The sequence below is a fragment of the Streptomyces sp. NPDC006193 genome (genome assembly GCF_040613915.1).
Classification (GTDB): Bacteria; Actinomycetota; Actinomycetes; order Streptomycetales; family Streptomycetaceae; genus Streptomyces.
The window spans coordinates 1-57,671 of record NZ_JBEXTB010000031.1 but is presented as its reverse complement, the minus strand read 5'-3'; the positions used below and the strand labels follow the sequence as shown (position 1 = coordinate 57,671).

The following is a 57,671-nucleotide window of genomic DNA, read 5'->3' as shown; positions in this document are numbered from 1 at the left end:
GGCGGTGCTCACCCACGAGCTGACCGACCCGTGGCCGCACCCGGGCCGCGTCACCCAGGTGATCGCGCTCGCCGGGGACGCCCTGACGCTGACGATGTCCGTGGAGACGTACGACGACTCCTTCCCGGCGCAGATCGGCTGGCACCCGTGGTTCCGCCGGAACCTGGGCGGCGAGGACGTGCGGCTGGACTTCGAGGCGGCCTGGCAGGAGGAGCGCGGCGCCGACCACCTGCCCACCGGCGACCGCGTCGCGCCGAAGCCCGGCCCCTGGGACGACTGCTTCGGCATGCCCGGCGGCGTCGACGTCACCCTGACCTGGCCCGGCGAGCTGGAGCTGAAGGTGACCAGCCGGGAGGAGTGGGTGGTCGTCTACGACGAGCAGGCCGAGGCCGTGTGCGTGGAGCCGCAGACCGGGCCGCCCAACGGCCTGAACACCCTCCCGCGGCTGGTCACGCCGCTGGACCCGCTGGAGGCTGCGACCACCTGGCGCTGGCGCCGCCTCTAAGCTGTCCGGCATGACGGACGTTCGCGGCGCGCTGCTGCAGCAGATCAAGGACAAGGCCGTGGTGCACGGCAAGGTGACCCTGTCGTCGGGCCGGGAGGCCGACTACTACATCGACCTCCGCCGGGTCACCCTGGACGGCGAGGCCGCGCCGCTGGTCGGTCAGGTCATGCTCGACCTGACCGCCGACCTGGACTACGAGGCCGTCGGCGGGCTCACCCTGGGCGCCGACCCGGTGGCCACCGCGATGCTGCACGCCTCCGCCGCCCGCGGCGAGGTCCTCGACGCCTTCGTCGTCCGCAAGCAGGGCAAGGCGCACGGCCTGCAGCGCCGTATCGAGGGCGCCGAGGTCGAGGGCCGCCGGGTGCTGGCCGTAGAGGACACCTCCACCACCGGCGGCTCCGTGCTGACCGCCGTGGAGGCGCTGCGCGAGGCCGGCGCCGAGGTCGTCGCCGTCGCCACGATCGTGGACCGGGACACCGGCGCCGCCGAGGCGATCGCCGAGCGGGCCGGGGTGCCGTACCTGTTCGCCTTCTCGAAGGACGACCTGGGTCTGGACTGACCGGGCCGTCCGTCCTCCGCTCGACCGGGGCGCCGGCAGGCGTCCCGGGTCTGGGAAGATGGGGGCGACGATGACGTCGCACCCCAGGTCTAGGTCAGGGCCGTAACGCAGAACGCCAACCCGCAACACAAGGAGCGGACAGATGCCCATCGCAACCCCCGAGGTCTACAACGAGATGCTCGACCGGGCGAAGGCAGGCAAGTTCGCCTACCCGGCCATCAACGTCACCTCGAGCCAGACCCTGAACGCGGCGCTGCGCGGCTTCGCCGAGGCGGAGAGCGACGGCATCGTCCAGATCTCGACGGGCGGGGCCGAGTTCCTCGGCGGCCAGTACAGCAAGGACATGGTGACCGGCGCGGTCGCGCTCGCCGAGTACGCGCACATCCTCGCCGAGAAGTACCCGGTCAACATCGCCCTGCACACCGACCACTGCCCGAAGGACAAGCTGGACGGGTACGTGCGCCCGCTGCTCGCGATCTCCGAGGAGCGTGTGAAGGCCGGCCGGAACCCGCTGTTCCAGTCCCACATGTGGGACGGCTCCGCGGAGACCCTCGCCGACAACCTCCAGATCGCGCAGGAGCTGCTGGAGCGCACCCGCGCCGCCAAGATCATCCTTGAGGTGGAGATCACCCCGACCGGCGGCGAGGAGGACGGCGTCTCCCACGAGATCAACGACTCCCTCTACACGACCGTCGAGGACGCCGTCCGCACCGCCGAGGCCCTCGGCCTGGGCGAGAAGGGCCGCTACCTGCTGGCCGCCTCCTTCGGCAACGTGCACGGCGTGTACAAGCCGGGCAACGTCGTCCTCCGCCCCGAGCTGCTGAAGGAGCTGAACGACGGCGTCGCCGCCAAGTTCGGCAAGCAGTCCCCGTTCGACTTCGTCTTCCACGGCGGCTCCGGCTCCAGCGAGCAGGAGATCCTCACCGCGCTGGAGAACGGCGTCGTGAAGATGAACATCGACACCGACACCCAGTACGCCTTCACCCGCCCGGTCGCCGACCACATGTTCAAGAACTACGACGGCGTCCTGAAGGTCGACGGCGAGGTCGGCAACAAGAAGACCTACGACCCGCGCACCTGGGGCAAGCTGGCCGAGGCGAGCATGGCCGCGCGCGTCGTCGAGGCCACGCAGCACCTGCGCTCGGCGGGCAACAAGATCAAGTAAGGGGCGGTCCGCTCCCCGCGGCGGGCCCGGCGGCCGTCCTCCCCTGTCGTCGGCGCCGGGCCCGCTGTATACCTGGGTACGTGCCCGACGTCCGGCTGGCCTCGCCCCGGGGCAAGTGGATCCTGCTGACCACCGTGCTCGGCTCCGGCATGGCCCTGCTGGACTCCACCGTCGTCAACGTCGCCCTCCCGCGCATCGGCCGCGACCTGGACGCGAGCCTCGCCGCCCTGCAGTGGACGGTCAACGCGTACATGGTCACGCTGGCCGGGCTGATCCTGCTGGGCGGCTCGCTGGGGGACCGCTACGGCCGCCGCAGGATCTTCGTCCTCGGGGTGGCCTGGTTCGCGGCGGCCTCCCTGCTGTGCGGCCTGGCCCCGACGTCCGGCGTCCTCATCGGCGCCCGCGCGCTGCAGGGCGTCGGCGGGGCCCTCCTGACCCCCGGCTCGCTCGCGCTCATCCAGGCGTCCTTCCACCCCGACGACCGCAGCCGCGCGGTCGGCCTGTGGTCCGGCTTCGGCGGGGTCGGCGCCGCGGTGGGCCCCTTCCTGGGCGGCTGGCTGGTGGCCGGCCCCGGCTGGCGCTGGGTGTTCCTGCTCAACGTGCCGCTGGCCCTGCTGTGCGTTCCGGTCGCCGTCCGGCACGTGCCCGAGTCGGCCGGCCACCGGGCCCGGGGCCGGTTCGACGTCCTCGGCGCCGCCCTGGGCGCCCTGGCCCTGGCCCTGCTGACGTACGCGCTCATCGAGACCCGCGCCGGCACGGCGGCGACGGCCCTGGCCGCGTCGGCGGGCCTGGCGGCCGCGGCGGCCTTCCTGTACGTCGAGACGCACCACGTCGACCCGATGCTCCCGCCGGACATCTTCGCCTCCCGCCGGTTCACCGCCGTCAACCTGGTCACCGTGTGCGTGTACGCGGCCTTCGGCGGCTTCTTCTTCCTCACCGCGCTCCAGCTCCAGGTCGTCGCCGGCTACTCGCCCCTGGCGGCCGGCACCGCCCTCCTGCCCACCACCGCGCTGATGCTCCTGTTCTCCTCCCGGTCCGGGGCGCTGGCCGACCGCACCGGCCCGCGGCTGCCGCTGACCGCGGGGCCGCTGCTCTGCGCGGCGGCGATGCTGCTGATGACACGGGTGGGACCGGACGCCGACTACCCGGCCGACGTGCTGCCGGCGATGCTGGTCATGGGCGCCGGCATGGTCACCCTCGTCGCCCCCCTGACGAGCAGCGTCCTCGCCTCCGTCGACACCGCCCGCGCGGGCCTGGCCAGCGGTGTCAACAACGCGGCGGCCAGGGCGGCGGGCCTGCTGGCGGTGGCCGCGCTGCCGCTGCTGACCGGGATGGGCCCGGAGGCGTACCGGTCGCCGGCGGCGTTCGACGCGGCGTTCGGGCGGGCCATGCCGGTCTGCGCGGCCGCACTGCTGCTGGCCTCGGTGCTGGCGTTCACCCTGATCCGCCGCCCGCCCCCGGGCTGCCGGCGGCCCGAGTGCCGCACCCACGGCTCCGTGACCACCCCGCCCCTCGAACGGGGCCACCGCCCGTGACGGTGTGCGCCCGGCCGTCCGGCCCGCGCTCGCGGTCGCGGCGGCGATCACGCCGTACGGCGGCCCGTGCGCCAGACTGAAGCCATGACGATTCACGAGAACCTCCTCGGCGGCCCGGCCCCGACCCACCTGCCCGACGACCCGGAGCCCCGCGACCTGCTCGCCCGCGGCACCGCCCCCGCGGACGTCGCCGCCCGGTACCCCACCTCCTCCCTCGCCTGGGCCCAGCTGGCCGACGAGGCGTTCGAGCGCGGGGCGGTCGTGGAGTCGTACGCCTACGCCCGCACGGGCTACCACCGCGGCCTGGACGCGCTGCGCCGCAGCGGCTGGAAGGGCCACGGCCCGGTGCCGTGGGAGCACGAGCCGAACCGCGGTTTCCTGCGCGCCCTGCACGCCCTCGCCCGTGCCGCGCAGGCGATCGGCGAGCAGGAGGAGTACGAGCGCTGCACGCAGTTCCTGAAGGACTCCTCGCCGACGGCCGCCCAGACCCTGGGCTGATCCGCCGCGACGTCCCCGGTGTGGCCCGTCCGGCAGCGGGCGGGCCTTGCCGTGACGGGGGGTAATGCGGAGGATCGGAGTGGGGACCGGGGCCCCCGTGCCGGCATCGGCAGGGGCGGACCGCTACCCGGAGTGACAACAGGAGACAGCGATGTCCCATCAGGCTCACCACCCTCACGAGGCCGCTGAGCCCGACACCCCGAACCTCGACTTCGCGGGGACGACGCCGTACGAGGACTACGTCAAGGCCGACGTGCTCACCCACCTCCAGCACCCCCTCTCCGACGACCCCGGGGAGATGGTCTTCCTGGTGACGACCCAGGTCATGGAGCTGTGGTTCACGGTCATCGTGCACGAGTGGGAGACGGCCGCGCAGGCCCTCCGCTCGGACGACGTGCCCACGGCGATCGCCGCGCTGAAGCGTTCCGTACGGGAACTGGAGGCCCTCAACGCCTCCTGGAAGCCGCTCGGCCAGCTCACCCCGGCGCAGTTCAACTCTTACCGCAGCGCGCTCGGCGAGGGCTCCGGCTTCCAGTCGGCGATGTACCGGCGCCTGGAGTTCCTGCTCGGCGAGAAGTCCGCGTCCATGCTCGTACCGCACCGCGGCGCCCCGCGCGTGCACGCGGAGCTGGAGAAGGCGCTGCACGAGCCGAGCCTGTACGACGAGGCCGTACGGCTCCTCGCCCGCCGCGGCCACGCGATCCCCGCCTCCGTGCTGCGCCGGGACGTCTCCCGCCGCTACGAGCCGTCGGAGGCGGTGGAGGCCGCCTGGACCGCCGTCTACGCGGGCGACGAGAGCGACGAGCTGGCCCGGCTGGGCGAGGCCCTGACCGACGTGGCCGAGCTGGTGTGGCGCTGGCGCAACGACCACCTGGTCGCGACCCGGCGCGCGATGGGCGCCAAGGCGGGCACGGGCGGCTCGGCCGGCGTGGCCTGGCTGGAGAAGCGCGCCCGCAAGAACGTGTTCCCCGAGCTGTGGACGGCGAGGTCCCATGTCTGAGCTGCCCCTGCTCGCGGAGAAACTGGACGCGGCGGACGAACTGGCCCCGCTGCAGGACCGGTTCGTCCTCGACGACGTCGTCTACCTGGACGGCAACTCACTGGGCGCCCTGCCCGCGCACGTGCCCGACCGGGTGGCGGACGTCGTCCGGCGCCAGTGGGGCGAACTGCGCATCCGCTCCTGGGAGGAGAGCGGCTGGTGGACGGCGCCCGAGCGGATCGGCGACCGGATCGCCCCGCTGGTCGGCGCGGCGCCGGGCCAGATCGTCGTCGGCGACTCCACCAGCGTCAACCTCTTCAAGGCGCTGGTGGCGGCGGTCCGCATGGCGGGCGAGGACCGGACCGAGATCCTGGTCGACGCCACCACCTTCCCCACGGACGGCTACATGGCCGAGTCGGCGGCCCGCATGACCGGCCGCACCCTGCGCGCGGTCACCCCGGCCGAGGCGCCGGACGCGCTGAGCAGCCGTACGGCGGCGGTCCTGCTGAACCACGTCGACTACCGCACCGGCCGCCTGCACGACCTGCCCGCGCTCACCGCCGCGGTCCACGACGCCGGCGCCCTCGCGGTCTGGGACCTGTGCCACAGCGCGGGCGCGCTGCCGGTCGGGCTGGACGAGCACGGGGTGGACCTGGCGGTCGGCTGCACGTACAAGTACCTGAACGGGGGGCCGGGCGCACCGGCGTACCTGTATGTGCGCCGTGCGCTGCAGGACCGTTTCGACTCCCCGCTGCCGGGCTGGAACTCCCACGCCGACCCCTTCGGCATGAGCCCGTCCTACACCCCGGCGCCGGGCGCCCCGCGCGGCCGGGTCGGCACCCCGGACATCCTGTCCCTGCTGGCCCTGGAGGCGGCCCTGGAGGTGTGGGACGGGGTGCCGCTCGCCGCGGTCCGCGCCAAGTCCCTCGCCCTGACGGACTTCTTCCTGCGGTGCCTGTCCGCGTACACCGAGCCGGGCCGGGTGGAGTGCGTGACCCCCGAACGGCACGAGGAGCGGGGCAGCCAGATCGCCCTGCGCTGCGCGGACGCCGGCGAGGTGATGAAGCGTCTGATCGAGCGGGGGGTGGTGGGCGACTTCCGCCGGCCGGACATCCTCCGCTTCGGCTTCACGCCGCTGTACGTCGGCTTCCGGGACACCGAGCGGGCCGCACGGGTCCTGGCCGAGGTGCTGGCGGAGACGCGGGCCTAGGGAGCGGGGGGCGGACCGGCGGCCCGTCCGCTGCCGCCGGTCCGCCCCCGCTCGCGGCAACGCCCGTTCCGCGCGGATCCGCTGCGCTCGCAGCGGCCGCTGCGCCCTCACCCAGCGTGACAACCCGGTGTCCCCGCACGTCACCGGCCTGATACCGTCCCCGCCAACGGCCGATTCCCCCACCTGGTCCGCCAAATCCGTTCTGCACTTGAGAGGTTGGAGCATGCCGGACGACGCCGCAGCAACCCGCGCCGCCGCCGAGGAGAAGTCGGCCCTGTCGCACCCCCCGGTCGACCCCGACGTCACCGTCGCGTACGGCGGCCACCCCGACCAGGTGATCGACCTCTACGCTCCCCGCCCGGACTCCGCGGGCGCCGCCTCCTCCGCGCCCCTGGTCGTCGTCCTGCACGGCGGCGCCTGGCGCGCACGCTACGACCGCCGGCACCTCAGCCCCTTCGCCGACCACCTCGCCCGCAAGGGGTTCGCGGTGGCGAACGTGGGCTACCGGCGGGGCGCGGAACCCCTCGCCGGGCAGGAGGAGCCGGCCGGGTCCGGCGGGGGCTCGGGGAGCGGCGGGGCCGGCGCCACGCCTGTCGCCGGCCGCTGGCCCGACACCTTCGACGACGTCGCCGCGGCCCTGGACGCCCTGCCCGCCCTGGTCCGCGAGGCGCTGCCGCAGGCGGACCCGCGCCGTACGGTCCTCACCGGCCACTCGGCGGGCGGCCACCTCGCCCTGTGGGCGGCGGCCCGCCACGTCCTCCCCGCCGACGCCCCCTGGCGCACCGACCGCCCGGCGCCGCTCCGCGGTGTCGTCGCGCTCGCGCCGATCGCCGACCTCGAAGTCGCGGAGAAGCTGGAGGTCTGCGAACACGCGGCGCTGCAACTCCTCGGCGGACACGACTCCTTCGCCGAGCGCCGCCCGTACGCGGACCCCGTCCTCCTCCTCCCGACCGGCATCGCCACGACCCTCGTCCAGGGCCGCGCCGACCTGGTGGTGCCGCAGGCGGTCGCCGAGTCGTACGCCGACGCGGCGGCGAAGGCGGGGGAGTTGGCCGGCCTGACCCTGCTGGAGGACGTGGGCCACTTCCCGCTGATCGACCCGGCGGCGGACGCCTGCGCGGTGGTGGCCGAGGAGATCGCCCAACTGGCGTGGTGAGCACCCGTGTTCGGCCCGGGTGATACCCGTGGTACCTGAGAGCCACCCGGCGGAACGGCTCCCTGGAGGGACGCCGGCGACGGCCCCGCGTCCCGAACGTCCCCGGCGCCTACGAGTCGGGGCTGGTGCGGCCGTCCGGGTACTGACCGGGGCGGACCCGTAGTACCTGAGGGGGATGCCCGAGGACCCCCCTGCGAGAGGACGACCGCGCGTTCGCCGCGCCCTACCGTGTGGCAGGTGACCGAGACGACGCACACGCAGACGACACCGCCGGGGGCGGCGGGCCGATGGCACAGCCCCGAGTTGCGGATGGCCGCGGAGGCCCTGCGCGGGCTGCGGCAGGACCTGTTCCACGACGCCTTCGCCTACCGTCCGCTGCCGCGCGCCGCCGCCGACGGCCCGGTCGGCCGCCGTCTGAAGGGCCGGACGAAGGAGTACGCGGCCCGGGCCCCGCACGCCGCGGTCGCCGCCGCCGGCGGGCTGGCGGCGCTCATCGCCCTCGCGGACAACCACCTCGGCCCGTCGGCCGTGCTGTGCGCGCTGCTGGCCCTGGCGCCGGTCCTGCTGACCCTGGTGCGTCCGGCCGGGGCGTTCTGGGTGTCGCTCGCGGCGACCACGGCCACCGCCCTCGCCGCGAGCGACGTGTGGAGCGCCCGGCCGTGGCTGCCGAGCAGCTTCCTGTCCCATCTGGTGGTGCTGACGGTCGTGGCGCTGCGCACCCGCCCGCGCACCGCGGCCTGGATGTGGGCGCTGACCGCGCTGTACGGCTTCTGGGCCGAGACCGCCTTCGGCTGGAGGCACTACCAGACCGACGTCGCCCCGATGCTGGTCGTCTCCGCCCTGATCCTGCTGGCCGTCACCGTCCGGCACATCCGCCGGCAGGCCCAGCAGGCGGTCACCGCGCAGCAGACGGTGACCGCGGCGGAGCGCTCACGGCGCACCCTGCTGGAGGAGCGCACCACCATCGCCCGCGAACTGCACGACGTCGTCGCCCACCACATGTCGGTGGTCGCCATCCAGGCGGAGGCCGCGCCCTACCGGGTGGAGAACCCGCCGCCGGAGCTGGAGAAGGCGTTCGCCACCATCCGGGAGAACGCGGTGGCGGCCCTGACCGAGCTGCGCCGGGTCCTCGGCGTCGTCCGCGCGGAGGACTACGCCGCCCCGGACGCCCCGCAGCCCACCCTCGCCGACCTGGACGGTCTGCTCGCCAACGTCCGGGAGGCGGGCCTGGCGGTGGACAAGACGGTGACCGGCGCGGTCCGGGAACTGCCGCAGGGCGTGGAGCTGTCGGCGTACCGGATCGTGCAGGAGGCGCTGAGCAACACGCTGCGGCACGCGCCGGGCGCGGCCGCGCGGGTGGAGATCGGGTACGTCCTCGGCGGCCTGGGGCTGCGCGTCGTCAACGGCCCGCCGCCGTCCCCGCGCCCGGCGAAGGTGTCGCCCGGGGCCGGGCACGGCATCACGGGCATGCGGGAGCGCGTCTCCATGCTGAACGGCGAGATGACGGCGGGCCCCACGGAGGAGGGCGGGTACGAGGTGACGGTGTTCCTGCCGGTGGCCGCGGCGGCGGAGGGCACGGCATGACGATCCGCGTGCTGATCGCGGACGACCAGATGATGGTCCGCGAGGGCTTCTCGGTGCTGCTGAACGCGATGCCGGACATCGAGGTCGTCGGCGAGGCCGTCAACGGCCGGGAGGCGGTGCACCGGGTCCGCGAACTGGCCCCGGACGTCGTCCTGATGGACATCCGCATGCCGGAGCTGAACGGCATCGAGGCCACGCGGGAGATCGTCGCGGCGGACGGCGCGGCGAAGGTGCTGGTCCTGACCACGTTCGACCTGGACGAGTACGTCTACCAGGCGCTGCGCGCGGGCGCGTCCGGCTTCCTGCTGAAGGACGCGTCGGCCCGTCAGCTCGCGGACGGCGTCCGGGTGGTGGCGGCGGGCGAGGCCCTGCTGGCGCCCTCCGTCACCAAGCGGCTGATCACGGAGTTCTCCCGGATGTCCGACGCCCCGCGCTTCCCGCCGACCGTGCGGGCGGCGTACGGCGAGCTGACCGAGCGCGAGACGGAGGTGCTGGTCCTCATCGCCCAGGGCCTGTCGAACGCGGAGATCGCCGGGCGGCTGGTGGTGGCGGAGTCGACGATCAAGACCCATGTGAGCCGGATCCTGGTCAAGCTCGGCCTCAGGGACCGCACCCAGGCCGCGGTCTTCGCCTACGAGGCACGCCTGGTGACACCGGGATAGCGGGCAGCCGGGGGCCGGAGTCCTGGCAGGACGGCGCCCGGCGCGCTAGCGTCCCCGCATGACAGGCTCCGCGGACCTCGCGTTCGACCCCTGGGACCCGGACTTCCTCGCCGACCCCTACCCGGCCTACGCCGAGCTGCGGGCCCGGGGCAGGGCGGTCCGGTACGAGCCGACCGGCCAGTGGCTCGTCCCGCACCACGCGGACGTCTCGGCGCTGCTGCGCGACCGCCGCCTGGGCCGCACCTACCGGCACCGGTTCTCGCACGAGGAGTTCGGCCGCACCCCGCCCCCGCCGGAGCACGAGCCGTTCCACACCCTCAACGACCACGGGATGCTCGACCTGGAGCCGCCGGACCACACCCGGATCCGGCGCCTGGTGTCGAGGGCGTTCACCCCGCGCACGGTGCAGCGGCTGGAGCCGTTCGTGCGCGGGCTGGCGAACGACCTGGTGGCCTCCTTGGTCGACAACGGCGGCGGGGATCTGCTGACCCACGTCGCCGAGCCGCTGCCGGTCGCGGTGATCGCCGAGACGCTGGGCGTCCCCGAGGCGGACCGGGACCGGCTGCGGCCCTGGTCGGCGGACATCTGCGGGATGTACGAGCTGAACCCGTCCGAGGAGACGGCGGCGCGGGCGGTACGGGCGTCCGCGGAGTTCTCCGACTACCTCAGGGAGCTGATCGCCGTGCGCCGCGAGGAGCCCGGCGACGACCTGATCTCCGGGCTGATCGCGGCCCACGACCAGGGCGACCGGCTCACCGAGCAGGAGATGGTCTCCACGGCGGCGCTCCTGCTGAACGCCGGCCACGAGGCGACGGTCAACGCCACGGTGAACGGCTGGTGGGCGCTGTTCCGCCACCCCTCCCAGCTGGCGGCCCTGCGCGCCGACCACTCCCTCGTCCCGTCCGCGGTCGAGGAGCTGCTGCGCCACGACACCCCGCTGCAGCTGTTCGAACGCTGGGTCCTGGACGACATCGAGATCGGCGGCACGACGATCCCCAGGGGCTCGGAGGTCGCCCTGCTCTTCGGCTCCGCCAACCACGACCCGGCCGTCTTCGCCGACCCCGGCCGCCTGGACCTCGCCCGCGGGGACAACCCCCACCTCTCCTTCGGCGCGGGCGTCCACTACTGCATCGGCGCCCCGCTGGCCCGCCTCGAACTGGCGGCCTCCTTGACCGCCCTGCTGGAGAGGGCCCCGACCCTGGCCCTGGCGGCGGAGCCGCGGCGCAAGCCGAACTTCGTCATCCGGGGGCTGCGGGAGCTGCGGGTCGAGGTGAGGTGAGCCCCCGGCCGGCCCTCAGGCGGCCAGGTCCCGCCGCCTGAGCCCCGCCAGCCCGCCGGCCGCCAGCACCACGGCCAGGCCCAGCAGCACCGGGACCGCCCCCCACTCCGTCCCGCCGCCCGGCAGCTTGGGCAGATGCCCGTACGGGGACAGGTCCAGCACGATCCGCGGCGCGTCCAGGGCCGGCCCGACCCAGCCGATGAGCAGGACGGCCACGGCGACGCCCCAGGCGGCCGGCGCCAGTCGCGGCGCGACCCCGTACAGCAGCAGGGTCAGCCCGCCGATCACCCACACCGCCGGCAGCTGCACCAGGCAGGCCGCCATGAGCGGGGCCGCCTTCCCGCCGTAGCCGACGGCGAGGCCCGCACCCGCCAGCAGCATGATCAGGGCCGAGCCGCCGAAGGCGACCGCCAGGTGGCCCGCGGCCCAGCGGAGCCGGCCGACCGGGCACGCCAGCACCGGTTCGGCCCGGCCCGAGGTCTCCTCGCCGTGCAGGCGCAACACCGAGGCCACCACGTACAGGGCCGCGATCACACCGAGCATGCCGGCCATCGAGGCGAGGAACGCGTCCGTGACGCCGCTCTGCCCGCCCATCCGCTCGAAGATCCTCCGCGCGTCGTCGTTGCCGCGGACCACGTCCGCCGCGCCGTCCGTGAGCCCGCCGTAGACGAGTCCGGCGAGGAGGAAGCCGATCGACCAGCCGAGCAGGCTGCCGCGCTGCAGCCGCCAGGCCAGCGCGCCCGCCGTGCCGAGGCGCCCGGCGCCGGGTCCGGGCCTGGCGGGCAGCAGGCTCATGCCGACGTCCCGGCGCCCGGTGAGGGCGTAGGCCACCGCGCCCTGCGCGAGCGCGGCCGCCGCGAACAGCAGCAGCACCCACCAGCGTTCGCCCGCGAAGGGGCGCACGTTCTCCAGCCAGCCCAGCGGCGACAGCCACGTCAGCGGCGACGAGCCGCCCCCGGCGCCGGCAGCCCCGGAGCCGCCCGCGTCCGCGGTCGAGTCGCCGGCCGCGCGCAGCACGAACGCCGCGGCGAGGACCGCCGCCGTCAGGCCCCGGGCGAGGCGGGCGCTCTCCGTCAGCTGGACGGCGATCGCCGCCGCCGTCGCGAAGACCATGCCGACGCCCGCCAGGCCGAGGCCGAACGCCAGCGCGCCCTGCGCTCCCTGCGCGGCCAGGCCGGCCGTGACCAGCAGCGCCAGGACGGCGTCGGCGGCGGCCGCCGCCAGCAGCGCGGCCGTCAGGGGGGCCCGGCGGCCCACCGCGCCCGACGCCACCAGCTCCTGCCGGCCGCTCTCCTCCTCGTCCCGGGTGTGGCGCACGACGACGAGCAGGCTGGTCACGGCGGCGAGCGCGGCGGCGTAGACGCCCACGCGCCAGGCGGTCAGCGCGCCGATCGAGGTGTCGAAGACCGGTCCGATCAGCGCCCGCAGCGAGGCGTTCGTCTGCAGGTGGCGGACCAGGTCCGCGCGTTCGGCCGCGGTGCCGTACAGGTTGCGCAGCGTGCCCGGCATGGCGAGGACCATGAGCGCGTTGACGCCGACGAGCACCGGGAGCAGCATCCGGTCACGGCGCAGGGCGAAGCGGAGCAGGACGGCGGTGCCGGCCAGCGGGCTGGAGCGGACCGGTGCGGGTGCCGGGGGCGCGGTCATCGTGCCACCTCGGCGCCGTCGTGCCGGTAGTGCCGCAGGAACAGTTCCTCCAGCGTCGGCGGGGTCGACGTGAGCGAGCGGATGCCGCGGTCGCCGAGCGCGCGCAGGACGCCGTCGAGCCGGTCGGTGTCGACCTGCAGCCGGACTCGGCGCCCCTGGACGTCGAGGTCGTGCACACCGGGCAGGCGGCCCAGCCCGTCGGGCGGCGAGGCCAGTTCCGCGGTGACGCTGGTCCGGGTCAGATGGCGCAGCTCGGCCAGGGAGCCGCTCTCCACCGTGCGGCCCTTGCGGACGATGCTGACCCGGTCGCACAGCTGCTCCACCTCGCCGAGGATGTGCGAGGAGAGCAGGACGGTGCGGCCGCGCTCGCGCTCCTCGCGCACGCAGCGCCGGAAGACCTCCTCCATCAGCGGGTCGAGGCCCGAGGTCGGCTCGTCCAGGATCAGCAGGTCCACGTCGGAGGCGAACGCGGCGACCAGGGCGACCTTCTGCCGGTTGCCCTTGGAGTAGGCGCGGCCCTTCTTGGTGGGGTCCAGCTCGAAGCGGTCGATCAGCTCGGTGCGCCGCCGCGGGTCGAGTCCGCCGCGCAGCCGGCCGTAGAGGTCGATGACCTCGCCGCCGGAGAGGTTGCGCCACAGGGTGACGTCACCGGGGACGTAGGCGATCCGGCGGTGCACCTCCACCGCCTCCCGCCAGGGGTCGCGGCCCAGCACCTGCGCGGCGCCCGCGTCGGCGCGCAGCAGGCCGAGCAGCACCCGCAGGGTGGTCGACTTGCCGGCGCCGTTGGGGCCGAGGAAGCCGTGCACCTCCCCCGTCTCGACATCGAGGTCGAGGCCGTCCAGCGCACGGGTGCGGCCGAAGGACTTGTGCAGTCCCGAGACCGTGATGGCTTTCGTCATGCTTCAGAAGCTACGCTTCCTTCAGAAGTTTGTGAAGTTAAGGAATGCGGTGAAGCGCGGATAGGCTGGTGGCATGACGGAGCCGAGCGCGCAGAGTACGCAGCGGGACCCGGAGTCGGTCTCGCGGTTCGTGGAGCACTTCGCGGCCCAGCTCGTCGAGGCGGGCATGCCGCGGATGCCGTCCCGTGTCTTCGCCGCGCTGCTCGCCTCCGACACCGGCACGCTGACCGCGGCGCAACTGGGCGGGCTGCTGCGGATCAGCCCCGCGGCCGTCTCCGGCGCCGTGCGCTATCTCGCCCAGGTCCACCTGGTCTCGCGGGAACGGGAACCGGGCTCGCGCCGGGAGCGGTACCGGGTGCACAGCGACCAGTGGTACGAGGTGCTCACCAACCGCGAGGCGATCATCAAGCGCTGGGAGGACGCGCTGCGGGAAGGCGTGGTGAGCCTCGGGGCCGACACCCCGGCGGGCCGCCGGCTCGCCGAGACGCTGGCCTTCTTCGAGTTCATCGAGCAGGACGTGGCCGGGATGATGGAGCGCTGGCGCGCCCACCGCGAGCGCATCCTGGGCGACTGACCCACTCCGGCACCGGCGCCCGGGCCCGGCCCAGCGTGTCGGGCTCCCGGCTCACCGTGTCCGGGCTCCGGCTCACCGTGCCGGGCTCCCGGCTCACGGCGTCCGGGCTCCCGGCCCAGGGCGTCCAGGCTCCGGTTCACCGTGTCCGGGCCCCGGCTGACCGTGTCGGGCTCCCGGCCCACGGCGTCCGGGTTCCCGGTTCCGGGTTCCCGGCCCACGGCGTCCGGGCTCCCGGCCCAGGGCGTCCAGGCTCCGGCTCACCGTGTCCGGGCCCCGGCCCAGCGTGTCGGGCTCCCGGCCCAGGGCGTCCGGGTTCCCGGCCCAGGGCGTCCGGGTTCCCGGCTCACCGTGTCCGGGCTCCCGGCTGACCGTGTCGGGTTCCCGGCTCACCGTGTCTGGGCTCCCGGCTCACCGTGTCCGGGTCCCGGCTGACCGTGTCGGGTTCCCGGTCCAGGGCGTCCCGGCTCCCGGCTCACCGTGTCCGGGCCCCGGCTCACCGTGCCGGGCTCCCGGCCTAGGGCGTCCAGGCTCCGGTTCACCGTGTCCGGGCCCCGGCTCACCGTGCCGGGCTCCCGGCTCTGGGCGTCCGGGTTCCCGGCTCACCGTGTCCGGGCTCCCGGCCCAGGGCACGGGCCCCGGCTCACCGTGTCCGGGTCCCGGCTCACCGTGCCGGCGGGCGGTGCGGGCGGCCGGGCGGAGGCTCACGGCGGTCAGGGACGCACCGGCCGCCCGGCGGGGGAGACGGCGCAGGGGGACGAAGCCGGTCGGCGGGGGACGGCGGAGGCGAGGGAACGGGCCGGCGGCGCCGTGCGGATCACCCGCCGGTGGGCGCGGTGGGCAGGGTGAGGGCCCAGGCGGCCTCCCGCACCCGCCAGGTCCGTCTGCGTACCGGCCCGGACACCGTCGCGTCCGCCCGGTACCGGAAGTCCGCGCCGGTCACCGTCACCGTCCGGCCGGCGGCCAGCAGGGGGGCCGCCGCCGCGCCCACCGACAGCGGCCGCACCTCCACCTCGGCCACGCCGGAGGAGCCCGGGGTCACCGAGACGGCCTCGACGGGCTGGTCCAGGTCCACGACCGTCTCCCCGTCGACCTCCACCCGCAGCCGCGCCGGCCCCGGGGAGGGCGGCGCGGCGGGCCGGGGCGGGCGCGGGGCCAGGGTGCGGACCAGGGAGCGGTACCAGGGCCCGCCCGGGGACAGCGCCAGCGGCTCGGCCGCCCCCGCCGGCACCGGCGGTATGCCCAGCGCGCCCAGCACCACCCCGTCGCTGTCGTCCACCAGGAGGTCCAGGCGCCGCGCGGTCCCCTCCAGCACCGCCCGCGCCGCCGCCACCGTCCCGCCGGGCACCCCGAGCGACTCGGCCAGCGCGGTCTGACCCACCGGCACCACCGACAGCGCGCACCCGGTCAGATCCCGCTGCCGGTGCAGCAGGGCGACGGCCCGCGCCAGCGCCCGGTCGCCGCCGATCACGACCGGCCGCCGGGAGCCCCTCCGGCCGAGCGCGCGGGCGAATTCCGCCGGCCCGTCCGGCAGGCAGACCTTGGTCGCCGCACCCGCGCTGAGCACGTCTTTCGCGATGCGTACGGACTCCCCGTCCGTCTGCCGTGCCGCCGGATCGATGATCACCAGCAGCTGATCGGACGTCGCGGAAGTCGCCACCTCGGTCCTGCCTCGCTTCCTCGGGTAGCATCTTTGTGCAAGAGCCCCTTGCGCTATTGCGCCAGGGGCTTCGTCTATTCCGGGGCATCCGGTCCGACGGTTGTGCGACCAACGGCGGTCGCTGTGGCACGCGGCGGTGAACCTTACGCCCACGCCCCCGACCTTGGACATGCCCCGCCCGGAAGGGGTGTACGCGCGTGCCCGCACTTGTGCTGCTCGGTGCTCAGTGGGGTGACGAAGGCAAGGGAAAGGCGACGGATCTCCTCGGTGGTTCCGTCGATTACGTGGTGCGTTATCAGGGCGGCAACAACGCCGGCCACACGGTGGTCGTCGGCGACCAGAAGTACGCACTCCACCTCCTCCCTTCCGGAATCCTGTCGCCCGGCTGTACGCCGGTCATCGGCAACGGTGTCGTCGTCGACCCGTCGGTCCTGCTCTCCGAGCTGAGCGGTCTGAACGAGCGTGGCGTCGACACGTCCAAGCTCCTGATCAGTGGTAACGCGCACATCATCACGCCGTACAACGTGACCGTCGACAAGGTGACGGAACGCTTCCTCGGCAAGCGCAAGATCGGTACGACCGGCCGCGGCATCGGCCCGACCTACGCCGACAAGATCAACCGCGTGGGCATCCGGGTCCAGGACCTGTACGACGAGTCGATCCTCACCCAGAAGGTCGAGGCGGCGCTCGACGTCAAGAACCAGATCCTGACCAAGCTGTACAACCGGCGCGCGATCGCCGTGAACCAGGTGGTCGAGGAACTGCTGGGCTACGCCGAGCAGATCGAGCCGTACGTCGCCGACACCGTGCTGGTCCTCAACCAGGCGCTCGAGGACGACAAGGTGGTCCTGTTCGAGGGCGGCCAGGGCACCCTCCTGGACATCGACCACGGCACGTATCCCTTCGTCACGTCCTCGAACCCCACCGCGGGCGGCGCCTGCACCGGCGCCGGCGTGGGCCCGACGAAGATCAGCCGGGTCATCGGCATCCTGAAGGCCTACACCACCCGGGTCGGCGCGGGCCCGTTCCCGACGGAACTCCACGACGAGGACGGCGAGGCGCTGCGCCGCATCGGCGGCGAGCGGGGCGTCACCACCGGCCGTGACCGCCGCTGCGGCTGGTTCGACGCGGTCATCGCCCGCTACGCGACCCGGGTCAACGGCCTGACCGACTTCTTCCTCACCAAGCTGGACGTGCTGACCGGCTGGGAGCGGATCCCGGTCTGCGTGGCGTACGAGATCGACGGCAAGCGGGTCGAGGAACTGCCGTACTCGCAGACCGACTTCCACCACGCCAAGCCGATCTACGAGACGCTGCCCGGCTGGTCCGAGGACATCAGCAAGGCGAAGTCCTTCTCGGACCTGCCGAAGAACGCGCAGAACTACGTCAAGGCGCTGGAGGAGATGTCCGGCGCCCCGATCTCCGCGATCGGCGTGGGCCCGGGCCGCGACGAGACGATCGAGATCAACTCGTTCCTGTAGGCATCCCGCGGGGGCGCCCGCCGGTCCGCCCCTCGGGGTGGCCGGCGGGCGCTTCCGCGTGGTGCGCGGTGCACAATCGAGGTATGAGCGCGCACCGGGACGCACGGTGCCGGGGACCGTACGGCGGTGAGGGGCACCAGGCCGACGGCACGGACTGCTCCGACCCCGCCGTCTTCGAGGTCGCCCGCCACGGCAGGCCCTCGCTGCCCGTGTGCCCCGTGCACCTCGGGCCCGCGCTCCTGATGGCCTCCCGGATCCTGTGGCCCCCGGTGATCCGACTCATCGCCCGCCCGACCACTCCGACCGCCCCCGGTCCCCACGCGCGCTGACACCGGTCAGGGGGGCCGGAGCCCGGGAATCTGACGGGATGGCGGTGCGGAGACCCGCCCGGCCGTCCCGCCCTCCGGGGTGCCGACCGGGCTGGGGAGGCGCCCACTGTGCGACGGTGTCGTGTCTCTCCACTGGGCCACCTTCCAGTTGCCCGTCCACCTGGACGACTAGGTGATCGCCATGAGCTCGCCCGCGTGAAGGTGTCCGGCCACGGCCCCGATCACTGGCGGCTGCTGAGCCGGGCGTTGCCCGAGTGCCGACACGTCGAGGCAGAGCTGGACGAGCTGGGGCGGCACGTCTGGAAGGGCGACCTTTGAGCCTGGGCCGTACCCGTCGTGAATGACGGCCTCTTCCGACGAGCCCCTGCGTTCGCCGGGGCGCGTCGTGGGGACCCTTGGAGGACGGCGCGCCCGAGGGCTTCCGCTGTCCCGGCTCAGCTCGCGCTCATCCCTCGTTCCGGCCACTGTGCCCGCTCGTCGTACACGGCGTTGATCTTCCGGGACGCCTTGAGGAAGGTGTGGTCGAGGTCGCCGTCGTCCGGCTGGGCCGTCCGCGTGTACGTGTTCATGGTCAGGATCCGCGTCATCGTTGTGGGATCCTCACCGAAGGCGTAGCGGATGACCGCCCCGTCCTCGGACTCCTTCTTGAAGTAGACGAGGGACGCCATCACCACTCACCTTCGAAGTCCTCCCGCTTGTTTCAGCGGCACCCTGCTCTGCCGGTTGCAGGTTTCGTTGGCCACCCGATGGGCTTCCTGGTAGGTGGCTCCCGGGTGATCGCGCAGATAGCCGAGCTCGGTCAGCTCGTGTCCAGTAGCACGGATCTCCTCCTGATTCTCTGGCCAAGGAACGCGCCGTCGTCAGCTGAAGACGATCATCGAGCCCTGGGCCAGGGAGCGGGTCGCGGCCGCGTGCAGGCCCAGCCAGACGTGGCGTTCGCGGGCGAAGGGGCTGGGGTCGAAGGGCGCGGGGACGGCGGGTTCCTCCAGCTCCGTGGGGGCCGTGGGCGGAGCGGGGGGAGCCGGGGGGTTCGCCGGGTCGATGCCGATCGTCGGGGCGACGTACTGCAGTTCCCGCAGCAGCGTCTGGGAGGAACCCAACGGCCCGCCGCCCGCGAGCAGTTCCTCGTTCGACAGCGGGTGCGGGAAGTCCACCGGGACGTACGCGCCCGCGTGGTCGTAGTGCCAGACCAGGTGGGACTGCTGGGCCGTGGACTCGAACATCTCCAGCAACTGCTCGTAGTCGCCGCCGAGTTCGTCCACCGGGGTCACCGGCAGGCCGCACACCTGCAGTAGGTAGGCGCGGCGCAGGAAGTGCAGGGCGTCGTAGTCGAAGCCGGCGACCGGGGCGACGTCGCCGGACAGGCCCGGCATGTACTGGTACACCGGCACGGGCGGCAGGCCGGCCGCGGCCAACGCGTTGTTGTACTGCGCGAGTTCCTCGGCGAAGGGGTTGTCCGGGGTGTGGCACAACACGTCCACGAGCGGTACCAGCCACAGGTCACAGGCCAAAAGAGGGCTCCTCGCATCGGCAGGCGCGTGGTCACGCACGGCAGCAGGCGGTCGGGTGGGGGACAGGGGGTCGGGTGAGGGTCGGGCGGTCGGACGGTGATCGGGTGGTCAGGGAAGGGTAGTCGGTGCGGCCCCGCATCGGCTCCCCGTGCGGGCCGTACCGGTCACCTACCCGTTGGTCAGGTGTTCCAGCAGGGCCAGCGCGTGCGCGTTCGCGGCGGCGACGATCGCGCGGGCGGCCTCGGCCTCGCGGCGGGCCAGCGCGTCGACCAGCTCGGTGTGCCCGGCCCAGAGCCGGCCCCGCAGGTCGGGCAGGCGCAGCAGGTGCTGCACCGCGCAGACCCAGGACTGGACGCGCAGGCGGTGCAGGAAGTCGGCGAGGTAGGGGTTGCCGAACAGGACGCTCAGCTCGCGCCAGAACCGCAGGTCGTAGCCGATCAGGACCGGGAGGTCGCCGGCGGTGGCGGCCCGCTGGGCCTCCTCGCCGCGGCGGCGCACGGTGGTGAGGGCCGCGGCGGTGCGCGGGTCCTCGGGCGGGGTGCCGAAGGCGGGGTGGCTCGGGGTGAGGGCCCGGAACATGCCGTCGGTGACCAGGCCGCGGGCCTCGATCATGTTCCGGAAGTCGGCGAGCGAGTACTCGGGCACGCGGAAGCCGCGGTGCTGGTCGGACTCCACGATGCCCTGGGCGGACAGGTCGACCAGCGCCTCGCGGACGGGGGTGGCGGAGACGCCGTACTGGTCGGCGATCTCCCGGACGGTGAACGCCCGCCCCGGCCGCAGCCGGCCCCCCAGCACCTCGTCACGGAGCGCGTCCGCGATCTGCTGGCGCAGGGTGCTGCGTGTCACGGCGCCGGTGCCGGGCATGTCCGTGCCTCTCCTCACACGTCCGGTGACGTACTCGTACGCACGCGCGATGCACACGCGTTCACATCTCTTACGAGCACGTCACCTTACGCGTTCGGACCGGTCCGGCGGCAGGCATGATCCGGTTACCGGCCGTCACCGCCGCGTGGTCACTCCGTGTACGCGTCGGCCGCGGTCAGTGCGGCGTCGAGCGCGGCGAGGCCCTCCTTCAGCTCGGCCTCGGTCGCGTTGCAGGGCGGGACCACGTGGGTGCGGTTCATGTTCACGAAGGGCCACAGGCCGTGCCGCTTGGCGGCGGCCGTGAACGCGGCCATCGGAGCGTTGGCCTCGCCCACCGCGTTGTACGGCACCAGCGGCTCCCGGGTCTCCCGGTTCTTCACCAGTTCCAGCGCCCAGAACATGCCGACACCGCGCACCTCGCCGACGCTCGGGTGCCGTGCGGCCAGCTCGGCGAGGCCGGGGCCGACGACCGTCTCCCCGAGCCGCCGGGCGTTGTCCACCACGCCCTCCTCCGCCATCACGCCGATCGTGGCGACGGCGGCGGCGCAGGCCAGCGGGTGGCCGGAGTAGGTGAGGCCGCCGGGGTAGGGGCGCGTGCCGAAGGTCTCGGCGATCCGCGGCGAGATGGCCACGCCGCCGAGCGGGACGTAGCCGGAGTTCACGCCCTTGGCGAAGGTCATCAGGTCGGGCACGACGCCGAACAGGTCCGCCGCGAACCACTCCCCGGTCCGGCCGAACCCGGCCATGACCTCGTCCAGCACGAAGACGATGCCGTACTTGTCGCACAGCTCGCGCACCCCGGCCAGGTAGCCGGGCGGCGGGACCATGATCCCGGCCGTGCCGGGAACGGTCTCCAGGACGATCGCGGCGATGGTCCCGGGGCCCTCGAAGGCGATCGTCGTCTCCAGGTGCTCCAGGGCGCGCGCGGTCTCCTGCTCCTCGGTCTCGGCGTAGAAGCGGGAGCGGTAGAGGAACGGCGCCCAGAAGTGCACGACTCCGGCGCTGCCGCTGTCGGAGGGCCAGCGGCGCGGGTCGCCGGTGATGTTGACGGCCTGCTGGGTGCCGCCGTGGTAGGAGCGGTAGGCCGCGAGCACCTTGGGGCGGCCCGTGTGCAGCCGGGCCATGCGCACCGCGTGCTCGACGGCGTCCGCGCCGCCGTTGGTGAAGAAGATCTTGTCCAGGTCGCCGGGGGTCCGCTCGGCGATCAGCCGGGCCGCCTCCGAACGCGCCTCGACGGCGAACGCGGGCGCGAACGTCGTCATCTTCGCGGCCTGCTCCTGGATCGCCGCGACGACCTTGGGGTGCTGGTAGCCGATGTTGGTGAAGACGAGCCCGCTGGTGAAGTCCAGGTACCGCCTGCCGTCGTAGTCCCAGAAGTACGACCCCTCGGCGCCGGCGACGGCGAGCGGGTCGATGAGGTCCTGCGCGGACCAGGAGTGGAAGACGTGCGCACGGTCGGCGGCCTTCACTGCGGCGCCGGCTTCGGGGCTGGGCTGTGGGGTCATGCGGGCGAGGGTAGAGGCCGGCGGTGCGCCAGGGACATCGGCGTCCTGTTCCGTGGACGGGGGGAATCCGCGACAGGTTGTCGACGCCCTGGCCCGCCGACCGTTGACAGCCTGCCGTCCTCGCGTCAGCGTGCTGTGGACGGTGCCGCCGATGCAGCCGTCGGCCGCCCGGGGCGCCCGGGTCGCCCGCGGGCCGAGGAGCGCCGAGGAGGACACCATGAGCCGCAGGCCCGTACACCTCGCCGTCTACGACAGCCTCGCCGACTGGGAGACGGGGCACACGACCGCCCACCTCGCCCGCGCCGGGCACCGCGTCCTGACGGTCGGGCCCACCACCGAGCCGGTCCTCAGCATCGGCGGACTGCGCATCCGGCCCGACCTCGCGCTCGCCGGGCTGCGCCCCGAGGACAGCTCCCTGCTGGTGCTGCCGGGCGCCGACCTCTGGGACACCTCCGACGACCTCGCGCCCTTCGCCCGCGCGGCCCGCGCCTTCCTCGACGCCGGCGTCCCCGTCGCCGCGATCTGCGGCGCCACCGCCGGGCTCGCCCGCGAGGGCCTGCTCGACGACCGCGCCCACACCAGCGCCGCCCCCTCCTATCTGGCGGCCACCGGCTACGCGGGCGGGGCCCGCTACGTCGACGCCGACGCCGTGACCGACGGCGACCTGATCACCGCCGGGCCCACCGAGCCCGTGGCGTTCGCCCGCGAGGTCCTGCGGCGCCTCGGGGTGTACGACGGGGAGACCCTGGACGCCTGGTACCGGCTGTTCCACGACTCCGACGCCGAGGCCTACGCCGTCCTGCGCGCGGCCTCCGCCCGGTGAGCGCCGGGCACCGGGAACTGCTTGGCGCGCTCGGGTGTTCCGGCTGAACGGCCGGTTCCCGTCCCTCGCCGGGGACCGGCCCGGCCGGCCGGGCTCACCGCCGCCTCGGTGGCAGGTGCTCGGGGCCGTGCCGCACGCGCCGCTGCCCGTGGCGGCGTCGCGCGGGCCATGGGCATCACCCGGCGGAGCGTGCAGCGCACCGCGGTCCCGCTGGGGGAGCGGGACCTCACCGAGGCGACACGGCTGCTTCAACTGCTTCAACGGCTCCCGGCGGTCGCGGACGACCTGGGCGCGCCTGTTACGGAACCGTAGACACCGGCCCGCGCCCGCTGTCACGGCCCCGCACTATCCTCGGTCTGTTGCGACCTATGGGGGGAAGGCGGCGCGGGGATGGAGAAGCTGGGACCGGGGGATCCGGTGGGGGTGCCCCCGGGCGGTCGGCTCAGGGGGAGCAGCGGGGCGTACCGGCTGGTGGCCCGGCTCGGCGCGGGCGGCATGGGGCATGTGTACCTGGCCCGGTCGGACCGCGGGCGCACCGTCGCCGTGAAGCTCGTCCGCGAGGAGTTCGCCGAGCAGGAGGAGTTCCGGGCGCGCTTCCGGCAGGAGGTGCAGGCCGCGCGGCGGGTCGGCGGACACTGGACCGCGCCCGTGCTCGACGCGGACACCGAGGCGGCCGTGCCGTGGGTGGCCACCGGGTACGTGGCCGGGCCGAGCCTGCAGCAGGTGGTCGGGCACGACCACGGCGCACTGCCCGAGCGGTCGGTGCGCATCCTGGCGGCGGGCCTCGCGCACGCGCTGAAGGACATCCACGCGGCGGGGATCGTGCACCGCGACCTCAAGCCGTCGAACGTGCTCGTCACGATCGACGGCCCGCGCGTCATCGACTTCGGGATCGCGCGGGCGCTGGAGACGACGTCCGCCGGCGGGGAGGGGCTGACCCGGACCGGGTCGCTCGTCGGGTCCCCCGGATTCATGGCGCCCGAGCAGGTGCGCGGGGACCGGATCACGCCGGCGTGCGACGTGTTCTGCCTCGGGTCCGTGCTGGCGTACGCGGCGACCGGGGCCATGCCCTTCGGCACCGCCAACACGGGCGTGCACGCGCTGATGTTCCGGATCGCCCAGGAGGAGCCGGACCTGTCGGGGGTGCCGGAGGGCATCGCCGACCTGGTGCGGGACTGCCTGCGCAAGGAGCCGGGGGCGCGGCCCACGCTGGACGCCGTCCTGGAGCGGACCGGGGCGGAGGACACCGTGGCCGGGGGGCGCTCGCTGGACCCCTGGCTGCCGGGTTCGCTGGTGGCGCAGCTGGGGCGGCACGCCGTGCGGTTGCTGGAGGTGGAGAACCCCGAGGGGGGCGCGGAGGGCGCCGGAGGCGCGGCGACCCCTCCGGACTCCGGCGCCGGTGCGCCGGGGGAGGGTTCCGGAGCGGGGCTCCCTGCGGCCCCGCCCGCACCGGCTGCACATCCGGCTCTCGCGGCACCGGCGGCACAGGCGTCACCAGCGGCACAGGCATCACCGGCGGCCCCCACGTCACCTGCGGCACCGGCGGCCCGGCAGCCCGCGCCGGCCGCGCCCGGCGCCGCCGGTGGCTCCGGCGGGGCGCCGGCGGGGCCCCCGGGCGCGGGCGCCCGGGGCGGATCGCCCGAGCACGCCGCCGTGTCCGACGGGGCTGCCGTACCCGCCCCGCCCGGCGGGTCCGCGCCGGCCGGCCATCTGCCTCCCGCGGCCTCTGCCCGGCCTCCGCAGCACGGCGCGCCGCAGACGCCCCCCGGTTTCGGCTCCGTGCCCGGGCCCTACGGGGCGCCGCATCCGCAGCAGCACCCCCAGCCCGCCGCCTACGCGTACCCGCAGCAGCACGGCGCCGGGGCCTGGGGCGGGCCGCAGCCGCCGTACAACCCCTACGCCGGAGGGCTCGGTCCCACCCCGCCGTACGGGCCGCCGGCCGCCGGCGCGCCCGCGGAGCCGGAGCGGCGCAACGGGCGGTCCACCGCGCTGCTCGTCGTGATCGCACTGGTCGTCGCGCTGGGCGCGGGCGGCTCGGTGTACGCGCTGATGAAGAACGGCGCCGGTACCGACGACGAGGGCGGCGGCACGATCGGTGCCGCGCCCACCGTCTCCGCCCGGCCCCCCGTCACCTCCGGGGCGCCCACGCCGGTCCCCTCGACGCCCACCGCGTCCGCCTCCGCGCAGGGGGCGGTCCCGGACGCCTACCTGGGCACCTGGCGGACGACCATCGAGAACGCCGCCGGCACCAACACCCGGGAACTCACCATCCGGCAGGGCGAGGTGGGCGACACCGTGCTGACGCTGGTCGCGGACGGGCCCAGCGACGGCGGCGGGACGTACCACTGCGTCTTCGAGGCCGCGCTCGCCGCGGAGCCCAGCGGCAGCGGCCCGCTGCGGATCGGGCCGTCCACGGTCAGCACCGGCCGGCCCGCCTCCTCCTGCACGCCGGGCGAGCCCACCGAGGTCACCCTGCTGCCGGACGGGCGGCTGAAGCGGGCGAAGGCCGGCGGCGGGGAGAGCCTGACGTACGACAAGGAGTGACGTACGACGGAGCACGGCGTACGACCCGAAGCGGCGGGGCGGCGGGGCCGGCCGTGCCCCTTCCCGCGCCTCGCCGACCTGGTCAGCGGGGTTCCGGGGGTCGCTGCCTGGGCATGTTCGGGCGGTTGCCGTTCGCCGGCGGCAGGGGGAATCGGCCCCCCGCGGCGCCGGCCTCCTGCCGGGGGGCCGACGCCACGGCCGTCTGGATGCCCAGCGGGACCGCGCCGGTCCGGAACTCGACCATCCAGTCGGTCGTCTCCGTGCGCACCAGCTCGGTGACGTCCTCGCAGAAGCGCCGCAGCACCGACAGGCACCGCTCCGCCGCCTCGCTGGCCGTGCCCTCCGCCGGCCCCAGCACCTCCCGCACGCACTCCGACGCCCAGTCGAACTGGAGGGCCTGCAGCCGCCGGTGCACCGCCTGGGCGGTGGCCACGTCCCTCATCCAGCCGGACGTCACCCCGTAGAACCGGTCGACGCCGACGCAGGAGGCCGCGAAGAGCAGGGCCAGACAGCCCCAGGGCGCGACCGGGCCGGCCGCCCCGGTCAGGTCCAGCAGGGGCAGCGCCGCCCCGGCCACCGCCCCGGCCGCCGCCCCGGCCCGCAGCACCCGCGCCCCGCGCCGCTTCCACACCCGGTCCCGCAGGTACCAGGCGGTGGTCTCCAGCGCCCGGCGCTCCACCCACCGGTACAGCTCGTCCAGCCGTTCGGCGGGCTCCGCCCAGTCCCCGAGCGGGAAGGCGCGCCCGGTCAGATCGCCCGGCCGCAGCCCGGCCGCACCCTCGCCCCGCCCGTCCTGAGGCGGACCCTCGGGCTGCATCTCCGGCTGACCCACCCGGCAACTCCCTACTGATCACGAACGGTCACGTCGCGTGACAGTCCATGCCGACGCGCGGCCCTCTTCCTACCGCCCAATGGGTGGCGGAGACGGGTCTTTCCCGGCTTTTCCGCTCGTAAGAGGGCCTTGATCAGGTATAGGACTTCCGCTGTTCTCACTCGAAAGAGTGGCGCGGCGAGGGCCGCGTGGACCACGTAGGCTCGTTCACGACGGAAGAAGGACGACGCAGTGGACGACGCAGCGGACGACGCAGCGGACGACTCGGAAGGACGACGGAGCGGGACGGCGCGGACAGTCGTCCGGCAGCCGTCGCACAGTCGTCGAAGACAGTCGTCGAAGACAGTCGTCGCAGCAGACAGCGAGGAGCCGATCGTGATCCCCGGTGGCCAGCCCAACATGCAGCAGTTGCTCCAGCAGGCCCAGAAGATGCAGCAGGACCTGCAGCGGGCCCAGGAGGAACTGGCGAACACGGAGGTCGACGGACAGGCGGGCGGCGGCCTGGTGAAGGCCACCGTGACCGGCGCCGGTGAGCTGCGCGCGCTGCGGATCGACCCGAAGGCGGTGGACCCGGAGGACACCGAGACCCTCGCCGACCTGATCGTGGCGGCCGTGCAGGCGGCCAACGAGAACGCGCAGGCGCTGCAGCAGCAGAAGCTCGGCCCGCTGGCGCAGGGCCTGGGCGGCGGCAGCGGCATCCCGGGTCTGCCGTTCTGACCCACCGCCTTCCACGCGAAGGCGGGGGCCGACTACCGTACGTACCGAAAGGTCTCCAGGAAAGGCAGTCCGTTGTACGAAGGCGTGGTCCAGGACCTCATCGACGAGCTGGGGCGGCTGCCCGGCGTCGGTCCCAAGAGCGCGCAGCGGATCGCCTTCCACATCCTCCAGGCCGAGCCCACGGACGTGAAGCGGCTCGCGCAGGCGCTCCTGGAAGTGAAGGCGAAGGTCCGCTTCTGCGCGACGTGCGGCAACGTCGCGCAGGAGGAGCTGTGCGCCATCTGCCGTGACGCGCGCCGCGACCCCGCCGTCATCTGCGTGGTGGAGGAGCCCAAGGACGTCGTCGCCATCGAGCGCACCCGTGAGTTCCGCGGCCGCTACCACGTGCTCGGGGGCGCGATCAGCCCCATCGAGGGAGTGGGCCCGGACGACCTGCGGATCCGGGAACTCCTCGCGCGGCTGGCCGACGGGACGGTCACGGAGCTGATCCTGGCCACGGACCCCAATCTGGAGGGCGAGGCCACGGCGACGTACCTCGCCCGCATGATCAAACCCATGGGCCTGAAGGTCACCCGCCTGGCCAGCGGCCTCCCGGTGGGCGGCGACCTGGAATACGCGGACGAGGTGACCCTCGGCCGCGCCTTCGAGGGGAGACGACTCCTAGATGTCTGACGCCACGCTGCACGCCTCGACGCGCAACCCGGACGACTTCGCGGTCCAGATCGCGGACCAGGTCGAGAGCTTCCTGGTGGCCGTCACCGAGGTGGCCAAGGGCGACGAGCCCGAATCGGCGGTCCCCTTCCTCCTGCTCGAGGTCTCCCAGCTCCTGCTGGCCGGCGGCCGGCTGGGCGCCCACGAGGACATCGTCCCCGACGAGCGCTACGAGCCCGACCCGGGCCCGGAACCGGACGTGGACGAGCTCCGCGAGAACTTCGCGCGCCTGCTGGACCCCGTCGACGTCTACTCCGAGGTCTTCGACCCGTACGAGCCCCGCAAGGCGCCGGTGCCCGCCCGGATCTCCGACGACCTCGCCGACATCATCACCGACCTGCGGCACGGCATGGTCCACTACCGCGCGGGCCGCGTCACCGAGGCGCTGTGGTGGTGGCAGTTCTCGTACTTCTCCAACTGGGGCCCGACGGCCTCCGCGGTGCTGCGCGCCCTGCAGTCCGTGCTCATCCACGTCCGGCTGAACCAGCCCCTGGAGGAGCTGGACGGCCTGGACACCGACCAGGCGGACATCGGCGACGACACGCTGGAGTTCGAGGCGGGCCGGGTGATGGCCCAGGAGATCGGCGGCCGGCTGGGGATCCGGCAGGGGCAGTAGCCCCCGGTCCCCGGCCCCCGGCCTCCCGTCCGGTGTCTCACCATGCGGGAGCAGGGTGGTCGAATTCGGACGCTCGTTAGACTGAGCCGACACCAACGAACCGAGCGAGGAGCGCACGTGGGCCTTGTCGTGCAGAAGTACGGAGGTTCCTCCGTAGCCGATGCCGAAGGCATCAAGCGCGTCGCCAAGCGGATCGTGGAAGCGAAGAAGAACGGCAACCAGGTTGTCGTCGTCGTTTCCGCGATGGGCGACACGACGGACGAGCTGATCGATCTCGCCGAGCAGGTCTCTCCCATGCCTGCCGGGCGGGAGTTCGACATGCTGCTGACCGCCGGAGAGCGGATCTCCATGGCCCTGCTGGCGATGGCGATCAAGAACCTGGGCCACGAGGCCCAGTCGTTCACCGGCAGCCAGGCCGGCGTCATCACCGACTCGGTCCACAACAAAGCCCGGATCATCGACGTCACGCCGGGCCGGATCCGCACCGCGCTGGACGAGGGCAACATCGCCATCGTGGCCGGCTTCCAGGGCGTCAGCGCCGACAAGAAGGACATCACCACGCTGGGCCGCGGCGGGTCCGACACGACGGCCGTGGCGCTGGCCGCCGCCCTCGACGCCGAGGTCTGCGAGATCTACACCGACGTCGACGGCGTGTTCACCGCCGACCCGCGCGTGGTGAAGAAGGCCCGGAAGATCGACTGGATCTCCTTCGAGGACATGCTGGAGCTCGCGGCCTCCGGCTCCAAGGTGCTGCTCCACCGCTGCGTGGAGTACGCCCGCCGCTACAACATCCCGATCCACGTCCGGTCCAGCTTCAGCGGACTGCAGGGCACGTGGGTCAGCAGTGAGCCGATTGGGGACAAGAAGGTGGAGCAGGCCATCATCTCCGGTGTCGCGCACGACACCTCCGAGGCCAAGATCACGGTCGTCGGCGTGCCGGACAAGCCGGGTGAGGCGGCCGCGATCTTCCGGACCATCGCCGACGCCGAGATCAACATCGACATGGTGGTGCAGAACGTGTCCGCCGCCTCCACGGGGCTGACGGACATCTCCTTCACGCTGCCCAAGACCGAGGGCCGCAAGGCCATCGACGCGCTGGAGAAGAACAAGTCGGGCATCGGCTTCGACTCGCTGCGCTACGACGACCAGATCGGCAAGATCTCCCTGGTCGGCGCCGGCATGAAGACCAACCCGGGCGTCACCGCCGCGTTCTTCGAGGCGCTCAGCGACGCCGGGGTCAACATCGAGCTGATCTCGACCTCCGAGATCCGCATCTCGGTCGTCACCCGCGCCGACGACGTGGCGGAGGCCGTCCGCGCCGTGCACACCGCCTTCGGGCTCGACTCCGACACCGACGAGGCCGTGGTCTACGGCGGCACCGGCCGATGACCGCCTCGCCGTACGCAGGCGCCTGCCGATGACCGGGAAGCCGACGCTCGCGGTCGTGGGAGCGACCGGAGCCGTCGGCGCGGTCACGCTCCAGATCCTGTCCCAGCGCAAGGACGTCTGGGGTGAGATCCGTCTGATCGCCTCCCCGCGCTCGGCCGGCCGCAAGCTGACCGTGCGCGGCGAGGAGGTCGAGGTGGCGGCCCTGACGGAGGACGCCTTCGCCGGCGCCGACGTCGCGCTGTTCCACGTGCCGGAGGAGGTCGCCGCCGCCTGGGCGCCCGTCGCCGCCGCGCGCGGCGCGGTCGTCGTCGACGGCTCCGGCGCCTTCCGGACGGACCCGGACGTGCCGCTGGTCGTGCCCGAGGTCAACGCGCACGCGGTGCGGTCCCGGCCGCGCGGGATCGCCGCCGCCCCCGGCTGCACGACCCTGACGATGATCGTCGCCCTGGGCGCGCTGCACGCCGAGTTCGGGCTGCGCGAGCTGGTCGTGTCGTCGTACCAGGCGGTGAGCGACGCCGGGCGGGCCGGCGTGGAGGCGCTGAGGGCCCAGCTGTCCCTGGTGGCCGGCACCGGACTGGGCGCCGCACCCGGGGACGTGCGCCGGGCCGTCGGGGACGACACCGGGCCCTTCCCGGAACCGGTCGCGCTCAACGTCGTCCCCTGGGCCGGTTCGCTGCGCGAGGACGGCTGGTCGTCCGACGAGATGAGGGTCCGCGACGAGACCCGGAGGATCCTCGGCCTGCCGGCGCTGCCGGTCGCCGTGACCTGCGTCCGGGTGCCGGTGCTCACCACGCACTCGCTCACCGTCCACGCCCGCTTCCAGCGCGAGGTCCACGTCGACGGCGCCCGCGAGATCCTCGCCACCGCGCCGGGCGTGGTGCTGTGCGACGATCCGGCGGCCGGCGAGTTCCCCACCCCCGCCGACGTGGTGGGCACCGACCCGACCTGGGTCGGCCGGGTGCGGCGGGCCCTGGACGATCCGGCCGCGCTCGAACTCTTCGTGTGCGGCGACAACCTGCGCAAGGGCTCCGCGCTGAACTCCGTGCAGATCGCGGAGCTGATCGCCGGCACCCCGCGGACGTGATCCCTTTGTAGGATCCATGCAAGAAGTGTCGCCGGGAGCAAGGTCCGAACCGCTTGAACCGTCCCTCTTGGCAGCAGAGGATTTCCCTCCCCGCCTTCCGCAACCGTACGGAGGGCGGGGAGCGTCTTTGCGGTCACCCTTGCGGGGCCTGGGGACGTGATGATCCTGGCGTGGGGACGCCGTGATCGGGGCGTGGGGACGCCCGTTCAAATGGGACATGAGGGAAGAGCGGGACGCATGACGGGACTTGAGGCACCGTCGGTTGTCGCACATGTGACGTCCGGCACGTACAACCCCCGAGGGGGGAAACGTGTCCAACTGGCGTGGCAGAGGTATTCGAACTCAGTGTGGCCCGCGGCGGTTCCGCCCTGCGGCCGCCCCGCGCGGCGCTCCGGCCGCGTACTCCCGGCGGCATGCCGGTGATCGCGCCGATGCCCGCAGCGCGGCCCGCCCGCATACCCGGCCAGCGTGACGGCGCCGAGGAGGGGGCGGGCGCCGTGCCGGCCGAGGCCGCCGGCACGACCGTCGACCACCTCACCGAGACCTACCGGGCGCACTACCGCTCGCTGCTCGGCCTCGCCGCTCTCCTCCTCGACGACACCGCCTCCTGCGAGGACGTCGTCCAGGAGGCCTTCATACGCGTCCACTCGGCCCGCAAGCGGGTCCGCGACCCCGAGAAGACCCTCGCCTACCTGCGGCAGACGGTCGTCAACCTCTCCCGCTCCACGCTGCGCCGGCGCATCCTCGGCCTGAAGCTGCTCGCCAAGCCGATGCCCGACATGGCGAGCGCGGAAGAGGGCGCCTACGACCAGCTGGAGCGCCGCGACCTCATCAAGGCGATGAAGGGCCTGCAGCGCCGCCAGCGCGAGGTCCTCGTGCTGCGGTACTTCGCCGACATGACCGAGGCGCAGGTCGCCGAGAGCCTCGGCATATCCCTCGGCTCGGTGAAGGCGTACGGCTCGCGGGGCATCGCCGCGCTGCGGGTGGCCATGGAGACGCCGGCATGAGCGAGCGCCCCCGGGGAGGGGACTCCCCCGAACGTCACGAGCCCGGCGCCCGGCGCGAGCCGGCCGAACGCCCCGGGCAGGAGCACACGCAACCGCACGCTGGGAACGGAACTGTGAACCACGGCCCCGACGACAAGGGCCCCGAGCGGCTCGGCCCGGACCTCGACGGGCTCGACGGGCTCGGCGCCGGCGAACTGGACCTGCGCCGGCTGCTGCACTCGGCGGTCGACGGCCTCGAACCGCGCTCCGGCGCCCTCGACCACCTGCGCCGGGCCGTGCCCGCGCGGCGCGCCCGCAAGCGCCAGGCCATGGTCGGCATGGCCGCGGCCGCCCTGTTCCTCGGCACCGCGGTCCCCGCCCTCGTGCACGTCTCCCACGCCGGGAGCGCCGACCCCGACACCGCCATCGCCGGCCAGAGCTCCCAGGCCCACGGCGGCACCGGCCGGGCCGAGGACAAGGACGCCGGCCAGGGCGGCGCGAAGGACTCCGACGGCGCGAAGGCCGAGCCCGGCGAGAAACCCGGCAGGCACCACGAGAAGGGCGAGGACCGCGGCAGCGGCGGCTCCACCGTCGACTCCGGCCGCTCCGTACCGCCGGCCGCGGGGAACCCGCCGTGCACGGCGGCCCAGCTGGGCTCCGCCACCGGAACCGCCGGCGCCCCCGACACCGCCGGGGTCGTCTACGGCAGCTTCCGCGTCACCAACACCTCCGGCACCGCCTGCACGGTCGCCGGCCCGGGCAGCGTCACACCGGCGGCCCAGGGCGCCGCCGACCCGGCCAGGATCGCCGGGGCCCGGCACACGGCCGGGGACGCGGCGACCGCCCTGCCCGACCCGTCCCAGGAGGTCGCCTCGCTGGTCCTGCAGCCCGGCACGGCGTACGAGGAGCGGTTCGCCTTCGTGCCCTCGGAGGCCTGTCCCACCGGCGGCGGCGACCCGGGCGGCTCCGAGACCGGCGCCCCCTCGCCCGACCCGACGCCGTCCCAGGACGCCGGCGCCTCCGGCGGTACGACCGACACCGGCGGCACCGGCACGGAGGGCGCCACCACCCAGCTCGGCTCCGAGGACGGCCCGGCCGACGGCAGCGTCGCCATCACCCACACGGCACAGCCCGGCTCCCCCTCGGCCACCGCGGTGGTGCCCGGCGCCTGCGCGGGCACGGTCTACTACACCGGCATCCTCCCCGCCTCCTGACACGGCACCCGGTACGCCCCCGCCCCACGGCCGCTGTCCCCACCCAGGGGCGCGGGGAACGGCGCGCCCAGTCGAACCGGACCCGCACCCGACAACGTGCCGCACCCCGGCCCCCAACTCCGGCCGCCCGCGGCACCGACGCCCGCTGTCCCCACCCAGGGGCGCGGGGAACTGCGCGCCCAGCCGAACCGAACCCGCACCCGACCACGTGCCGCACCCCGGCCCCCAACTCCGGTCACCCGCGAAGCCGACGCCCGCTGTCCCCACCCAGGGGCGCGGGGAACTGCGCGCCCAGCCGAACCGAGCCCGCACCTGACCACGTGCCGCGCCCCGGCCCCCAACTCCGGTCACCCGCGAAGCCGACGCCCGCTGTCCCCACCCAGGGGCGCGGGGAACTGCGCGCCCAGCCGAAACGAACCCGCACCTGACCACGTGCCGCGCCCAGCCGAAACGAACCCGCACGGGAAAGCGCACCGCAACCCCCGCACCCCCGCCCAGAAACGCCCCGCCCCGCTCAGCCGCTCGCCACGGACTCCCGCTCCGCCCCCTCAGCCACCAGGCCCAGCGCAGCGTCCCGCTGGAACTCGACCTCCCGCCGCAGCAAGCGGAACCACATGAAGACCACGAACCCCGCGAAGACGAACCACTCCCCGGTGTAACCGAGGTTCTGGAACGCCTTCAGGTCCAGCCCCGTACCGCCCGGCACACGCGCCGGCACCGTCTTCATCCCCGAGTCACCCCGGTCCAGCGTGACCCACGCGTCGTACAGCCGGTACGGCACGAGGTTCACCAGCGAGGCCGAGCTGATCGCCGCCGTCTGCCCGGCCGGCAGCCCGCCCTGCGCGCCGACCCCGGCGTCCCCCGGCGTCTCGGAGGCCTGCAGCGCCCCGGTGACGGTGACCTCGCCCTTCGGCGGCGCGGGCGCCTTCGCGGCATCCGCCGTACCCGGCAGCCACCCCCGCACCACGGGCAGCGCCTTGCCGGAGCCGGTGCGCAGCAGGGTGAGGACGTAGAACCCGCGCTTGCCGTCCAGCTCCCGGCCGGGCACCAGCAGCTGCTCGCCGTACCGCCCGCTCGCGGTGACCCGCCGCCCGGACGTGCTCTTGTCGACGGGCAGCAGCGAGTCCAGCGGGCGCGCGGCCTCGTGCCGGCCGGAAGCGGCCTGCTCGGTCGCGGCGCGGTGGTCCTGGACCCGGCCCTCGAACCGGCTCAGCTGCCACGACCCCATGAAGACGCAGAAGGGGATGGCGAGCAGCACGAAGACGTTGATGCCCCACCAGCGGGGTGTCAGCAGAAACCGGTACACGCCTCCACGGTACGGCTCCCGCGGCCCCGCCCCGGCCGCGGGTCGGGATCGATCCCACCCCTGCCGCAGGACCACCGGAGGCGGCCGTCCGCCCGCCCACCTCCGGGGAGTCCATGATCGCGAGTTGTCCACAGGCTGCGCACTCGCGTCCCCGATCGTCGGCGCGGCCAGGCAGTATGGGCGCATGACTGGGGCGATGAGCGAGAGCAGGACACCGGACACACCGGACATGCCGGACTGGGAGAAGCGGTTCCGGGCGCCGCGGGTGTCGCTGCCCGACTGGGCGGAGGACGCACCGCACCGTTCCCTGTTCGTGTCGAACGCGACGGGGACGTACGAGCTGTACGCCTGGGACCGGGCGACGGGCGAGCAGCGGCAGGTGACGGACCGGCCGAACGGCACGACGGAGGGCCTGCTCTCCCCGGACGGCGCGTGGATCTGGTGGTTCGACGACAAGGACGGCGACGAGTTCGGCGTCTGGCGCCGCCAGCCCTTCGAGGGCGGGCCGGACGAGCCGGCCGTGCCGGGCCTCGGCCCCTCCTACCCTGCCGGTGTGGTGCTGTCCCGGGACGGCCGCACGGCGGTCGTCGGCCGCTCCACGGACGAGGACGGCACGACGATCCACCTCGCGCGCGAGGGCGAGGCCCCGGTCGAGATCTACCGGCACCGCGAGTCGGCGGGCGTCGGCGACCTCTCGCACGACGGCACCCTGATCGCCATCGAGCACACCGAGCACGGCGACGCCATGCACGGCGCGCTGCGCGTCCTGCGCCCGGACGGCACGACGGTCGCCGAGCTCGACGACACCGAGGGCGGCACCGTGGAGCTGGGCCTGGAGGTGCTGGGCTTCGCCCCGGTCGACGGCGACACCCGGCTCCTCGTCGGGCACCAGCGCCGGGGCCGCTGGGAGCCGCTGGTGTGGGACGTGGCGACCGGCGAGCAGACCGACCTGGTCCTGGACCTGCCCGGTGACGTCGGCGCCGAGTGGTATCCGGACGGCTCGGCCCTGCTCATCGCCCACGCCTTCGAGGCCCGCAGCGAGCTGTTCCGGTACGACCTGGCGGCCGGCGAGCTGACCCGCCTCCCCACCCCGCCCGGCACGGTCTCCGGCGCGACGACCCGCCCCGACGGCAGCGTGGAGTACCTGTGGTCGTCGGCCGCCGAGCCGCCCGCGGTGCGCTCCACGGCCGGCGGCGTGGTGCTGGACCCGCCCGGCATGGCCTGTCCGCCGTCGGTGCCCGTGGAGGACGTCTGGGTGGAGGGCCCGGGCGGCCGGATCCACGCCCTGATCCAGAAGCCGGCCGGCGCCACGGGCCCGCTGCCCACGGTCTTCGACCTGCACGGCGGCCCGACCTGGCACGACAGCGACGCCTTCGCGGCGGGCCCGGCCGCCTGGGTGGACCACGGCTACGCGGTGATCCGCGTCAACTACCGCGGCTCCACCGGCTACGGCCGCGCCTGGACCGACGCCCTCAAGCACCGGGTCGGCCTGATCGAGCTGGAGGACGTGGCCGCGGTGCGCGAGTGGGCGGTCTCCTCCGGCCTCGCCGACCCCGCCCGGCTGGTCCTCACCGGCGCCTCCTGGGGCGGCTACCTCACCCTGCTGGGCCTGGGCACCCAGCCGGAGGCCTGGGCGGTGGGCATCGCGGTCGTGCCGGTCGCGGACTACGTCACCGCGTACCACGACGAGATGGAGTCCCTGAAGGCCATGGACCGCACCCTGCTGGGCGGCACCCCCGAGGAGGTCCCCGACCGCTTCGAGGCGTCCTCCCCGCTGACCTACGTCGACCAGGTCAAGGCCCCGGTGTACATCTCGGCGGGGGTCAACGACCCGCGCTGCCCGATCCGCCAGATCGACAACTACGTCAAGCGACTCGAGGCGCGCGGCGCGGTCCACGAGGTGTACCGGTACGACGCCGGGCACGGGTCGCTGGTGGTGGACGAGCGGATCAGGCAGGTGAGGCGGGAGCTGGCGTTCGCGGAGCGGCACCTGGGCACGCCGTAGGCGGACCGGGGCTCCCCGCACGGGTCGTGCGGGGAGCCCGCGCTCCGGGGGCTCACCGCAGCTCGGCGAGCCCCCGGCGCGTCGCGGCGACGACGACCCGGTCGCCGGGCCCCAGCACATGGCCGGGCGGCGTGCCGGGCCGCCCCCACAGCGCCAGCACCCGCCACGACCCGGCCCGGAACGCCTCCCGCACGGACCGCCCCTCCAGCTGGGGGTGCCCGCCCACGTCGACCGCGGCGAACAGCAGCACCCTGCGCTCCACGGCGACGGCCCCCAGCACCCGGCGCCCGAGCATCGCCCCGGCGAACGCGGGCGCGGCCAGGTGGCTGACGCTCCGGCTGCGGGTCAGCGCCTGCGGGTACGCGGCCCGCAGGGTGCGGTACACGGCGGTGGCGAAGTCGTCGTCGTACAGCCGCAGCACGACCCGCAGATCGGGCCGCACGGTCCGCGCGTACAGCACGGCTTCGAGGTTGGTGGTGTCGGCGCTGGTCACCGCGAGCAGCGTCCGCGCCCGGTGGATCTTCGCGGCCTCCAGGACGCCTTCCTGGGTGACGTCGCCGAGCACCACGGGCACCCGCAGCCGGCGCGCGGTGGCGAGCCCCCGCGCGTCCGGGTCGGACTCGACGCACACCACGGGGACGTTCAGCTCCCGCAGCCGGGTCAGCACCCGGGTGCCGATCTTGCCGAGTCCGAGCAGCACCACGTGCCCGCCCAGACCGCGGGGCGGCTTGCGCAGGCCGGAGGCGGTGCGGAAGGTGCCGAGCGCCTCCAGCGCCGCCGCCAGCAGCACGGGAAGCAGCAGCAACCCGACCAGCGCGGAGAGGAGTTGCAGGAGCTGGCGGCCCAGGGGCGCCCCGAGGGCCGGGTCGTCGATCGCGAACAGGTCGAGGAGGGTGAGGTAGAAGGCCCGCAGCGGATGGATCCCGGTCACCAGCGACAGGGCCACGGCGAGGGCGACCACGCACGCCACCAGACCGGCCACGGACCAGCGCAGCCGACGGGAGAACAGCGAGGCGAGCGGCGGTACGCCCGACACGCCGCGGCCGGGAGCGGCCGACTCGGCGCCGCCCGCGGCGGACACCTGCTCCAGCACCACGGCCTGCCGTCCGGCGGCCTGCCGGACCTCGTCGTCGGCGGGCAGCAGCCGCGGCTGCTGTTCTCCGCCGCCGCCCCCGCCACCGCCGCCGTCGCCGCCGGACAGCAGGGCGAGGGTGCACAGCCCGGAACCGGCGTCCGGGCCGCCCGCCGGCAGCGGCCGTTCCACGGCCCGCAGCAGCAGCCCGCCGGCCTGGACGACCTTGCCGGTGCCGGCCACGGCGGTGGCGGCCAGCGCGGGCGCCGCGGTGTCGGCGTCCGACAGCACGGTCGTGGAGGTCTCCGCGCCGTCCGTGCCGTCCGCGCCGCCCGTGCCGTCCCCGGCGGCCAACGCCGCCGCCTGGTCGAGGAGTTCCTCGATGTGCTGGCCCAGCCGCCGGTTGTAGAGCCGCAGGACGAGCCGCAGCCGGGGGTTGAGCCGGCGGGCCGTCAGCGCGGCGCGGATGTTGGTCTCGTCGTCGTCGTACACCAGGGCCAGCGCGGCCGCCCGGGCCACCCCCGCCTCGGCGAGCACCGTCTCGGTCGGCTCGGCGGCCTCCAGCACCGCTTCGCCGTCCGGCCGCCCGGCGGCCGCGGCGGGCGGCCCGGGCGCGCCGGTCCGGCCGACGGAGCCCACCGCGGCGCTGACCATGCGGTCGAGCAGGGCCGCCGACGCGGCCCGGGCCCGTCCGACCACCGGCGGCCGGGCGGTGCGTTCGTCGGGCGGCACCACGAGGGTGACCTGTTCTCCGTGGACCCCGCGCAACTCGGCGGCCAGCCGGTGCGCGAGCCCGTCGTCACCGCACACCACCATGTGCGCCGGCGGGACCCCCGGCCCCCCTTGATACGGAACGCTCGCCACGAGGGAGAAGACTGCCCGGAGGAGGGGGGCGGTTCCAGTGGCGTCCTGAACGCCCGCGCGGACGGCCGCGTAGACAAGGGGAGGAGCAGCAGCAGCCGGAGGTAACGAGCGTGGCCATCACCGAAGACGCCCCGCCGGGCGCGGACGCACGCCGTTCGGAGCCCCCGCCGGACGACCGTGAGGGCAGGCGGCTCAGCTCCCCGCTGGTGCTGACGCTCGTCCTCGTCCTGGCCGTGCTCGCCCAGTCCCCGATCCGCGGCGCCCTCGGCACCCCGCTGATGCAGAGCTGGACGACCGTGTTCGTCGCGGTGACCGTCCAGGCGCTGCCGTTCCTGGTGCTCGGCGTGCTGCTGTCGGCGGCGATCGCGGTGTTCGTCCCGGCGTCCTTCTTCGCCCGCGCGCTGCCGCGCCGCCCCGCCCTGGCCGTGCCGGTGGCGGGGCTGGCGGGCGCGGTGCTGCCGGGCTGCGAGTGCGCGTCGGTGCCGGTGGCCGGCGCCCTGGTCCGCCGGGGTGTGACCCCGGCCGCCGCCCTCGCCTTCCTGCTCTCCGCGCCGGCCGTCAACCCGGTCGTGCTGACCGCCACCGCCGTCGCCTTCCCCGGGCACCCGGAGATGGTCCTGGCCCGGTTCGCGGCGAGCCTGCTGGTGGCCTGCGCGATGGGCTGGCTGTGGCAGCGGCTGGGCCGTGCCGACCGGCTGCGCCCGCCGGCCCGCGGGGCGCACGAGGGCGCCACCAAGAGGGAGGCGTTCTGGGACGCCGTCCGGCACGACGTCCTGCACGCCGGCGGCTTCCTGGTGCTCGGCGCGGCGGCCGCGGCCACGCTCAAGGCGGCGGTCCCGGCGGACTGGCTGCGCACGGCCGCCGGAACGCCGCTGGTCTCGGTGCTCGCCCTGGCCGTCCTGGCCGTCGTGCTGTCCATCTGCTCGGAGGCGGACGCGTTCGTCGCGGCCTCCCTCACCCAGTTCTCCCCGACGGCCAAGCTGGTGTTCCTGGTGGTGGGCCCGATGATCGACCTCAAGCTGTTCGCGATGCAGGCGGGCACCTTCGGCCGCGCCTTCGCGCTCCGCTTCGCCCCCGCCACCTTCGCGCTGGCCGTCGCGGGCGGCACGCTGACCGGGGCGGTGCTCCTGTGAACCGCCAGGCGCAGGCCGCCGTCCTGTTCCTGCTCGGTGCGGCCCTGCTGCACGCGGGCCTCACCGACCTCTACCTGCGCTACGTCAAAGCGGGCCTGCGCCCGCTGCTGCTCGCCTCGGGCGGCGTCCTGATCGCGGCGGCCCTGGCGACGGCCTGGTACGAACGCCGCCGCCACCGGCAGCCCGGCCGGCGCGGGCCCCGAGCCGGGCACCCCCACCCCGGACCGCAGCCCGGCAGCCACTCCGGTGAGCACGCCCACCCCGGACCGCAGCCCGGCAGCCACTCCGGTGAGCACGCCCACCCCGAGCCCCGGGTCGCCTGGCTGCTGGTGCTGCCCCTGCTCGCGCTCATCCTCATCGCCCCGCCGGCCCTCGGCTCCTACAGCGCCCTGCGCACCGGCACGGCCCTGCAGAAGCCGTACGCCTACGGCCCGCTGCCCGCCGGCGACCCGGTCCCGCTGTCGGTGGTGGACTACGCCTCCCGCGCGGCCTACGGCCACGGACGCTCGCTGCACGGCCGCTCCGTCCGCGTCACCGGCTTCCTCGCCCTGGACCGCGCGGGGCGGCCGTACCTGGTCCGCATGGCCCTCAACTGCTGCGCCGCCGACGCCCAGCCGGTGAAGATCGCGCTGACCGGCGCCCTGCCGCCGGTCCTGCGCCCCGACGCCTGGCTGGAGGTGACCGGCTCCTACACCCCGCGGACGGCCCGCGACCCGGTCAACGACGGCCCGGTCCCGTACCTGAGGGCCACCGCGGTCCGCCCGGTCCCGCCCCCGCACGACCCGTACGACGAGACCTGGAACACCTGAACCGGCGCGGACGCCGCCTTCCGGTTCACCGGCCGGCGCCCGCGCCCCCGAGGTCGAAGCGGTCCAGATCCCGCAGCCACGCCTCGGCGTTGCCGTCGGACGGCGCCCGCCAGTCGCCGCGCGGGGAGAGGGAACCGCCGGCCGAGACCTTCGGCCCGTTCGGCATGGCCGAGCGCTTGAACTGCGAGAACGCGAAGAAGCGGCGGCAGAACACCTCCAGCCAGTGCCGGATGTCCGCGAGGCCGTAGGCGACCCGCTTGGCCTCGGGGAAGCCGGGCGGCCAGGCGCCGGTGTCCGGGTCGTGCCAGGCGTGCCAGGCCAGGAAGGCGATCTTCGAGGGCCGGAAGCCGTAGCGCAGCACCTGGAACAGGGTGAAGTCGTGCAGCGCGTACGGGCCGATCTTCGACTCGGTCGACTGCATCTCCTCGCCCGGCACCAGTTCCGGGCTGATCTCCGTGTCCAGGATCGCGGCCAGCACCTTGCCGGTCTCCTCGTCGAACTGGCCGCTGCTGATCACCCAGCGGATCAGGTGCTGGATCAGCGTCTTCGGCACCCCGGAGTTGACGTTGTAGTGGCTCATCTGGTCGCCGACGCCGTACGTGGACCAGCCGAGCGCCAGCTCGGACAGGTCGCCGGTGCCGAGGACGATGCCGCCGCGCTGGTTGGCCAGCCGGAACAGGTAGTCCGTGCGCAGCCCGGCCTGCACGTTCTCGAAGGTGACGTCGTACACCGGCTCCCCGGAGGCGAACGGGTGCCCGATCTCCTCCAGCATCAGCCGCGCGGTCGGGGTGATGTCCAGCTCGGCCGCGGTGACGCCGAGGGCGCGCATCAGCTTGTGGGCGTTGTCCTTGGTGTGGTCGCTGGTGGCGAAGCCGGGGAGGGTGAAGGCCAGGATGTCGCTGCGCGGCCGGCCCGCGCGGTCCATCGCCCGGGCGGCGACGATCAGCGCGTGCGTGGAGTCCAGACCGCCGGACACCCCGATGACGACCTTGGGGCCGCCGATCGCCGCGAGCCGCTGCTGGAGCCCGGCGACCTGGATGTTGTAGGCCTCGTAGCAGTCCAGGGCGAGCCGCTCGGCGTCGGCCGGCACGAACGGGAACCGCTCGACGCGCCGCCGCAGCCCCAGGTCGGCGGCCGGCGGGTCCAGCTGGAACTCGACCGTCCGGAAGCCGCCGGTGCGTGCCGCGTGCGCACGGCGGTTGTCGTCGAAGGTGCCCATCCGCTGCCGCTCCTGCCGCAGCAGGTCGAGATCCACGTCGGCGACCGCGTACCGGTCGCCGAGCGGGAAGCGCTCGGTCTCGGCGAGCAGCACCCCGTTCTCGTAGATCATGGTCTGCCCGTCCCAGGACAGGTCGGTGGTCGACTCGCCGAGCCCGGCCGCCGCGTAGACGTACGCGGCGAGGCAGCGCGAGGAGGCCGACCGGCACAGCAGCTTGCGGTCCTCGGCCCGGCCGACGGTGATGGGACTGCCCGAGAGGTTGACCAGGACGGTGGCGCCGGCCAGGGCGGCCTCCGCGCTCGGCGGCACCGGCACCCACATGTCCTCGCAGATCTCCGTGTGCAGCACGAGCCCGGGCACGTCCGCGGCCGCGAACAGCAGATCCACCCCGAACGGCACCGCGGCGCCGCCCACCCGGATGCTGCCGCCCCGCTCGTCGTACCCGTCGGCGATCTGCCGGCGCTCGTAGAACTCCCGGTAGTTCGGCGGGTAGGACTTGGGGACGACACCCAGGATCCGGCCGCGGTGCACCAGCACCGCGCAGTTGTAGATCCGGTTGCGGTGGCGCAGCGGGGCGCCGACGACCAGCACCGGAAGCAGCTCCGCCGAGCCGGCCACGACCGTGCCGAGCGCCGCCTCGACCTGGTCGAGCAGGGCGTCCTGCAGCAGCAGGTCCTCGATCGAGTAACCGCACAGGCCCAGCTCGGGGAAGACGGCGACGGCGACGCCCTCGTCCGCGCACCGGCGGGCCTGGCGCAGCACCGCCTCGGCGTTGGCCTGCGGGTCGGCGATGACGGTGTGGCCCGTGCACGCGGCGATGCGCGCGAAGCCGTGCTGATAGATCGACCAGAAGTTCAACGCCGCTTCCCTCATCACTCGACAGACCGCACAGATCCGTCAGGCCGTACGGATTCGTCAGGACCGCACCAGCACGGCGAACCGCACAGATGCGACAGACCGCGAATCTCCTCCAGGAAGAAGCCTAGATCCCGGCCGCCCCGCCCCACCCCCCGCCCTCTCCGCCCCCAAAACGGCCGGCCCCCCGTCACCGGCCCGTCCGGGACGGCACCCCTGGTCCGGTCCGGCGATCAGTTCGTTCCGGCGATCAGTTCGTTCCGGCGGTGAGCTCGCTGAACAGCTTGTGCGCCGCGTCGGAGGTGAACTGGCGCCGGAGTTCGGCACGGGCGACCTGCTTGCGGAACTCGCCCTCGTGGCCGGCGTATCCGGCGTTGTGCATGAGGTCGGTGATCCAGATCGCGAAGGCCTGGTAGTTCCAGATGTGGGGCAGGCAGGTCGCGGAGTAGTCGTCGAGGAGGCTGCGGTCTCCGTCCTTCACCTGGCGGATGACGGCGCGGGCGAAGACCTCGCTGTCGTGGAGGGCGAGGTGGATGCCCTTGGCGCTCATCGGCGGGACGATGTGGGCGGCGTCCCCGAGGAGGAAGAGCCGGCCGTGGCTCATCGGGTCGAAGACCACGCTGCGCAGCGGCACGATCCGCTTCTCGACGATCTCGCCGGCCGGCACGGGGGTGCCGAAGCGGGCTCCCAGTTCGTCCCAGACGCGCGCGTCCGGCCACTGCTCGGGGGTGTCGCCGGCCGCGCACTGGAGGTAGACGCGGCTGGCGTGCGGGCCGCGGGGGATCATGCCGGCGAGACCGCGCGGATGGATCGCCATGCCGGACGGGTCGGCCGGCACCGCGGCCAGGACGCTGAGCCAGGAGTATCCGTACTCGTGGGAGTACTCGGTCAGGGCGGAGGCGGGGATGCTGCGCCGGCTCACCCCGTGGAAGCCGTCGCAGCCGGCGACGAAGTCGCACTCGACGACCCTGGCGGCGCCGTCGGCGCTCCGGTAGCGCACGACGGGACGCTCGCCGGTGACGTTCTCCAGCGACACGTCCGCGGCTTCGTAGCGGAGGTCCCCGCCGTCCCGCAGGAAGACGTCGGTGAGGTTGCGCACCAGGACCTGCTGGGGGCAGAAGAGGCTCTCGTCGTCCTCGTCGTCCACGTCGAATCGGAGCGCCTGCCCGTCGATGTAGAAGCCGCTCCCGTCCTGTGGGACGGGGGTGCCCGCCAGCACCTCCTCCAGGCCCCATTCGCGGAACATGCGCACCCCGAAGGCGTCGATGGTCCCCGCGCGCTGGCGCTGCTCGACGTAGGCGCGGGGGTGCTTCTCCAGCACGACGCAGTCGACGCCGTTGCGCAGCAGGAAATTGCCGAGGGACAGGCCGGCGACGCCCGCGCCGATGATGGCCACGGTCGTGCGGTCGCGTGTTTCCGTCATGTGAGGGGGAGCCTTCCGTGTTCGAGCGTGTCGAGGACGCCGAGGCGTCCGTCGACGGCGCCGCCCGGGTGGTGCGGCGTTCGGCTCCCACTCTGAGGCGGCCGGCGATGTGCGAGCCACCGGTAGCTGGACAGCCGATACCGGAAACCCGCCAACCTCACGAGTGAGCGTGACGCGCGGTCCGGCGGTCGGCCGCCGCTACCGGCCGCGGCGCAGGTCCGCCTGGTAGCGGCCCGGCGTCTGGCCGACCACTTCGGTGAAGGCGTCGATGAAGCTGGAGGGGTTGGACCAGCCGCACGCCACCGCGGTGTCCGTGACGGACATGCCGTCGGTGAGATGAGCCAGGGCGTGGTGGATGCGCAGGGTGGTGCGCCAGCGGTGGAAGCTCATGCTCAGCTCCGTGTGGAACAGGCGGCTCAGGGTGCGCTCGCTCGCCCCGACCGTCCGGCCCAGCTCCGCCAGGGTGACCGGCCGCGCGGGATCCTCGTGCAGGAGGGCGGTGGCGGCGCGCAGCCGGTCGTCACGGGGCTCGGGCAGGTGCAGGGACTGCTCGGCGGCGTCCGCGAGTTCGTCCACGATCACGGCGAGCAGCCGCCCGTGGGCGCCGGGCCGTCTCTCCGGCTCGTCGGTCAGCGCCAGGAGCGCCTCCCGCAGGAGGGGAGTGACCGCGAACACGCTGGGGTGATCCACGAGCTCGCCGCACAGGTCGAGCGGGACGGCGACGAGACGCACGTCGGTGGGGCCGTAGAAGCGGTGGGAGTGCGCGTAGTGCGGCGGCGTCCAGGTGACACGGCTGGCCGGGGCGACCCAGGTCCCGCGTTCCGTCGCCGTGGCCATCGCACCGGCGGCGGCGTAGACGAGCTGCCCCTCGACGTGCGAGTGCGGGTCGACCCGATAGCCGTGCGGCAGCCAGCCGCCCCCTTGCAGGACCGACGTGCTTGTTCTGGAGTGCTTCGGCGTTGTTCTGGAGTGCTTCGGCGAAGACTGACGGCTTTCCGGCATCGGACGCCACTGTACCGACGGCCCGCCCACCGGAGGAGACCGACGGCGGGGCCGCGGAGTGTGCAGACCCTGGCGATCAGCCGAGCGGGCTGCCGACCATGCCGTTCCGACCAGGGCTTGGCCGGTCGTGTCACGCGCGTACGTGCCCATGGCTGGAACCGAGACCGCCTCCCACGACACCGCCGGCAACCTGGTCGGGGCGCACGCTCCCGCCCATGAGGCGGCAGGCGACGGCCATTCGATGGCAATTCCATCCGCCGGGGTCTGCGCCTGACCGGGTCGAGTCCAGTCGGGACGACACCCGCCTGGCAGAGCAGACCGCTACGGACGGCGGGGTCACCCCATGGGACTCCTTGCTTCATGGTCACCGGCCTCCCCGTTCGGCTCCGGCTCGGCTCACTGCTGTCCGGAAGGGTCCTGAGGCGGCGGCCTCTTCCGGTCCCCCTTCACCCTTGATCCCAGGCGTTGGTGTCGTTGCTAGTGCTTAGGCGGCTGCGTGACGACGATCCGCCAGATCACCGAATCGGCTGCCGAGAACCTCCATGCCAGGTCGTGCAGGTGGGCCTTCGGTATCTCAGCGGTGAACACGCCGGTTCCGTCACCGCACTGAGATCCTGCGATGCGCTTCCCGGCAACGATGATGTTGAACTTGGACGGGCCGGCGCATGTCCATATCACCGTGATGGACGAGGCGCTCCCTGCTGACGAGGGGAGCGTGACACCGCCCTCGCCATGGCCCGATCCTGTGTACAGCGTCTTCGTGCCGACAGGGAGCGGGGATTGAAGCGGATCGGGAAGGCGGTCCGGGCTCGTCGGGGTCTGCGCCGGGGAGGGGGTCACGCTGGACCTCGCCGTCACCTCGTGAGTAGGGGTTGCTCGGGAGTGAGTGCCGCCGGAACAGGCTGACACAAGCACCAGGGCCGACAGGCCGAAGGCCAGCAGGGAAGGCTTCACCGGATCGTCCTCAACTCATGAGTGGGCGATGTAGGGCGCCCCGCCGGAACCTTCCACGCCGAGGGTGACGGCGTTGGTCTTTGCATAGGGGAGCGAGCCGATGGTCTCTGTAGAGCACGGTGGTCAGCCCTGCGCGAGGTTCGTGCAACGTCGCACGGCCCGTCGCCTCAGATTACCCGCGGTGGCAGTCGCCGGAAAAGCACTGCTCAACCGCTAGAAGTCTGGGAGGAGGATAGCCGTTCCCCGCGGAGGGCCCTCGGAGCGGCGAGGAACGCCACAAGCCCGAGGAATGTCACCTGGGTACCCATCTGAGGGCCGGCGCCTTCAGGGCTGTCCCTGCTGCGGCGCCTCGCCCTCAAGGCGATCGAGGCGGTGACGCCCGTCGGGGTGGATCTCCGGTTGTGGTGTCGGCTGATGTTCCGCTGGTGCCGTTGGGGTGCGCGGCATGGCCCGTACCCGGCTGTACCGCGACGGCTCCCTGGCCGAGGAGGACTTCCCGGTCCAGGACATCTCCCGGCAGCTGGCGGGCCCGTCCACGACCGTGTGGTTGGAACTCTCGAGGACGCGCTGCACGAGGGGCAGCGGGCGAAACTCGACAACTACCGCACCCATCACTTCTTCAGTGTCTACGCGGTCGTCTTCGACCCGGACGGCGCGGGACTGACGATGAGCGAGCTCGCGGTGTGAACCCACGGCCTCTTCGTCGCGAGTGAGGTCCGGCTGGGGAGGCTGCCAGCCTCGACGGCGTTTCCCGCAGGTCGAAGGGGCGGACGCGGTTGGTGTCACGGGGCCTGGAAGGGGCTCGGGGAGCGGGTCGGCTCCCAGACGGCTCGCAGGGCGTGCGCCCGAAGGGCTCTGCACGCCTACCCGCCACCCCGACTCTGAGTTCCGCTCGGAGTTCCGGCAAAGGCGCAGACCGGACCGCCTCGGACCCCCGGCCATCTGCGCGGACCAAACCGGTGATCAGCCGCCCGAAGCCCCTCGAAATGCCATCACGGCCAGCCAGCAGAAGGACTCGGAGACGACTCTGGACGGGCACCATCACGTACGCAGGCGGTCGGCATGAGACCTCTTTCACCTGTCTGCCCTATGGTCGTAGCCGCAGTTGCGAACCGGGGGAGGCGACAGCGATGGGTGACGGCAAGGTGCCCGGCATGTGGCGGCGCATGTAAGCCGCAGCAGAAGACAATGGAGAGCGCGGCGGGCATCCTGGTGCTCGGCCTGACGAGCGTTCACGGCCATGGTGGACTTGTCCGACGGGCACGTGGACAACGACCCGTTCATTGAGGACAAAGCCCTCCACACTCTGCTGAAGCTCGGCATGTGGTGGCCGGAGGCCGATTCCGACAAGCTGCGGGACGCGGCGAAGGCCTGACGTGTTTTCGCCGACTCGGTGGACGACGCCCGCGCTCCCGTGCACCCGCGCCGCGCTGGGCGCGGGCGGCGGCCTGCTTGGGGTGACCGTCACCGGTATGGTCGGCCCGGCATCGTGGCAGAGAACAACGAAAGGAACGCCAAGAAAATGCAGGACCTGGCCGCTGGAGCACACGGACAGTCCCCCGTGATCGACATCGTCTTCGCGGTGGGAGGCATTGTTGGCCTGTGGTGCGGTTTGAGTTGGGCGTTCGATGTGCGGGGTATCACCACTCGGCGAGCCGAACGGATTCGACGCAGGAACGAGGAGACGTGGATGGCGATGGGGCGTCTCGGCGGGGCTCAGCCCCTTTTTGCGACTCCCGGGTATCTGCGGTTCCTGGGAGCTGTCATGGCAGGTGCGGGACTTCTCCTGCTCGTCGCGGCGTATGCGCTGTGGCACCTGGGCTGAGCCCCGGCGTAGTCGGGATCGCGCACGTCGTCGGCGTTGTTCTTGATGATGTCTGGGTCGATTCGAGCCAGCGGGCTCTGCTGCGCACATATAGGCCGGTTCTGTGGGACAGTTGATGCCTGGCTTTGAATTCAATAATCGTGGCAGGGCGTAGAAACGGTCTTTCTGTCTTGGATTCAGAGGCGTTGAGTGAGTTCACGCCGATGCCACGAAGACTGCGACGACTGAGATTGCGGCATCCCACGCTCCTGAGGACTGACATTCCGGTCCCTTGCCGGAGAAGTGCTCGAAGTCCCGCCAGCAAATTGCTCACCGTGAGTCGCTGTACGGGCCGGCGAGGTCAGCGAGGTGCAGTCGCGCTGGTAGGCGCGTCGGCAGCATGGTTCGTAGACACCGGTCTCGTCACGAACGCCGGCTCCTGACCGGCGCGCTGGACCTGGGCGTCACCGCGCTCGACACCAGCACCAACTACGCCGGCTTCCGCTCGCACCAGATCCTGGCTCGGACAGCCGGTGACCTGCTGCCGAGGTCCGCGGTCTCCACGAAGGTCGGCTACTTCCCTGGCTCCGGTGGGGCGGAGCACTCCCCGGACCCCGTGCGGCTGAAGTGGGCAGTGGAAGAGGCGGCCAAAGACCTCGGACGGGAGCCGGACCTTGTGCTCTTGCGCACCCCGGAACAGTCGCTCCGAGAAGCCGTGCCGTACAACGAGGATCTGCTTGCCGCGACGTGTACGGCCCTGGATGACGCAACAGCGAAGGGGCTGTGCGCCGCGTGGGGCGTCGCGTCGTGGGATCCGTCCCCGCTGCTGAGCATGGTCGCCCCGACCGTGCCGAGGCCATCGGTTCTCATGGTCCGCGCCGGATTGCTGGTCGGAGCCAGAACTCTGGACGCAGCGGACACCCTCGTCGATACCTGGGTTCTCAGTGATGGCCGGGTCCGGGGGTCGAGCCCCTTCGGGGGCACCACCAGTGCCTCCGTGTGGGCTCGCCCACCCGCCTCTCGGAACGTCATCACGGCCAACCAGCAGTAGAACTCTGATACGCCGACGCTGAAACCGGGCTGGCTGTACAACTACTTCCGTTACTACGACCCCGAGATAGCTTGCTACCTGAGCCAGGACCCATTGGGTCTCAGGCCGGGCCCCAACCCCTCGGCATACATCCGCCATCCTGGGATCTGGTCGTACCCGTTGGGTCTGTACGGATGTGAGCTGGCGGACCTAGGGGGTGGTTGGTACCGCTCCTCCGAGGGGCTGGACTACGGTCCGGGGTCTGCCGAGGGGCACCGCATCACCCACGTCATGCAGCACACCCGTGACAACCCTGCGAAGCCCGCTCACGGAGTTTTCGATACGGGCAACGGGGAGTACTGGAAACGGTCGACGAAGCGTGGGGTAGGCGCGCTATGGCAGTGTCGGTGAATGAGCAGGGCGCTCGCTCCACCTACATCATCCCGATGGGGCGGCAGGTGGGTTACAACCCTGGAGAGCAATATATTTCGATCACCGTCGAACACGGCAACGAAGTGATCACCGCCTTCCCGAGGAGCTGGAACTGATGGACAAGGTCGCCTGCGCACACTGCGGGCAGGACTGGGTGCGCTGCTACAAGCGAAAGGACACAGGCCAGAAGTTCTTTCTCTGCCCCGAGTGCGAATCCGTCTGGGAACTCGAGGACGACCTTCACGAGGACACAGACATGTATCTGAGTGGATACCTGATGACCGGGGGCCCCGCGAAGGACTGGGAGATCAGCACTCCGTGCGGCTGAGAAGATGGTGCGTGCCTACCCGACGCACGTCGCGTCGCCTGCCCATGAGGCACCCGGTGAGTGGCGGTTCGAGGGCACGCTCGTCCACTCGGCCGGCCACCCCTCCTATGAGCACGACGGCGAAGGCCGCCTCGTGCGCAGGACCCGCAAACTACTGAACGACCAGTCCCGTAACTGGACTTACAGATGGAACGCCGAGGACCGCCTCACGTAGGTGGTCACCCCAGACGGAGTCCAGTGGCGGTACGCCTACGACCCGCTCGGTCGACGCATCTCCAAGCACCGGATATCCGACGACGGTTCCGTGGCCGACCGTACGGACTTCTTCTGGGACGACCTGTGCCTGGCCGAGCAGGTCACGGCGGACGGCTGGGTGACGACCTGGGACTGCGCGCCGGACAGCCGTCGCCCGGTTGCTCAAACGCGCCACAAGCCGGCCGCGGCAGCCGCCGACACGTCGTTCCTGACGCAGTTGGCGGAAGATTCGGATCCCGAGTCAGGCACTCGGTTCGACGCCGTCGTCACCGATTCCATTGACACACCCACGGAGTTGGTCTCCGCGACAGGTGATCTGGTCTGGCAGCGTCGTACCAGCCTGTGGGGGACCCCCCTTCCGGCCTTGGACGAAGCGACGTCACCAGTCGACTGCTCGCTGCGTTTCCCGGGACAGTACGCCGATCCCGAGACGGGTCTGCACTACAACCTGTACCGGACTACGATCCCGAGACGGCGCGGTACATCACCGCGGATCCGCTGGGCCTCGTCCCCGCACCGGATCACCACGCCTATGTACCGAACCCGCTGAGCTGGAGCGGCGACCTCGGTCTGGCAGGAAGGGGCCGACGGGGCCGCAGAACCTGCTGAACTTCGGGCAGGGGTACACAGGCCGACGTGACCCCTTCCCGGGGGAAACAAGGGAATGGACGTGGAGATTCACGTCTATGACAAGCCCATGCGTGAAGTCGGAGTCTTCAACAGTCCGGGTTAGTTCAATAAACACGGCATCAAAGCGGCTGACGTCGAAGTCCCGCCCGCCGTGGAGAATGCCATCAAGGGTCGGATGATCTACGAGCTGCGAAGAATAGGTCAAATCGGCACCAAGGGGACAGAGGGTATCGGCGGGGACAAGTGGAGGCGACCGCCTCTAGCCGCGGAAGGTTGCAAATGAAGTACGTCACAGCCGTCTGGGATGATGGCGGGTTCTACGTTGATCCGAGACCCTACTTGGCCGAGCTCCCGAAGTTTCGAGATCGGCTACCCGGCGGAGCCAAAGAATTCGCGTCCGATCCGGCACATTACGCCTTGGGACATGGAAATAGTCGCTGTGTCAAGGATCTGGAATTGATCGGAATTCATGTTGCTACCGACAAAAGCGGAAAGATGACACTGGAGTTCGCCCCGAACCAGTGGAAGCATGATGCGGGGCTGCGCATCAGCTATTCAGGGGTGACGCACTTCTCCATCGATTATGCGCATGCCATCGACTGGATGCTGGTCGACACCGTCCTTCTTGACGAGATCCTCCCGGACGAGGGCGGGGGTTGTGTGCACGAGATCGCGCTCACCGACGCGTCGATCACCGTGCGCTGCGAGGACCTGCGAGCCATGTGGGGGGACGCAAGCTGAGGGTGACCGGGAGCGTCGATCACAGGACACCAGTTCGTCATCGCCCGCCAGGAAGCACGTCCTGACCGTGCGGTTCACCGCACGGTCAGGCCACGAGAAAGCCGACAGGGCTGCATGCGGGTGCCTGCCTCGGCGATCTTCCCTGGCTGCGGTGATCCACCCCCCCGAGGGCGTACCGCTTCGCGTTGTACTGGCGCGCAGAACCCGAACTGACGCCCTTCAGCCTTCCCTTGGACGCCTGGCCCAGTTCAGGTCGGCATGGGCCGGCACCAACGCTGGGCGGTCGTCTCGAAGCCGTCCAAAAGGCAGCGCGGATGGACTCGGTGACCGACGCCCGGCTGATTGTCTCGGAGTCGCTGTGGCGAACCGTCCCCTCAGGTGCGCTGCCAGCGTGTCCAGAGAGGCGTTTCAACCCATCCCACCACTCGTCCGGCGCCGTTCCATCCCTACTCAGTGAGTTTGCCGAGCAGGCGTCGCTCGATGCGGACCCGGGTATCGCGGTTGCGGACCCACCGTATCCGGCAGGAAGACCCTGCAGAGACCGCGCGACGCAGTCCAGAACATCGTCCACCGCCTGAAGGCACAGGTCAGAGGCTTGACTCGCGGAGACCGACAGCGTCATACCGGCTTCCGTCGCAGCAGGGCGGCGACGTGAGCTTGCCCGCCGGAACCTCCAGCTATCACGGCCGGTCCTGGCCCCGGCACGCAGAAACAGATCAGCCACCTCCCAACCTGGGGAGGTGGCTGATCTGCTACTTCTCTGTCGGGGTGGCGGGATTTGAACCCACGACCTCTTCGTCCCGAAGCAACTTGAGTGGGGGCGCTGTCTTGGCTGCGGCTGCCTCTCACCTGCGCTAATGGTCCGCAGGCGTTCGCCGTTGTCCGCCGTAGTTCGTCGGTGTTGTCACGCAGTTAGACACTCACCGCCGCGGCTCCCGCGGCGCTTGCTCGTCCTCTTCTCCAGCTCGGCTTGGCCGCGCTTGGTCCAGTCGCATCGGTGGAGGTAGTAGCGCGACATGCCCTTCAGTGTCTTGTTCCGGCAACGACCGCCGGCCGCCGTTGACCAATCGCACTTCCCTTGCTTCCACTCGCCCACCGGCAACCCCTGGTAGTCCAACTCCACCTGTCCACAACTAGCGTGCGTGGCTTTGCAGACATAGTGGAAGGTGCACGGCAGGCGGCGCCCGGGCCCCAATGACACGCGATCAGTACATCCGGCGCACCTCGCCGATATTCTCGCCCCCCAACTGCGTTGGTGGGACGTGGAGTGGGGCATTCACCTGTTTCCACGGGCGGCCCGCTTCTGGCTTGCAGCCGACTCGTGCTTCCGCATGACGGGTCGTGAACGGCGCTGAATGAAGTGGATGACGGTCTAGTCGTGTGACGGGCCGGTGACACGCTGGCAGAATCCGGCCATGGATCAAGGGGACGCGGCCGTTTGGGCTGCAGGGATCGGCGTGATCGGCACGGCGATCGGGGCGATCGGTGGTTATCTCGCTGGGCGGGCGCAGGGCAAAGCCACCGTGGACGGTGTCAGATTGCAGCTGGCCGGACAGCGTGAGGACGCTGTGTGGCAGGCGGAGCTCGATGCGTTCGCGGCCGTGATCGACCAGTTCAATGCCGCCCGTATGCAGGTCGCGACGGTCGTCACACAGTTTGAGGCGTCACGGCGTGACGTGCGCCGCCTGGCGCCCTACGGGGTCATCACGCGCGAGGAGGCCTACGCAGCGCTCATGGAGTGCGTGCGGGAACTTGTCGCTCGTGAGAACGCATTGCGGCTGCGGACCGCCCCCGCGTACGCCGACGCGGCCACCGCGCTGCGGGAACAACTCGTAGACCTGCTCGACGCTGCGCGGGCCTACTGCGTCGCCCGCGCTCGGGGGCGCCGTGCCAGGGATCTTCGGAGGCAGTTCGATGAGCAGATGATCGCCTGGCGTGCTGGCCTCGATGAGTTCGTGGAGGAGACGCAGGCAAGGTTTTCCCGGCCGCGTCCTGGGCTGTGATCGGTTCGTGCCTGCCGCGGGCGCTGTCCCGTACAGCGACCCTCACGCGTACCGCCTGGGCGGCAGGTGTCAGTGGGCAGCGATGCCGACCAGGCGCAGGGCGCGGCTGCGGGTCCGGCGCCGCTCGGGTGTGGCTCTCCGAGGCCGGCACGGTCAGCCGGTCGGGGTGTAGGGGTGCCACCACGGCGGCAGGGGCTTGGCGCGCTGCGCGTCGGCGTTATCGAAGCAGTACACGGCGATGGTGTGGTCGGGGAAGTGGTCGGCATAGAAGCGCAGGAGGTCCCCGTCCTCCGGCACGCATTCGACTGGTGGCAGAGTCAGGGGTCAGTGATGCTTTGTCGACCTCTCATAGACCACCGGCTTCGTGTCCCGGGGCCGACGAGCCTCTCACCTGCAGCGACGTACCTCCACAGCGTAGGCACGGAAAGACGTGGAAGGAGAGTAAAACCGAACACCAGTCTGACTTAAGGGTAATCTGCGAGGACTATTCCCCAGCCACGAGACACCCCCTAAGGTAGATCCACAAGTTTCGAGCACTCAGCTTGCAGGGGGGCAGCGATCATGCGGATCAGTAGGCTGCGCATTAAGAATTTTCGCAATCTTGCCTCGGTCGATATTCCGCTAGGTTCCTACAATGTGATCGTGGGCGAGAACAGGGTCGGAAAATCAAACCTCGTTCACGCCTTGCGTCTACTTTTTGATCCCACCCTCCCGAACAGCGATCGTAACCTACGTCGTGAGGACTTCTGGGACGGCCTTGCGAAAGGTAAGGTGGATTGGGACCCCTTCGTTGAGGCAGTCGAAATATCTATCTCGGTAGACATTGAGGACTTCGAGCATGATGATCGCGCTGCCGCCGTTCTGTCGGGTGCCTTGGTCAGCAAGTCACCGCTTGTCGCTCGACTTACCTTCAAATATGCACCTAAAGATCTGCCAGGCGATGCTAACGGGTGCCACCGCCTACCGAGGCTTCATCTTTCAGGGTGACGATGAAACCAACTTCATGCCAGGGGAGCTCCGAGGGTTCCTGCATATGGCCTTTTTGCACGCCCTGCGAGATGTTGAGTCAGACGTGACGAACTGGCGTCGTTCGCCATTGCGTCAACTACTAGAAGCTGCCGCCGAGTCGTCGACGGCGGAAGAACTTACGAACATAGCTCAATCTATCGAGCAGGCCAATAGTCAAGTCGGTGCTCTACCATCTATCAAGGAGCTCGGCGAGAAAATCACAGAGCTGATGACTGAAATGGTGGGCTCATCCCACGCACTTCAGTCAGAACTTGGTGTGGCCTCCGCGGACCCGCAACGTCTTATCCGGACGCTACGCGTATTCGTCGATGGCGACAACAAGCGCCCACTATCGAGTGCAAGCCTTGGAAGTCTTAACATCCTTTATTTCGCCCTAATGGAACTAGGGCTGGAGCAGCGACTGACCAAGGAAATCGCTCACGCTATCTTGACCATCGAGGAGCCGGAAGCCCACCTTCATCCTCACCTACAACGCCTAGTTTTTCGCCGTCTCCTGGAAAACTCCAGCGAAACGCAAACTGTCTTCGTTACAACCCAGTCTCCTCACATCGCAAGTGCCGCTGGACCACAAAATATCATCTTCGTCAGAAGCGAGGAGGACCGCTCCACAGTACTTTCTGCAGCGGATGTCGATCTTAGTAACGAGGAATGGGAAGATATCACTCGTTACTTGGACGTCACGCGTGCTGAGATGATTTTCGCCAAGCGTGTACTGCTCGTCGAGGGCTACGCGGAACAGGCAATCATCCCGTCCTTGGCCGAGGGCTTGGGGTACCAACTAGATAAGCATGGCATCACCGTCTGCGCGATCCATGGGACCCACTTCCTTCCATACATCAAGTTTTGTAGGGCCGTAGGCATCCCATGCGCGGTCATCACAGACGGCGACGAGACTGGACCTCGAGCAAACGGAAGAAAGGTGGTTACCGGTAGTATTCGCGCCCGCAGGTGGTTGACGGCCCTTGCAGAGAAACGCACCGCTGAAGAAGTCGGCGTGTTCGTGGGGCGTACCACCTTCGAGTACGACCTAGCGGCCGCTTCAGATGCCAACCTTCAGGCCGGCATCGCCACGTTCAAGGAACTTGCCCGTACTCAGCAAGCGCTCAAAGAGATTGCATCTTGGGGCGGCTTGTTGCCGACATACAAGAAGTACCTGGGAATGATCAACCGTGTTGGCGGCAAGGGACGATACGCCAACGCCGTCCTAGGCTACGAGTTGGACTGCCCCGCCTATGTGCAGAACGCCCTTGAGTACCTGGTGGCAGAGTGAAGCCTCTCTCAGCTTCGATCGCGGAGCTACAACGGAACGAACGACAATGGCAAGCCTTCAACGTTGAAGGTCACTGCGTGGTTACCGCTCCCCCTGGAAGCGGAAAAACTAAGTTGCTCTCGACCCGCATTGCCTTCGATCTGGCAACTCATATCTGTGCACCGCAAGGTGCAGCTTGCGTTACATTGACAAATGCTGCGGCTGGCGAGCTGAAACGTCGCGTCGATGCGCTAACGGATCAGCAGCGGCGGAACCTGTTTGTGGGTACCGTTCACGCTTTCGCACTCAAGGAGATAATTCGCCCCTTCGCTTCGGTCTGTGGTTACCCGGACTTGCTGAATCGCAAGATTGCAACCAATAAGCAGGTCAATGCTGCATATCGCGAGGCTGTCTCCGAGGTTTACTTGCCCGGCGAGGATACTCGACACGTGGTGTCTACGGCGAAGCAGCATCTAACGATGCTGGCAACCGATGATGAGTGGAGCATGGCAGGTCCACGAATTCAGAAGGTGGCCCATCGGTATTCAGAGATCCTAGCCACTCAAGGGCTCGTCGACTTTGACACCCTAATTAGGTCTGCGTTGCGCATGGTGGAAGAGAACTCCCTTGTCCGGCGTCTGCTGGTCTCAAAGTTTCCTCGAATCTACGTTGATGAATACCAAGATCTCGCGCCAGCACTAGACAGGATCGTGCGGTTGCTTTGCTTCGGCGAGAAGAACAAGGCGACTCTCTTTGCTGTGGGTGACTATAATCAGGCGATTTATGGTTGGCTGGGAAGCCGGCCCGAACTTTTGAAAGAGATCGGCGTACTTAATGGCGTGACACCAGTTGAACTAAAAATCAACTATCGTTGCGCTCAGGAGATCATCGATGCCGCCAATCGCCTCCTCGAAGTTGGTGGAGTCGAGGGAACTCGCAGCGGTGGCTCAGTGGAGGCCCACTACTGCCCTGGCACCCTTCTCATGCAATACAACCAAGCGGCTAGCTCCATCGCGCGACTGATCGCGGACGGAGTCCCTCCCCATGAGATTGCCGTGCTATGTCCAACAAATGATCACTCGGCGCGCTTCGTAAAGCTGTGTCGACAGATTGAGGTACCAGCCGTTGACCAAGGGTCCCCTTATGTTTCAACCACCTTCACAACCCTAATTGAGCAATTGGCGGTCTGGGTAGTGTACGGCGACGACGACTCGATCGAAAGGTCGCGTTTGCTTCTGGAGTGGAAATACATGCAAGAGGAGATCCCAGACGGGCTCGAGTCAGAAGTGGCGCTATTGAAAGCGCTAAGAGATACGCGGCCGACTGACTCCGCCGACTCATTCCTAACTCGTCTTATGCTGAGCGGGCCGGGCGATGAGTCTAAGCTTCTGCGCCCGGAGGATCAGACGTCCTATGTCGAACTACGAGATATGTTTGCTTCCGGAGGTGACTTGGCGCAATGGACCGTCAGCGAACTGAGTGAACGGGGCCGCCGCAACGGTCAGGTTCAGGTTTGCACGATGTCTTCCAGTAAGGGCCTTGAATTCGATTACGTGTTCATCATGTGTGCAAACGACGGAATAATTCCTCATTTCTCATCCCGGTATTCGGCGGCAAAGATGGCAGAGGATCAGCGGAAATTCTACGTATCGGTCACGCGGGCAAGGCTTGAGACACACATTTACTACTCGGACCGAAGCGAATGGCTGACCACAGGAAAGAGTCGCCTAAGTGGCCCGAGTCGGTTTCTGCGTCAGATGAGACTCGCATAGCGATCCGCAGGTGAGCGCGGGGTGAGTGAGTGGCCGGCCGTCGAACTCGATGAGCAGTCCAGAACCAGCTACCTGCGGAAAGGTTGTGCCGAGCTGCTCCGGCTGGCGTCATGCTTACTCTTTGTGCCCATTGAGCGCCTCGGTCGCCAGACGACGAGTTGCGCAATGAGAGCCGGGTGGATCTCCGTAGTGAGTTGGGTCGAGACGCACGTGCGCCCAGGCTTTGGCCGTACTGCCGAAGCGCCGTCGCCCTAGGGGTGTGATGCTGGCGCCTGCGGGCAACGGTTGAACTCGGCCGAGCGGCTTCGGACTGGAATTTCAAAGGGCGAGTCCAGCCCGCGGTGTGCGATCAGTGACCGAAGAGATGACGGGCCGCGTCTCGACTCTGCGGCCGTGTGATCGACCAACGCTGCGCATGCGACGTTGTCAGCGTTGGTCGTCCTCGGCCGTCGCCGGACGGCCCGTGGACGGCCCAGCGTCGGCCGTCCACGGACGCGCGTGGGGTTCGGCTACTTGCCCAGCAAGGCCAACGCGGTGATTAGGCTGGCTATAGCACTGATCATGGCTGCCAAGCACACGGGGTGCTTCCATGCTTCACGGGTGCGAGGAGCCGGCTCCTCGGTTCCATGGTCGCCGTGCAACGCATTGCAATGCAATGCAATAGGCGGTACGGTACTCGAGACAGTTGGTGCTATAGAGTGACGGTCGTGGCCGTCCACGTGGTGCCTCCTTGTATCGAGTGACCCGCAAGGCGACGGTTGTGAGAGGCTGACCGCCAAGCGGGTCATCGGTGTGCATGCAGTTCGGACACTGTAGCAGTGTTGACCCCACAACTTGCGTGTGTTCCGCTGTACTTGTGGATTCGGTGTGGCCGAACTGCTTGGAGACGGTAGCAGCGCCGCACCCGCGTCCCAATCCGGCCACGGGACGGACGCTCACTTCCGGCAACGAAGCGCTTGGTGTCAGGCTGGCCTTCCCGGAGCAGGATTTCCGATGTCGGTGCTGGATAGCAGGTCAGGGTGTGGCTACAAACCATAGTCAGTGTGTAGCTATAGCGCCCTCGCCAAGGTTGGCTGGAATTTAACTGTGTAGAGGGTCGGGGGATCTTAGGCGTGGTTCGTCGCCCGCCACTTTCCCCAGCGTCCGTCCCGTACGCCGTCGACCCACACACCGTGGAGCGGGCGTGGTTCCTGGCGTCCAGGTGGAGCGCGCCACTGTACGAACGACCTGGACGCCAGGGG

General features: G+C 71.5%; 52 protein-coding genes and 1 pseudogene (1 of these 53 running past the window's edge). 39 read left to right on the top strand and 14 right to left on the bottom strand.

Annotated elements, in window-relative coordinates; genetic code table 11:
* The 11 genes from ABZ261_RS24330 to ABZ261_RS24280 all read left to right on the top strand — a co-directional run.
* Positions 1-505: the 3' portion of an aldose 1-epimerase gene (locus ABZ261_RS24330; protein ID WP_356862523.1), read on the top strand. It extends 284 nt beyond the left edge of the window; the window shows 505 of its 789 coding nt (coding positions 285-789); the start codon falls outside the window, past its left edge; it ends in the stop codon at positions 503-505.
* Between the two features lie 10 nt (positions 506-515).
* On the top strand, positions 516-1,064 hold the full coding sequence (pyrE, locus tag ABZ261_RS24325; RefSeq protein WP_356862521.1) for an orotate phosphoribosyltransferase: 549 nt from the start codon (positions 516-518) through the stop codon (positions 1,062-1,064).
* A 142-nt stretch (positions 1,065-1,206) separates the two neighbouring features.
* Complete coding sequence (gene fbaA / locus ABZ261_RS24320) at positions 1,207-2,229, top strand: class II fructose-bisphosphate aldolase (RefSeq protein WP_356862519.1); 1,023 nt, start codon at positions 1,207-1,209, stop codon at positions 2,227-2,229.
* Positions 2,230-2,309: 80 nt separating this feature from the next.
* On the top strand, positions 2,310-3,764 hold the full coding sequence (locus tag ABZ261_RS24315) for an MFS transporter (RefSeq protein ID WP_356862517.1): 1,455 nt from the start codon (positions 2,310-2,312) through the stop codon (positions 3,762-3,764).
* A gap of 84 nt (positions 3,765-3,848) precedes the next feature.
* A complete protein-coding gene (locus ABZ261_RS24310) occupies positions 3,849-4,262 on the top strand; it encodes a DUF3151 domain-containing protein (protein ID WP_356862515.1) in 414 nt (137 codons plus the stop codon).
* A gap of 151 nt (positions 4,263-4,413) precedes the next feature.
* Positions 4,414-5,262 (top strand): tryptophan 2,3-dioxygenase family protein, encoded by an 849-nt coding sequence (locus ABZ261_RS24305; protein WP_356862513.1) that lies wholly within the window; start codon positions 4,414-4,416, stop codon positions 5,260-5,262.
* Entirely contained in the window at positions 5,255-6,451 is a 1,197-nt protein-coding gene (gene kynU / locus ABZ261_RS24300) for a kynureninase (protein ID WP_356862511.1), read from the top strand. The genes ABZ261_RS24305 and kynU overlap by 8 nt, the downstream gene beginning before the upstream one ends.
* Before the next feature lie 223 nt (positions 6,452-6,674).
* Positions 6,675-7,607, top strand: a complete 933-nt coding sequence (locus ABZ261_RS24295) for an alpha/beta hydrolase (protein WP_356862509.1) — start codon at positions 6,675-6,677, stop codon at positions 7,605-7,607.
* A 237-nt stretch (positions 7,608-7,844) separates the two neighbouring features.
* Positions 7,845-9,191, top strand: a complete 1,347-nt coding sequence (locus ABZ261_RS24290) for a histidine kinase (RefSeq protein ID WP_356862508.1) — start codon at positions 7,845-7,847, stop codon at positions 9,189-9,191.
* Positions 9,188-9,853 (top strand): response regulator transcription factor, encoded by a 666-nt coding sequence (locus tag ABZ261_RS24285; protein ID WP_356862506.1) that lies wholly within the window; start codon positions 9,188-9,190, stop codon positions 9,851-9,853. Before ABZ261_RS24290 ends, ABZ261_RS24285 begins: the two co-directional genes overlap by 4 nt.
* A 58-nt stretch (positions 9,854-9,911) precedes the next feature.
* Complete coding sequence (locus ABZ261_RS24280; RefSeq protein ID WP_356862504.1) at positions 9,912-11,132, top strand: cytochrome P450; 1,221 nt, start codon at positions 9,912-9,914, stop codon at positions 11,130-11,132.
* Positions 11,133-11,147: 15 nt separating this feature from the next.
* Here the strand turns inward: ABZ261_RS24280 and ABZ261_RS24275 are convergent, their stop codons facing one another.
* A complete protein-coding gene (locus tag ABZ261_RS24275) occupies positions 11,148-12,779 on the bottom strand; it encodes an ABC transporter permease (RefSeq protein WP_356862502.1) in 1,632 nt (543 codons plus the stop codon).
* Complete coding sequence (locus ABZ261_RS24270) at positions 12,776-13,678, bottom strand: ABC transporter ATP-binding protein (protein WP_356862500.1); 903 nt, start codon at positions 13,676-13,678, stop codon at positions 12,776-12,778. The genes ABZ261_RS24275 and ABZ261_RS24270 overlap by 4 nt, the downstream gene beginning before the upstream one ends.
* 73 nt (positions 13,679-13,751) lie before the next feature.
* Between ABZ261_RS24270 and ABZ261_RS24265 the strand changes: the two genes are divergently transcribed.
* Positions 13,752-14,252 (top strand): MarR family transcriptional regulator, encoded by a 501-nt coding sequence (locus ABZ261_RS24265; protein WP_356862498.1) that lies wholly within the window; start codon positions 13,752-13,754, stop codon positions 14,250-14,252.
* 814 nt (positions 14,253-15,066) lie between these two features.
* Here ABZ261_RS24265 and ABZ261_RS24260 read toward each other — a convergent pair.
* Positions 15,067-15,909 carry a diacylglycerol kinase family protein gene (locus tag ABZ261_RS24260; protein ID WP_356862496.1) on the bottom strand — a complete coding sequence of 281 codons (843 nt, stop codon included), beginning with the start codon at positions 15,907-15,909 and terminating at the stop codon, positions 15,067-15,069.
* Positions 15,910-16,106: 197 nt separating this feature from the next.
* Here ABZ261_RS24260 and ABZ261_RS24255 point away from each other — a divergent pair, with 197 nt between their 5' ends.
* Together ABZ261_RS24255 and ABZ261_RS24250 are read left to right on the top strand one after the other, a co-directional pair.
* On the top strand, positions 16,107-17,390 hold the full coding sequence (locus ABZ261_RS24255; RefSeq protein ID WP_356862494.1) for an adenylosuccinate synthase: 1,284 nt from the start codon (positions 16,107-16,109) through the stop codon (positions 17,388-17,390).
* A gap of 83 nt (positions 17,391-17,473) precedes the next feature.
* A complete protein-coding gene (locus tag ABZ261_RS24250; RefSeq protein ID WP_356862492.1) occupies positions 17,474-17,719 on the top strand; it encodes a hypothetical protein in 246 nt (81 codons plus the stop codon).
* Positions 17,720-18,153: 434 nt separating this feature from the next.
* Here the strand turns inward: ABZ261_RS24250 and ABZ261_RS24245 are convergent, their stop codons facing one another.
* From ABZ261_RS24245 to ABZ261_RS24230, 4 genes are all read right to left on the bottom strand, one after another.
* Entirely contained in the window at positions 18,154-18,387 is a 234-nt protein-coding gene (locus ABZ261_RS24245; RefSeq protein ID WP_356862490.1) for a hypothetical protein, read from the bottom strand.
* Positions 18,388-18,579: 192 nt separating this feature from the next.
* Positions 18,580-19,230, bottom strand: coding sequence for a hypothetical protein (locus tag ABZ261_RS24240; RefSeq protein WP_356862488.1), 651 nt, complete (start codon positions 19,228-19,230; stop codon positions 18,580-18,582).
* 168 nt (positions 19,231-19,398) lie between these two features.
* On the bottom strand, positions 19,399-20,094 hold the full coding sequence (locus ABZ261_RS24235; protein ID WP_356862486.1) for a GntR family transcriptional regulator: 696 nt from the start codon (positions 20,092-20,094) through the stop codon (positions 19,399-19,401).
* 149 nt (positions 20,095-20,243) lie between these two features.
* Complete coding sequence (locus tag ABZ261_RS24230; RefSeq protein ID WP_356862484.1) at positions 20,244-21,599, bottom strand: aspartate aminotransferase family protein; 1,356 nt, start codon at positions 21,597-21,599, stop codon at positions 20,244-20,246.
* 217 nt (positions 21,600-21,816) lie between these two features.
* On the opposite strand from ABZ261_RS24230, the gene ABZ261_RS24225 reads away from it, so the two are divergent.
* Together ABZ261_RS24225 and ABZ261_RS24220 are read left to right on the top strand one after the other, a co-directional pair.
* Positions 21,817-22,422 (top strand): DJ-1/PfpI family protein, encoded by a 606-nt coding sequence (locus tag ABZ261_RS24225; protein ID WP_356862482.1) that lies wholly within the window; start codon positions 21,817-21,819, stop codon positions 22,420-22,422.
* A gap of 390 nt (positions 22,423-22,812) precedes the next feature.
* On the top strand, positions 22,813-24,966 hold the full coding sequence (locus ABZ261_RS24220; protein WP_356862480.1) for a protein kinase: 2,154 nt from the start codon (positions 22,813-22,815) through the stop codon (positions 24,964-24,966).
* A gap of 82 nt (positions 24,967-25,048) precedes the next feature.
* Here the strand turns inward: ABZ261_RS24220 and ABZ261_RS24215 are convergent, their stop codons facing one another.
* Positions 25,049-25,798, bottom strand: a complete 750-nt coding sequence (locus tag ABZ261_RS24215; RefSeq protein ID WP_356862478.1) for an SLATT domain-containing protein — start codon at positions 25,796-25,798, stop codon at positions 25,049-25,051.
* A gap of 375 nt (positions 25,799-26,173) precedes the next feature.
* Between ABZ261_RS24215 and ABZ261_RS24210 the strand changes: the two genes are divergently transcribed.
* The 7 genes from ABZ261_RS24210 to ABZ261_RS24180 all read left to right on the top strand — a co-directional run bounded on the left by ABZ261_RS24210 (position 26,174) and on the right by ABZ261_RS24180 (position 32,515).
* Entirely contained in the window at positions 26,174-26,515 is a 342-nt protein-coding gene (locus ABZ261_RS24210; protein ID WP_356862476.1) for a YbaB/EbfC family nucleoid-associated protein, read from the top strand.
* A 72-nt stretch (positions 26,516-26,587) separates the two neighbouring features.
* A complete protein-coding gene (gene recR, locus ABZ261_RS24205; RefSeq protein ID WP_356862474.1) occupies positions 26,588-27,187 on the top strand; it encodes a recombination mediator RecR in 600 nt (199 codons plus the stop codon).
* Entirely contained in the window at positions 27,180-27,842 is a 663-nt protein-coding gene (locus tag ABZ261_RS24200; protein ID WP_356862472.1) for a DUF5063 domain-containing protein, read from the top strand. The genes recR and ABZ261_RS24200 overlap by 8 nt, the downstream gene beginning before the upstream one ends.
* 117 nt (positions 27,843-27,959) lie before the next feature.
* A complete protein-coding gene (locus ABZ261_RS24195; RefSeq protein WP_356862470.1) occupies positions 27,960-29,231 on the top strand; it encodes an aspartate kinase in 1,272 nt (423 codons plus the stop codon).
* A 28-nt stretch (positions 29,232-29,259) separates the two neighbouring features.
* A complete protein-coding gene (locus ABZ261_RS24190) occupies positions 29,260-30,315 on the top strand; it encodes an aspartate-semialdehyde dehydrogenase (RefSeq protein WP_356862468.1) in 1,056 nt (351 codons plus the stop codon).
* Between the two features lie 323 nt (positions 30,316-30,638).
* Positions 30,639-31,322 carry a SigE family RNA polymerase sigma factor gene (locus tag ABZ261_RS24185; RefSeq protein ID WP_356862466.1) on the top strand — a complete coding sequence of 228 codons (684 nt, stop codon included), beginning with the start codon at positions 30,639-30,641 and terminating at the stop codon, positions 31,320-31,322.
* Between the two features lie 113 nt (positions 31,323-31,435).
* Positions 31,436-32,515, top strand: coding sequence for a hypothetical protein (locus ABZ261_RS24180; RefSeq protein ID WP_356862464.1), 1,080 nt, complete (start codon positions 31,436-31,438; stop codon positions 32,513-32,515).
* 514 nt (positions 32,516-33,029) lie between these two features.
* Here the strand turns inward: ABZ261_RS24180 and ABZ261_RS24175 are convergent.
* A complete protein-coding gene (locus ABZ261_RS24175) occupies positions 33,030-33,821 on the bottom strand; it encodes an SURF1 family protein (protein WP_356862463.1) in 792 nt (263 codons plus the stop codon).
* A 196-nt stretch (positions 33,822-34,017) separates the two neighbouring features.
* Here ABZ261_RS24175 and ABZ261_RS24170 point away from each other — a divergent pair, with 196 nt between their 5' ends.
* The gene (locus ABZ261_RS24170) at positions 34,018-35,826 is read left to right on the top strand and encodes a prolyl oligopeptidase family serine peptidase (RefSeq protein WP_356862565.1); all 1,809 of its coding nucleotides are present in this window, start codon (positions 34,018-34,020) and stop codon (positions 35,824-35,826) included.
* 52 nt (positions 35,827-35,878) lie between these two features.
* On the opposite strand, the gene ABZ261_RS24165 is transcribed toward ABZ261_RS24170, so the two are convergent.
* Complete coding sequence (locus tag ABZ261_RS24165) at positions 35,879-37,714, bottom strand: NAD(P)-binding protein (protein WP_356862563.1); 1,836 nt, start codon at positions 37,712-37,714, stop codon at positions 35,879-35,881.
* 158 nt (positions 37,715-37,872) lie between these two features.
* Here ABZ261_RS24165 and ABZ261_RS24160 point away from each other — a divergent pair, with 158 nt between their 5' ends.
* Both ABZ261_RS24160 and ABZ261_RS24155 read left to right on the top strand, forming a co-directional pair.
* A complete protein-coding gene (locus tag ABZ261_RS24160; RefSeq protein ID WP_356862461.1) occupies positions 37,873-38,895 on the top strand; it encodes a permease in 1,023 nt (340 codons plus the stop codon).
* A complete protein-coding gene (locus ABZ261_RS24155) occupies positions 38,892-39,704 on the top strand; it encodes a TIGR03943 family protein (protein ID WP_356862459.1) in 813 nt (270 codons plus the stop codon). Before ABZ261_RS24160 ends, ABZ261_RS24155 begins: the two co-directional genes overlap by 4 nt.
* A 25-nt stretch (positions 39,705-39,729) precedes the next feature.
* Here ABZ261_RS24155 and ABZ261_RS24150 read toward each other — a convergent pair whose 3' ends face one another.
* From ABZ261_RS24150 to ABZ261_RS24140, 3 genes are all read right to left on the bottom strand, one after another.
* On the bottom strand, positions 39,730-41,796 hold the full coding sequence (locus ABZ261_RS24150; RefSeq protein ID WP_356862457.1) for an NAD(+) synthase: 2,067 nt from the start codon (positions 41,794-41,796) through the stop codon (positions 39,730-39,732).
* A 232-nt stretch (positions 41,797-42,028) separates the two neighbouring features.
* The gene (locus ABZ261_RS24145) at positions 42,029-43,201 is read right to left on the bottom strand and encodes a 4-hydroxybenzoate 3-monooxygenase (RefSeq protein ID WP_356862455.1); all 1,173 of its coding nucleotides are present in this window, start codon (positions 43,199-43,201) and stop codon (positions 42,029-42,031) included.
* Positions 43,202-43,399: 198 nt separating this feature from the next.
* Positions 43,400-44,203, bottom strand: coding sequence for an AraC family transcriptional regulator (locus ABZ261_RS24140; protein WP_356862453.1), 804 nt, complete (start codon positions 44,201-44,203; stop codon positions 43,400-43,402).
* Positions 44,204-45,700: 1,497 nt separating this feature from the next.
* On the opposite strand from ABZ261_RS24140, the gene ABZ261_RS24135 reads away from it, so the two are divergent.
* The 10 genes from ABZ261_RS24135 (at position 45,701) to ABZ261_RS24090 (ending at position 52,380) form a co-directional block, all read left to right on the top strand.
* Positions 45,701-45,844, top strand: coding sequence for a hypothetical protein (locus tag ABZ261_RS24135; protein WP_356862452.1), 144 nt, complete (start codon positions 45,701-45,703; stop codon positions 45,842-45,844).
* A gap of 553 nt (positions 45,845-46,397) precedes the next feature.
* Positions 46,398-46,532, top strand: coding sequence for a hypothetical protein (locus ABZ261_RS24130; RefSeq protein ID WP_356862450.1), 135 nt, complete (start codon positions 46,398-46,400; stop codon positions 46,530-46,532).
* Between the two features lie 114 nt (positions 46,533-46,646).
* Positions 46,647-46,982, top strand: coding sequence for a hypothetical protein (locus ABZ261_RS24125; protein WP_356862448.1), 336 nt, complete (start codon positions 46,647-46,649; stop codon positions 46,980-46,982).
* A gap of 379 nt (positions 46,983-47,361) precedes the next feature.
* Complete coding sequence (locus ABZ261_RS24120; protein WP_356862446.1) at positions 47,362-48,012, top strand: aldo/keto reductase; 651 nt, start codon at positions 47,362-47,364, stop codon at positions 48,010-48,012.
* Positions 48,013-48,030: 18 nt separating this feature from the next.
* Positions 48,031-48,402: an RHS repeat-associated core domain-containing protein gene (locus ABZ261_RS24115; RefSeq protein ID WP_356862561.1), complete on the top strand. Its 372-nt coding sequence runs from the start codon at positions 48,031-48,033 to the stop codon at positions 48,400-48,402.
* Positions 48,387-48,539: a hypothetical protein gene (locus tag ABZ261_RS24110; RefSeq protein ID WP_356862444.1), complete on the top strand. Its 153-nt coding sequence runs from the start codon at positions 48,387-48,389 to the stop codon at positions 48,537-48,539. The genes ABZ261_RS24115 and ABZ261_RS24110 overlap by 16 nt, the downstream gene beginning before the upstream one ends.
* Positions 48,539-48,751, top strand: a complete 213-nt coding sequence (locus ABZ261_RS24105) for a hypothetical protein (RefSeq protein ID WP_356862443.1) — start codon at positions 48,539-48,541, stop codon at positions 48,749-48,751. The genes ABZ261_RS24110 and ABZ261_RS24105 overlap by 1 nt, the downstream gene beginning before the upstream one ends.
* Before the next feature lie 214 nt (positions 48,752-48,965).
* Positions 48,966-49,556, top strand: a complete 591-nt coding sequence (locus ABZ261_RS24100) for a hypothetical protein (protein WP_356862441.1) — start codon at positions 48,966-48,968, stop codon at positions 49,554-49,556.
* A gap of 359 nt (positions 49,557-49,915) precedes the next feature.
* Positions 49,916-50,377: a hypothetical protein gene (locus tag ABZ261_RS24095; RefSeq protein WP_356862439.1), complete on the top strand. Its 462-nt coding sequence runs from the start codon at positions 49,916-49,918 to the stop codon at positions 50,375-50,377.
* Between the two features lie 1,415 nt (positions 50,378-51,792).
* Positions 51,793-52,380 (top strand): hypothetical protein, encoded by a 588-nt coding sequence (locus ABZ261_RS24090; RefSeq protein WP_356862437.1) that lies wholly within the window; start codon positions 51,793-51,795, stop codon positions 52,378-52,380.
* Between the two features lie 153 nt (positions 52,381-52,533).
* Here ABZ261_RS24090 and ABZ261_RS24085 read toward each other — a convergent pair whose 3' ends face one another.
* A complete protein-coding gene (locus ABZ261_RS24085) occupies positions 52,534-52,677 on the bottom strand; it encodes a hypothetical protein (protein ID WP_356862435.1) in 144 nt (47 codons plus the stop codon).
* A 264-nt stretch (positions 52,678-52,941) separates the two neighbouring features.
* Here ABZ261_RS24085 and ABZ261_RS24080 point away from each other — a divergent pair.
* The 3 genes and pseudogenes from ABZ261_RS24080 to ABZ261_RS24070 all read left to right on the top strand — a co-directional run.
* Positions 52,942-53,205 (top strand): annotated as a pseudogene (locus tag ABZ261_RS24080) (AAA family ATPase); the annotation flags it as partial.
* Between the two features lie 13 nt (positions 53,206-53,218).
* Entirely contained in the window at positions 53,219-54,679 is a 1,461-nt protein-coding gene (locus ABZ261_RS24075) for a TOPRIM nucleotidyl transferase/hydrolase domain-containing protein (RefSeq protein WP_356862433.1), read from the top strand.
* Positions 54,676-56,430 (top strand): ATP-dependent helicase, encoded by a 1,755-nt coding sequence (locus ABZ261_RS24070; RefSeq protein ID WP_356862431.1) that lies wholly within the window; start codon positions 54,676-54,678, stop codon positions 56,428-56,430. The genes ABZ261_RS24075 and ABZ261_RS24070 overlap by 4 nt, the downstream gene beginning before the upstream one ends.
* Positions 56,431-57,671: the final 1,241 nt, after the last annotated feature.

Bases quoted from the DNA above. Each gene is read 5' to 3' on its own strand.
- pyrE (WP_356862521.1), top strand. From the start codon at position 516: ATGACGGACGTTCGCGGCGCGCTGCTGCAGCAGATCAAGGACAAGGCC.
- fbaA (WP_356862519.1), top strand. From the start codon at position 1,207: ATGCCCATCGCAACCCCCGAGGTCTACAACGAGATGCTCGACCGGGCG.
- ABZ261_RS24310 (WP_356862515.1), top strand. From the start codon at position 3,849: ATGACGATTCACGAGAACCTCCTCGGCGGCCCGGCCCCGACCCACCTG.
- ABZ261_RS24305 (WP_356862513.1), top strand. From the start codon at position 4,414: ATGTCCCATCAGGCTCACCACCCTCACGAGGCCGCTGAGCCCGACACC.
- kynU (WP_356862511.1), top strand. From the start codon at position 5,255: ATGTCTGAGCTGCCCCTGCTCGCGGAGAAACTGGACGCGGCGGACGAA.
- ABZ261_RS24295 (WP_356862509.1), top strand. From the start codon at position 6,675: ATGCCGGACGACGCCGCAGCAACCCGCGCCGCCGCCGAGGAGAAGTCG.
- ABZ261_RS24285 (WP_356862506.1), top strand. From the start codon at position 9,188: ATGACGATCCGCGTGCTGATCGCGGACGACCAGATGATGGTCCGCGAG.
- ABZ261_RS24280 (WP_356862504.1), top strand. From the start codon at position 9,912: ATGACAGGCTCCGCGGACCTCGCGTTCGACCCCTGGGACCCGGACTTC.
- ABZ261_RS24275 (WP_356862502.1), bottom strand. From the start codon at position 12,779: ATGACCGCGCCCCCGGCACCCGCACCGGTCCGCTCCAGCCCGCTGGCC.
- ABZ261_RS24270 (WP_356862500.1), bottom strand. From the start codon at position 13,678: ATGACGAAAGCCATCACGGTCTCGGGACTGCACAAGTCCTTCGGCCGC.
- ABZ261_RS24265 (WP_356862498.1), top strand. From the start codon at position 13,752: ATGACGGAGCCGAGCGCGCAGAGTACGCAGCGGGACCCGGAGTCGGTC.
- ABZ261_RS24250 (WP_356862492.1), top strand. From the start codon at position 17,474: ATGAGCGCGCACCGGGACGCACGGTGCCGGGGACCGTACGGCGGTGAG.
- ABZ261_RS24245 (WP_356862490.1), bottom strand. From the start codon at position 18,387: ATGGCGTCCCTCGTCTACTTCAAGAAGGAGTCCGAGGACGGGGCGGTC.
- ABZ261_RS24235 (WP_356862486.1), bottom strand. From the start codon at position 20,094: ATGCCCGGCACCGGCGCCGTGACACGCAGCACCCTGCGCCAGCAGATC.
- ABZ261_RS24230 (WP_356862484.1), bottom strand. From the start codon at position 21,599: ATGACCCCACAGCCCAGCCCCGAAGCCGGCGCCGCAGTGAAGGCCGCC.
- ABZ261_RS24225 (WP_356862482.1), top strand. From the start codon at position 21,817: ATGAGCCGCAGGCCCGTACACCTCGCCGTCTACGACAGCCTCGCCGAC.
- ABZ261_RS24220 (WP_356862480.1), top strand. From the start codon at position 22,813: ATGGAGAAGCTGGGACCGGGGGATCCGGTGGGGGTGCCCCCGGGCGGT.
- ABZ261_RS24200 (WP_356862472.1), top strand. From the start codon at position 27,180: ATGTCTGACGCCACGCTGCACGCCTCGACGCGCAACCCGGACGACTTC.
- ABZ261_RS24190 (WP_356862468.1), top strand. From the start codon at position 29,260: ATGACCGGGAAGCCGACGCTCGCGGTCGTGGGAGCGACCGGAGCCGTC.
- ABZ261_RS24170 (WP_356862565.1), top strand. From the start codon at position 34,018: ATGAGCGAGAGCAGGACACCGGACACACCGGACATGCCGGACTGGGAG.
- ABZ261_RS24165 (WP_356862563.1), bottom strand. From the start codon at position 37,714: ATGGTGGTGTGCGGTGACGACGGGCTCGCGCACCGGCTGGCCGCCGAG.
- ABZ261_RS24150 (WP_356862457.1), bottom strand. From the start codon at position 41,796: ATGAGGGAAGCGGCGTTGAACTTCTGGTCGATCTATCAGCACGGCTTC.
- ABZ261_RS24145 (WP_356862455.1), bottom strand. From the start codon at position 43,201: ATGACGGAAACACGCGACCGCACGACCGTGGCCATCATCGGCGCGGGC.
- ABZ261_RS24140 (WP_356862453.1), bottom strand. From the start codon at position 44,203: ATGCCGGAAAGCCGTCAGTCTTCGCCGAAGCACTCCAGAACAACGCCG.
- ABZ261_RS24130 (WP_356862450.1), top strand. From the start codon at position 46,398: ATGGTGGACTTGTCCGACGGGCACGTGGACAACGACCCGTTCATTGAG.
- ABZ261_RS24120 (WP_356862446.1), top strand. From the start codon at position 47,362: ATGGTTCGTAGACACCGGTCTCGTCACGAACGCCGGCTCCTGACCGGC.
- ABZ261_RS24110 (WP_356862444.1), top strand. From the start codon at position 48,387: ATGGCAGTGTCGGTGAATGAGCAGGGCGCTCGCTCCACCTACATCATC.
- ABZ261_RS24105 (WP_356862443.1), top strand. From the start codon at position 48,539: ATGGACAAGGTCGCCTGCGCACACTGCGGGCAGGACTGGGTGCGCTGC.
- ABZ261_RS24095 (WP_356862439.1), top strand. From the start codon at position 49,916: ATGAAGTACGTCACAGCCGTCTGGGATGATGGCGGGTTCTACGTTGAT.
- ABZ261_RS24090 (WP_356862437.1), top strand. From the start codon at position 51,793: ATGGATCAAGGGGACGCGGCCGTTTGGGCTGCAGGGATCGGCGTGATC.
- ABZ261_RS24075 (WP_356862433.1), top strand. From the start codon at position 53,219: ATGATGATCGCGCTGCCGCCGTTCTGTCGGGTGCCTTGGTCAGCAAGT.